This is a genomic window from Limnothrix sp. HT2024 (assembly GCF_059138625.1).
This window is the reverse complement of sequence record NZ_CM181121.1, coordinates 1,211,101-1,268,771: the sequence shown is the minus strand read 5'-3', so window position 1 is coordinate 1,268,771 and position 57,671 is coordinate 1,211,101. Positions and strand designations below refer to the sequence as shown.

The following is a 57,671-nucleotide window of genomic DNA, read 5'->3' as shown; positions in this document are numbered from 1 at the left end:
CGAGTGCCATCGCAATTTGCTGCGTCGGTTCCAAGTGCAGGCTAATTTGGTGTTGCCCATCTCTGACCATGGCCGGCTCTGGGGCCTGTTAATCGCTCACCACTGCCAAAGTCCGCGCCAGTGGCATCCTAACGAAATTCATTTGCTGGAGCGGTTGTCCCATCAGTTGGCCGTGGCCGTGTTGCAGGCGGAACTGTATGAACAGGCCCAAGCGGAAATTCGGCGGCGACAGGCGGTGGAGGCCAAGCTCGCGGACAAGGCGGCTCAGTTGGAGGCGGCGTTGCAGGCCCTGAAGTGGCAGCAGGCCCAGTTGGTGCAGGCGGAACGGCTGGCGGGGCTGGAGCAGTTGGTGGCAGGGGTGGCCCATGAGGTGAACAATCCGGTGGCCTTCATTGCGGGCAATTTGGCCCACGCGGGTCACTATATCCAGGATTTGTTGGACTTGGTGAATGTCTACCAAGCGGAGTGGGCGCGATCGGGGGTGGCTCCTTCGGCTCAGATGGAAGCGTTGGTGGAGGAGGTGGATCCCGCTTATATTGCAGAAGATTGGCCAAGAATGCTGCAATCGATGCGATCGGGCGTGGAGCGCATCCAAAAGATTGTTCGATCGCTGCGGGCTTTCTCGCGGTTGGATGAGGCGATTGTGAAGAGCATTAACCTCAACGAGAGTTTGGATAGCGCCTTGGTGTTGTTTCAAGGGCGGTTAAATGCCTTGCGCAGCGGGGATCAGCTCCATTCGATTCAGCTCATTCATGAGTGGGGGGCACTGCCGGCCATCACTTGTTATCCGGGCCCGCTGAATCAGGCCTTGGCGGCGTTGATTGAAAATGCGATCGATGCGTTGACGGTGGCGATCGAGTCGCCCCAATGGTTAGCCAAAGAAGAACGCCCCACCATTTGGCTGGCCACGGCCCTGGATGCGACCAGTGGGCGGGCGGTGATTCGGATTCGAGACAATGCCCTCGGCATTCCGGAGGCGGTGCACGATCGCATTTTGGATCCTTTCTTTAGTACGAAGCCGATCGGACAGGGGACGGGGTTGGGCCTGTCGATCGCCTATCAAACCATTGTGGAGCAGCATGGGGGCCGGCTTTGGTTTGAGTCGGAACCCAATCAGGGCACGACTTTTGTGGTGGAGCTGCCCCCTGCGCCGCCTACTTTGGCGGAGGCGGAATCGGCGGAGGACTTGCCCGATCGGTTTCTGAGGCGGGGAAATTTGGGCGATCGACCCTTGCCGCCCATGCTGCCCAACGGTGGCGGGCGATCGATGCCGTCTCTGTTGCTGTCTAGCTAGGGGCTGGCTCCTGGGCTGACGGGTGCTTCAGCCCAGGAGCCAGACTTGAGGCTAACTTTTGAACCCCCTAAGCACCCCGCTAAGCACCAGTGATCAGCGCGCAAATTTGGTCAGGATCCGTGGGCAAATCGGCCGTGAGCACTTCCGGCTCCGTCGCCGTGACCAGCACGTCATCCTCAATCCGAATACCGCGCACATCGGCAAATTGGGCCAACCGTTCCCAATCAATACAGTCGCCATAGCGATCGCGCCGCGCCGGGTCTTGCAGCAGGCCCGGCACTTGGTAAAAACCGGGTTCGATCGTCACCACCATGCCCACCTCCAAGGGGCGATCGAGCCGCAGAAAACACCAGCCAAACCGCTCACTGCGTTGGCGGCCGGGCCCATAACCTGCCCGATCGCCCAGATCCTCCATGTCATGCACATCCAGCCCCAACAGGTGGCCCACACCATGGGGAAAAAACAGCGTATGGGCATCCCGATCGACCAATTGCGCCGGTTGTCCCCGCAAAATGCCCAAGTCCACCAGGCCTTCCACCAATACCCAAGCCGCCTTGTGGTGGATATCGCGGTATTCCACCCCCGGCCGCACTGCCGCCACCGCCGCATCATGGGCCGCCAACACCACCTCATAAATCGCCCGCTGTGGGGCGGAAAACTGCCCCGATACGGGCCAAGTGCGGGTAATGTCGGAGGCCCAACCGCTGGACACCTCGGCCCCCGCATCCACCAGCAGCAAATCCCCCGGCGTGAGAGGGTGATGGTAGCGCTCATTGTGGAGCACTTCGCCCCGGGTGGTGACAATACTGTTGTAGGCGGGGCAAGCCTCTTGGGCGATCAAAGTGGCTTCGATCGCCGCCCGCACGGCCGCTTCTGTGGGGGCTTGGCTTGTGGCTGCGAGGCCGGCCCGGTGGGCCGCCACCGCGATCGCCGCCGATCGCCGCAACTCCCCTAGGGCCATGGGATCTTGGGTCGATCGCACCGCCACGATTGCATCCACCAGCGCCCCATCGGGGCCATTTGCCTGGGCCGGTTGGGGGAGCGATCGCCCCAGCAGGGCTTCCTGATGGGCCCGGGCCGCAGGCGACTGTACCGCAATGGTCGCCACCTCCGCCAAGCGATCGCCCAAATAGCTCGCCAGTTCCGCCAAGGGATAGGCATCCTCCACCCCCATTTGGGCCGCCAATTCCGCCCGCGAGGGTTCTGGCCCATGCCACAGCGCATCATCAACCGTCGGTTGATCCCAAAACAGAATCGATCGCCCGTCCAGGATCAGCAGCACGGCCCGCTCAAGGGACAGTCCCGCAAAATACAAAAAATGGCTACTGGCCCGAAAGGGATAGCGATTGGCGGGAAAATTCCGCGCCGCCCCTTGCCCAGACCAGAGGGCCACCGGAAACAACACCCGATCACTTAACCGGCGACGACGATCACGCAACCCATCGGCAAAACTGTAATCACTCATGTTCCGACCTCTGCCCGCTGAGTAACATCTAACTCCAGGCTATGGGTTCCCGGCAATTAGCTCCAGGCTATGGGTTCTAGGCGATGAATTTCAGATGGTCTGTGATCGAAATCCCCAGCCATTCTGCAAGCAGGTCAGGAACCACGAATGGGCAAGCTCATTAAAAACTGCGACCCCTGGCCCAATTCCGATCGCACCGTTAAGCTGCCGCCATGTTTTTCCACCACAATTTGGCGAGCGATCGCTAAGCCCAATCCGGTGCCTTTGCCAACGGCCTTAGTAGTGAATGTGGGATCAAAAATCTTGGCTTGTAACGCCTCATTCATGCCCTTGCCATTGTCTTGAATCGTTATTTGCACATGATCATCGACTTGTCGAGTACAAATCGTAATGACTTGCGGATGGGCAGTTAATTCTTCAAATGACTGTCCCTGAGCCAGCTCATCGAACATATCGATCGCATTGGCCAAAAGATTCATGAACACCTGATTAAGCTGTCCCGGAAAGCAATCGATTGCTGGAATATCCCCATAGTCTTGAATGACTTCAACGGCAGGGCGATGCTCATTGGCTTTTAGTCGATACTTCAGAATCAGTAATGTGCTGTCAATTCCTTCATGTAAATTGGCTTGAATTTTATATTCCGTATCCGCCCGTGAAAAAGTGCGCAGACTATTGCTAATACCCTTGATGCGATCGGTTGCTAACTGCATCGATTTCAATAGTGCTGGTAAATCTTCACTCAAAAAATCTAAATCAATCTCTTCCGCATTATCAGTGATGCTGGATTCAGGGTTGGGATAATGCTGTTGATAGAGTTCTAAATGACCAATGAGATCCTGAAAAGAATCTTGCAAATTTTGAATGCTGCCGTTTAAAAAGCCGATCGGATTATTAATTTCGTGAGCAACCCCAGCTACCAAGTTTCCTAAGGATGCCATTTTTTCGCTTTGAACGATCTGTAGCTGGGATTGTTCAAGTTGTTGAGCGTAGGTGCGTGCTTGCTGATAGAGACGAGCATTTTCCAGTGAAATAGCTGCTTGGGCACAGAGAAAATTCAGAACCAAGAGCCGATCGCTCGTAAACACATTTTTCGCAGCTTGGTTGCTGAGATATAAAATGCCCACCAATTGCGATTGGTTGAGAATGGGTAAGCACAATATACTTTGGGGCATCGGGCGATCAAGAAAAGCATCCCCGATCGGCAAGTGGGTTTGACCTTCATTAATCACCACCGATTCTCTGGTATTTTTCACCCATTGAATGAGGGGTAAAGGCAGGGAATTTTCGTTCTGAAGGGGGATGGTGCAAAGCTTGGTTATTTCGGTGGAGGCGATCGCCCGCACTAACCATTCGCCATCATGATCAGGAACCATCAAAATGCATTGGTCACCACCAGAATATTGCAAAATAATTTGCGTTAATTGTTGCAGTAATTCATCCAGTTGAATGGTGCTGGCGATACTTTGGGATGCTCGAATGATGGCTGCCAAATCGAGCATGACATTGAGATTTTGGCTGCTGGAATTTTGTGTGGCAGTGGAGCTGTAGGTTGCAGTCGCAATGGAAACAAATGTTTCCAGAGGATTCAACTTCTCAGAAACCGATTCCAAAATCGGCGAGAGCAATTTTGGATAATGTTGTTCAAGGTCGCTTACCTTTGCCTTCGCGCCCCAGCGGGCATAGCAGTAATAGGCTTCCTGCATATAGCTGGCGGCGAATTTTTCCTTGTTCCAATCCAAGTAGAACTTAGCAGCCAGTTCATTCGCTAAAGCTTCTTCTTGTAAAAATCCCTGTGCCTTGGCTCCATCAATGGCGCGATCGTACAAAATACCGGCTTCGTAAAACTTTTCCAGCACGCGGCACTTTTCCGCTTCTAGCAGATCTGCCTTATGCTGATGGTTAATAGGCGATTGCCTGGCCCAAGGCGCTAAAGCTGTTTGTTGCTTTTCTCCAAGAGACAATGCTCGCGATCGCCCTAAGCTGGACTGAGTAGTGGCAGCCCGAAAATAGGTTAACCCTGCATAGAAATGGAAAACTGAAATATGAATATGTCCCGTGATGATATACATGCAAGGAGAGCCTGCATTGATATAATCAATAGCCCGCTCATAGTGATCAAAAAGATAAGCTAAAATCAATTTATAAATATAAGCAAATGCCAAGCCGGACGATTCATTTTTTTGTACATACTGAGGGAACATCACCGTTTCATCATAGCTCTGACCAATTAGCCGATCGGGATAATCAGTGTTGGTCACAAAGCCTTGAAAAGCCTGTTGCTGCATGCGCAGATAACTTACAGGATTTTCTCGCTTCATTTGGCTCAAAATGATGCAATATTGCTCCATATCCGGTTCTATGTCGGTTAGACAAAAGCCAGAGAAAAATTGATTAAAAAAGTAATTATTAATGCTATAGACTGCGTAGAGTAAATTGCCAGTTTCCATTCCCAGCAGATAGCTTTCCTTGAGCATGGGAATAGTCGATCGCAAGGAGTTATGACGATGTTGAATAAAAATACTAAATAGAAAAAGAGTCATGGCCCGATATTCAGGAGCACTGAAGCGATCAAGTAGCTCCAAGGACACCTTGCCAAACTGATATCCCTTTTCAAATTCATTGTAAAAATTGGTCAAAATCAGACCATAGCCACTGTAACCAATCATGGAAACAGAACTGTTACCAAATTCCAAAGACAAGCTCACCATCCGCGCACAAACCAATGGAAAGAGTTCTATCTTCACCATGTAGATCGGTGCAAAGAGTGCCGCCATTAACTTCATGGCTGCCATGATCCGAGGATTGGTCATGGGAGAAAGATGTCCCAGATCCTCAATGACATAATCTTCAAGTTGCTGAGCTAACGCTTCAAGCACTTGATGATTCATGGTGGAGTTGGTTTGAGTGGGCAACGCCACACCCAATTCTGAAAGCGCATCAGACCCGATCGCGATCGCCTCTGACATTTGGTTGCGAGTAGCGAGAGCATTAATTTGAATTTTGTAGATTTCCACCTTGTCTAATGGGGTCTGAGCTGCCGTTAAAACCTGTTGACAATGATTGTCCATCTCGGCAATATCGCCCATGAGACATGCCACTTCAGCCGCTAAGATATGTAGCTCTAAACTCAGGTGGTATTGTTTCTGCCAGCGATCATTGGACAGGAGCGATAACCCCGTGTTAACAAAATTGCTGGCAGCCGCATAGGCCGTTGCTATTTTGGCTTTTTGGGCGGCTTCCAAATTACTTTGAGCCAAGGAAACCCGCTCTGCGTCGGTGGTGAGTAAGTCTTGGCCTAAATTTAGATGGTTAATAATATCAAATCGTCTATTTTCTAACTCTGAACCAGAGAGCTGAGTCTGCAAAAGTTGACCGATCGTCAGATGGGTCATCGGTTTCTGAGCCGGATCAATTAGGGAATAGGCAGCCTGTTGGACGCGATCGTGTAAAAAACGATAGGTTGGATTAACCTGCGGTTCCTGCACCTCCCGATCGGCTGGGGTTAGTACCTCCGGCTGAAAAAATTTATAGACCTGACTGTTGGGTAAAACCAATCCCTCTTGCAACGCTTTCCAAAGAGCATTGGCTGTTTCTGCGGCAGATTGTTGAGCAATGATCGAGAGGGTTACTAAGTCAAATTGGTTACCCAAGCAAGCCGCTAGCTTCAAGACCGATCGCGTGGATTCAGGCAGCCTTTGAAGCCGCGCTGCCATAAACTCCACCACATCGTCAGTTGTGGTTAGGGTGTAAATACTGGAAATATCACATTCCCAATAGCAGGCTTCTCGGTTGAATGTAATCCAGCCTTCCTCGTGGAGCGACTTTAAAAATTGCGTTGTGAAGAAAGGATTACCCTGGGTTTTGCGATCGATTGATTGGGTCAGGGGTAATGCCCGATCGGGTGGGCAACGCAATGTATCAGCCACTAAGTCATTGGTATGCTCCAGGCTCAGCGGATTTAGCGTAATAGTATTAATGACTGCCTGTTCCTTTGCCAATTCCTCCAGGGTGACCATGAAAGGGTGAATGGGAGAAACCTCATTATCGCGATAGGCTCCCAACATGAGTAAATGGGCACTATCTCCCATCAACACTTTCAGAAGTTGCAAAGAGGCTAAATCTGCCCACTGTAAGTCATCTAAAAAAATGACAAGGGGATGATCGGGCCTTGTAAAAACCTGAATAAACTTCTGAAACAGAAAATTAAACCGATTTTGGGCGGCTGTTCCGGACAATTCGGGCACGGCTGCCTGAGACCCAATGATCGTCTCCAGTTCGGGAATGACTTCAATCAGAACTTGCCCACTTTCTCCCAACGCTTCCAGAATTTTGGTTCGCCACTGGCTTAATTGACTATCCGGCTCAGAGAGCAAATAGCTCATTAAGTCGCGGAACGCTTGCACAAAAGCCGACAAAGGAATATTGCGATTGAATTGGTCAAATTTTCCCTTGATGAAATAACCTTTTTGGCGAGTGATGGGCTTGTGAATTTCATGAATAACGGCGGTTTTGCCAATTCCAGAAAATCCCGCCACCAGCATCAATTCTGTGCTTCCTTGGGCAACACGTTCAAAGGCCGCTAATAAGCAAGCCACTTCCCGATCGCGCCCGTAGAGTTTGTCAGAAATCAGGAATCGATCGCTCAAATCGCGAGTTCCCAACTCAAAAGGCTGAATTTGTTGAGTGGCCTCCCACTGTGTCCAACATTGCTCCAGGTCGTGCTTTAACCCCTTCGCGGTTTGATAGCGATGTTCTGCATTTTTTGCCATTAATTTAGAAACAATGGCCGCCACCATGGAGGGAATCGCGGGATTCACCTGATCAAGCGCTGTGGGTGTTTTGGCAATGTGACAGTGAATGAGCTTGAGGGGATCAGTCGCTTCAAAGGGAAGCCGACCACTCAGTAATTGATAAAACGTGACTCCAAGGGCATAAAAGTCTGTGCGATAATCGATGCCGCGATTCATACGGCCAGTTTGTTCAGGGGCTAAATAGGCAATGGTTCCCTCAAGAATATTCGGGTTCTGAATTTCCTGAGTTTCTTTGGGCAACACGGAAGCAATACTAAAGTCAATAATTTTGATTACTTTGGTGCTGGGTTGAATCAAAATATTGGCGGGTTTAATATCTCGATGAATAACCCGACTTTGGTGCAAGTCATGGAGAATTTCGGATACCTGTAAGGCAATAGACAGAAAATCAGTCAACGAAATCGAGCATTGTTTTCGATAATCTTCTAGGGAGATAGCGCTGAAATCTTCCATCACCAAGGCATAACTGTTGCCATAGGCTTCTAGACTGTAGGGATGTACAATACCCGTAATATTCAAAGACTTAGCGATGCTATATTGATTGCGAAATTGTGTCAGCTCGTTAAAGCTGGGATACTCATGGCAAAGGATTTTGATGACAACTGATCGCCCTGTATTAGTCTGAACTGCCCGGTAAACGGCTGTGCGCGATCCTGAGTAAAGTTGCTCAGTAATTTCGTAACCATCAAGGCTGGGCCACAAAGTGGGCGAAGTTTGTTGCAGTGGGCTAGTCATGGGCCACGATCATGCAGTTGAGGGGTGGATTCAGCGCCTTAGTCCTGACCCAAGCCTTGATCAAGGCTGATCAGGCCATGGTCTTAGGTGTGGTTTGAAGAGTTTTGGGGCTTAACTTGACGACTGCTTGAGATCACGTTAGCTCGGCTCTGATCATAGCAATTGCAATCACAAGTTGCTAGATTAATGGGCAAAACATCGAATTAAGACCAGTAATAATCAAGCGAAGCTGTGTTAGAAGAATGCTCTAGAGTAGATTATCGAATGCTTTATAACTAAATAGTTATTTTGGGAATTATTGAACGATTTGCCCTGAAATTGACTTAAAAACGCGATTAAAAGTTTATTGAGAAATTGATTTCAAAAGATCTAGGCAGAAATTATACTGAAAATCTATAATAAGAATAGCATTTTCAAAAATTTTTGTTTTAAGAGGATGATCAGGAGTGTTTTCAGTGATCACAAAAATTCATCAGTCGCGTAAACTAAAAATTTAGGCCCATTTGGTGCGTTGACTGATGAAATAAATTAGGTATTGGCTTTGATGCTGCAAATATTCCCTACATCAGTCTTGAAAATCAAATGAATAGACAGATGAACATAGAATCAGTTGTCGAAATTTTGAAGGCAGACTATCAGAAATTTCCTAAAGATCAAACATTTGAGATTTACGATCGGGAGGTTTATTTCAAAGATCCAACGAGTGAATTTCGAGGGGTCGATCGCTACCGAAAAACGATCGCCTTTATTGACCAATGGTTTCAGGAGCCTCGCCTCACGCTGCATGAAATTGCCGTGACGACCGATCGCACGATCCGCACAGACTGGACTCTGACCTGGACAACACCACTCCCCTGGAAACCGCGAATTTCGATCACGGGTTGGAGTGAGCTGGGGTTGAATTCCCAAGGCTTAATCAACTCCCACATTGACTATTGGCAATGTTCGATCTGGGATGTGCTGAAACAGCATTTTGCTCGCGCAAACGATTAACAGATCACGCAACCTACCTGAGACAGGCTTCAAAAAGCTTTACAAAAAACGCCATAATGGAGGCGCACTGGGCGATCGTCTCCTCCGAAACAAAGGCAATTCCATCATGCGCGTAATTTTGATGACCGGCAAAGGCGGAGTCGGTAAAACCTCCGTCGCCGCAGCTACCGGCCTGCGCTGTGCCGAGCTGGGCTACAAAACCCTCGTCCTCAGTACCGATCCGGCCCATTCCTTAGCCGATAGCCTGGACTTAGAGTTGGGTCATGACCCGATCGCGGTGCGGCCGAACCTGTGGGCGGCGGAGTTGGATGCCCTGGCAGAATTAGAAGGAAATTGGGGCGCAGTGAAGCGCTACATTACGCAAGTCCTGCAAGCGCGTGGCTTAGAAGGTGTGCAAGCGGAAGAGTTGGCAATTTTGCCGGGAATGGACGAAATTTTCGCCCTGGTGCGCATGAAGCGGCACTACGACGAGGGGGAATATGAGGTCTTGATCATTGACTCAGCCCCTACGGGCACGGCTTTACGGCTCTTGAGCCTGCCGGAGGTGGGCGGTTGGTACATGCGCCGCTTCTATAAGCCGCTGCAAAGCATGTCTGTTGCCCTGCGCCCGTTGGTGGAGCCGATTTTTCGCCCGATCGCCGGTTTTTCACTGCCGGATAAGGAAGTGATGGATGCGCCCTATGAGTTCTATGAACAAATTGAGGCCTTGGAAAAAGTCTTAACTGATAGCTCCCAAACCTCGGTGCGGCTGGTGACCAATCCAGAAAAAATGGTGATTAAAGAATCGCTGCGGGCCCATGCCTACCTGAGTTTGTATAACGTGGCGACCGATATGGTGGTGGCCAATCGGGTGATTCCGGCGGAGGTGAGCGATCCCTTCTTCGATCGCTGGAAAGCCGATCAACAGAAATATAAGGATGAAATTCATGAAAATTTCCGCCCCTTGCCGGTGAAAGAAGTGCCGCTTTTCTCTGAAGAACTGTGCGGATTGGCAGCGCTCGATCGCCTGAAGGAAACCCTTTATCCCAATAACGAAGATCCTGCCCAGGTCTATTACAAAGAAACAACCTTGCGTGTGGTGCAGGTGGACAACACCTACAGTTTGGAAATGTACTTGCCGGGCATTCCCAAGAGCCAGATTGAACTGAGCAAAACCGGTGATGAACTGAATGTTCGGATCGGTAACCATCGCCGTAATTTGGTGTTGCCCCAAGCCTTGGCAGCCTTGCAACCCACGGGCGCTAAAATGGAAGAAGATTACCTGAAAATTCGCTTTTCCGAACCCGCCAAGGTCTAGCGTTCACTGTCTGGTTTCTGTCACCTCAAATCCTGAAAGCTTAAAAGGTCACGAACCTAGAAAGTAATTCCCCTGGAAGATCGTGATTTTACGAAGGTGCAGGCAAGGGGCTTAAGCCCCTTGTCTTCTGGGGAGCTGGGTTAGGATAATTTCGGCTAAGTCTGAAGGCTTAACAGTCACGAACCTGGAAAATAATTCTCCTAGAAGATTGTGATCTTGAAAGATCGTGATTGTGCGGAAGCGTTGGGGCAAGGGGCTTAAGCCCCTTGTCTTCTGGGGAACTGGGTTAGGATAATTTGGGCTAAGTGGGTGCTGAATTCAGATCAAACCGGCGTATTCAGCATGAGTGACAGCAGGATCAGAGCTGGCCAGAATTGGGTAGGTAATGATTTGGTTTTATAAAACTTCCTTGGTTCACAAGAATCATGAAAAAAACAATATTTTCGGTGGCGCTCTTTGGTAGCGCTTTTTTACTATTTTGGGTGCAATTTATTGTTGCCAAAAGCTTGCTACCTCTGTTGGGAGGAACCCCGGCCGTTTGGAATGTTTGCCAGGCTTTCTTTCAAATTATGCTGTTGGCCGGCTATGGCTATGCGGCTTGGTTGAGCGATCGCCCGTCGTTGCGCTCTCAGTTTTGGATCCATGGAGTTGTGGCGATCGGGGGCGGTTTGGCGCTTTGGGGTCAGTTCAACCAAGTCTTTAGTCAATCAACCATGACTGTCGATCGCCCCTTAATGGCGCTGCTCCAAATTTTGTTTTTAGGGGTGGCTTTGCCATTTTTTGCCCTCTCAGCAACGGCTCCCTTGTTGCAACGGTGGGTATCGCAAACTCGCTTAGATTTGGGCAAAGATCCCTATGTGCTTTATGCCGCGAGTAATGCGGGCAGCTTGTTAGGGGTTTTGGGATATCCAGGGGCCATTGAGCCGCTATTTTCTCTGATGGAGCAGCGACAATTTTGGCAACTGGGCTATGGGGTTGAGCTGCTCCTAATTGGGGCCTGTGTGCTGATCACCTGGCGCGATCGCAATTGGAATTCTTTGGGCGATGCAAATAATTTAGAACAATTTTCGCGATCGAAACAACCACCAGGATCAGAAAACTTTGAAAGCTTAGGAGACTTTAAAAAACTCGAAAAACTCGAAAATTTAGAAGAATTGACAATATTACAAGAACAATTAACCACCCTCGGTAATGCACCAGCCAGTTCAAAAAATGGCGCAGTGGTCAACCGCTTGGCGTTTGCTTCCGAGCCTGACAGCTCGCCAAACAAACCCTTGCAACCCACTTGGCGCGATCGCCTCCAATGGGCCCTATTTGCCTTTTTGCCCGCCAGTCTATCCCTGGGCGTAACCACCTATGTCACCACAGATTTGGCGGCGGTTCCTCTCTTTTGGGCAATTCCCCTCAGCCTCTATCTACTAACCTATATTGTCGCTTTTTCCAATTGGCGATGGAGCGCGATCGCTTACCCATTGGCGATCGCTAGTTTGCCATTATTGGTGACTCCATTGGTGTTTTGGTCGCGGTTGGATGGGGCCCAAAATCTGTGGGTCATGTTGCCATTTCACTGGCTGGGGTTTGCGATCGCGGCCTTTGTTTGCCATCAAACCCTGGCGCTCATTAAGCCATCCGTAACCTACCTGACGCAGTTTTATTTCTGGATTGCTTTGGGGGGAGCCTTGGGCGGATCGTTTAACGCGATCGCTGCGCCCTACCTGTTTCCCACAACCCAAGAATATCCCTTGGTGTTAATTTTGACGCTGCTGTCGGTGATTAACTCCCACCGCTTGCCCAAGTGGAGTTGGATCGCGATCGGGCTGGGATTTGGGGCGTTGCTAGCAGGCATTAATTTCAATCATTTAGCTGATTATTGGGCCGCTTACTGCGTTGCCTTTGGTTTGCTGACAGCGATTGGCTGGGCGCTACAATTGCGGAAAACAAAGCTCATTTCTGCCGGTCTTGCAATTATTTTAATGATGCAATTTTCCGTGGGCTTACGGGGCGAGGTGCTGCTAATCGATCGCAGCTTTTTTGGGGTGAATCGGGTGGTGCGCGATCGCTCACGACAGGTCATGTCCTTGCTTCACGGCTCCACACTCCACGGCCAACAAAGCTTGCTGCCCCAACGGCGCGATCGACCGCTCACCTACTTCACAGAAACGGGCCCGATCGGGGAATTTTTTGCGGGGTTTAATCAATTTCGGCGCGATCGGGTTGCGGTTTTGGGCTTGGGCATTGGTACGTTGGCCAGCTATGCCCAACCCAATCAGCAATGGACATTTTATGAAATTGATCCTACGGTGAAATTCATTGCCCAAAATCCCGCCTATTTCAGTTTTTTGGAGTTGTCCAAGGGCAAGGTGGCGGTGGAAATTGGGGATGGCCGTTTAAAAATGCAAACGGTGGGCGATCGCTCCCTAGATTTGGTGATTATGGATGCCTTTAGCTCCGACTCCATTCCTGTGCATTTAATTACCCGTGAAGCCATTGCCAGCTACCTGAATAAACTAGCTGATCGGGGCTTGATCTTAGTCAATATCACCAATCGCTATCTTGACCTGTTGCCTGTCTTGGGAGCCATTAGCCAAGATTTGCGTTTAACGGCGATTCATCGCTGGGATTTGCGAATTTTGGAATCAGAAAAAGCAATCGGTAAAACCCCTTCCCATTGGGTGGCGATCGCCCGCGCTCCTCAGGATTTGAATTGGTTAATCGATCGGCCCCAAACCCAATGGCAACCGGTTCCGCCCCAACCACCCAGCCAACTTTGGACAGACGATCGCTCCAGTTTGCTATCGGTGATTCGATCGCGCTAAATCCGTTCCCTATTGGTGGGCAACTTGAGCGAACTTGATCCCTGAAAACCTATTGGGGCGGTAATCCATCGAGCGTAATAATCGATTCCAAAATCGGCTTAGCCGCCGGAGCCGCCACCACCCCACCGGAACCACCCGGAGGTTCATCAAAAATCGTCATCACCACATATCGAGGATTTTCAACGGGAAAAATGCTGACAAAACTAGCAATCACAGCCCCGCGCCGATAGCCGCCCCGTTCGTCTTGTTTTTGGGAAGTGCCGGTTTTGCCCGCAATCCGATAACCCGGAATTTGGGCCCGTTTGCCCGTGCCCTGAGACACCACGGTTTCCATCATTTTCAGCACCTCGCGGGTGGTGGCAGCAGAAAAAACGGGAATCGGTTCCGGGTGGGCCGGTTCCCAATAGGGTTGCCCCTCAACGGTGCTGAGGCTGTCCACAATGTGGGGCGTGACGAGCTTTCCCCCATTGGCCAGGGCCGCGATCGCCCGCACCAGTTGTAGCGGTGTGATGGCAACCCCTTGGCCAAATGAGGTGGTGGCGCGGTCAATTTTGGAGGCTAAAAAAGTTTGACGATCTTTAATTTGTCCAGAAGTTTCAAAGGGCAAATCAACCCCGCTGGTTTGATTAAAACCCAGGCGCTGTAAGTATTGATAAAACACGCCTGGATCCAAGCGCAAACCAATCCGCACAGTGGCAACATTGCTCGAAGTTTGAATCACTTTGCTCAGATTTAACTTCCCTAACCTGGCAAAGTTGAAATTGCGAATGATTCGATCGCCCACTTGCACCGAACCATTGTCATCAAAGGTGTCATCCAGACTCAACACCCCCGAATCCAGCCCCATGGCCATCACCAGCGGCTTGAAGGTTGACCCCGGTTCGTATAAATCCGAAACCACCCAATTTCGGAACCGGGCAACATCTGCCTCTGAGTAGCGATTGGGATTGTAGTTGGGTTCACAAACCAGGGCCCGAATGGCTCCCGTTTGGACATCCAGGACGATCGCAGCTCCCTTCTTGGCGCGGCTAGCGGTCATTTGAGCCTGCACGGCGGCCCGGGCGGCCCGTTGCAATCGCAAGTCAAGGGTTAATTTGAGCTGTAAATCGTCTAAATAGGTCAACTGGTTCAGCCGATCGTTTTCCAGGCTGCCCAAGCGCGGCAGGGCATAGCCACCGGGGGCCCGCTCCAGGGTCACGGGACTGACCGATCGCGCCAACAGTCGCCCCATGGAATATTCCAAACCGGTCTTACCTTGGCCGTCGAACAGGTTCACATAACCCACAATCTCCGCCGCCATCTCGTTTTGGGGATAGACTCGGCCGGGCCGCTCATGCAACTCCAACCCATCCAAGGCCGTGCGCCGAATCCGTTGGGCCTGGTCTTCCGTCAGGGACTCATGGAGCCGAATGCCGCTGCGGCCCCGCTCCAATTTTTGGGCCACCTCCGTCACCGGTTCCTGCAAAATCGAAGCCACCAGGGCCGCCACCACGGATTTGGGCTTGTTGAATAGCTTGGGGTGGGCGTAAAGGGTGTAGGTGACCCGATCGAGCGCCAGCGCCACCCCGCGCCGATCGACAATGGAGCGGCGAGGCGCAAAGGGTTTGACCGTTACCCGTTGTTGGGCGCGGGCCCGGCTGGTGAGGGTTTCGCCCTGAACGCCCTGCAACCACACCAACCGCAACAGCAACCCCGCCACGGCCGCCAGCAAAACGCCGCCCACAACCGTCACCCGTTGGCGGGACGGGTTCACCTGGCGTGGGTCGGGTAACCGGGCGCGAATTTGTCGCCAGGTTTGCTCCCATTTTTGGGTCAGTGAGTCATCCCGATCGGGCGTTGGCCCTAACCAAGATCGAGGGCGCGATCGAGGGCGCGATCGGGTGCTGGGGCCCGGTTCACCGGAGCGATCGCCCCGTTGCCGAAATGCTTTGACGTTGAACGCTTCCAAGGGCCAATCGTCTTCTGCCCCTTGCCAATCGGCCGCCGATCCAAAGCTGTGGCGAGATCGCGCATCCCGATCGCCCGAGGCAGCATCTTCAGCGGGGTCAAACCGACTCATGGGCAGGCACAATCAATCGCAAGCGGTAACAGATCAAATCTTAAGGGGCGGTGGAGCGTTTGTGTGGGGAATAAATCGATAAAATAGCCTCGTCCCTGTGGTCTCAAAGCTTCTGGGCTGTTTCTTTCCCCAATTTCGTTCCCCAAGCGATCAATACTTCATTTTTTGAAAGGTGCAAGGTGTTTATGCGTGTTTTAGTGATGGGTGGAACGCGGTTTATTGGCGTTTATTTGACCCGATTACTGGTGGAAAAAGGTCATGAAGTCACCCTATTGAATCGTGGTCGTAAGCCCTCACCCGTGGAAGGCCTGGAAGTCATTCAGTGCGATCGCACCCAAGGCGATGAATTGAAATCAAAACTAGCCCATCGGCACTTTGAATGGGTGTTTGATAATAACGGTCGCGAACTCAGCGACACACAACCGCTGGTGGAAGTGTTGCGCGGCAAAACCGAGCATTTTCTCTACATGAGTTCGGCTGGTGTTTACCTGAAAACTGACCAATTGCCCCACTGCGAAGCAGACCCCGTTGATCCCAAAAGTCGCCACAAGGGCAAACATGAAACGGAAAGTTATTTAGCCCACCACGACGAACCCTTCACATCGTTTCGACCAACCTATATCTACGGGCCCCTGAATTACAATCCGTTGGAATCTTGGTTTTTTGATCGGATTGTGCGCGATCGCCCCATTCCCATTCCCGGCAACGGATTACACATCACCCAACTGGGCCATGTGGCTGATTTGGCCAGCGCCATGGTGGCGGCGGCGGGTAACTCCAAAACCATCGGCAAAATCTACAATATTTCGGGCGATCGCTACGTCACCTTCGATGGTTTGGCGCGAGCCTGTGCGTTGGCGGCCGGTAAAGATCCGGAGCAATTGCAACTGATTCATTACGATCCCAAGCAATTTGATTTCGGTAAGCGAAAAGCTTTCCCGATGCGCGTGCAGCATTTCTTTGCCAGCAATCAACAAGCAAAACAGGATTTGGGTTGGCAACCTGCCTACGATTTGGTTTCTGGGTTGCGAGATTCGTTTGAAAATGATTACTTACCGTCGGGAGCCGATCGCGCGGAAGTGGACTTTTCAACGGATGAAGAAATCCTGACAGCCTTGGCTTAAATCTGTCGAAAACTCTTGCGAAATCGTGAGGGGCAAGGGGCTTAAGCCCCTTGTCTGGCTGTGTTGAGAATGTCCACTAATGAAGAAATCCTGACAGCCTTGGCTTAAATCTGTCGAAAACTCTTGCGAAATCCTGAGGGGCAAGGGGCTTAATCCCCTTGTCTGGTTGTGTTGAGGATGTCCACTAATGAAGAAATCCTGACAGCCTTGGCTTAAATCTGTCGAAAACTCTCGCGAAATCGTGAGGGGCAAGGGGCTTAAGCCCCTTGTCTGGTTGTGTTGAGAATGTCCACTAATGAAGAAATCCTGAAAGCCTTGGCTTAAATCTGTCGAAAACTCTTGCGAAATCGTGAGGGGCAAGGGGCTTAAGCCCCTTGTCTGGTTGTGTTGAGAATGTCCATGGATTTTGATTAGGGTCGAGAGCGACCTGTGAGCAGAAATCCGAGGCGAATGATGCAGGTGACGATGACACAAACCAGCCCGATCGCCCCGGCCAACATGATCAATTCCAACAGGGCTAACCCGTTGCGCAACAGAGGAATCAGGCTGACCACCCCGATCGTAATCACCGGCAACAGCAACAAATCCCACCGCTCGATCGTCCGCGACTGTTGCAGCGCCACCAAAATAATCAGCAACCACAGGCCCGGCACGGCCGCCTCAATGCCGAACAATTGCCCCAAACTTTGCCCAAAGTTCCAAATTAACGTGCCCTGAACACCGGTAAACAGGCTGTGGCTGATCCACTCGCGTGTGCTGAAGGGTGTGCCCGATCGGGCCTTGCCCTTGCTGGGTTTTGGGGAGGTGGCGGGTTGCGGTTGGGCTGAAGCTGGCGGATGGGGCGCAAGGGGGGCGGGGCCGGCGGCCACGGGCTGAGAGGTGCTGAGTTTGGGGGGTGCGCTCAAAATTTGCAAACTGGGCTGGCCCGCGCCGGGATTCACCAACGGCAAAATGGTCACCTGATCAAGCCGCGCCAGCACCTCTTGGGCCGAGCTGAACCGTTGATTGGGCGTGAGCTGCACCAGCCGATCGAGCACCACGGCCAACTCATCGCTCACCGTCACCCCCGATCGCCAGCGCCACTGGCCCTGAAACGAGTCATAAAGGGTTTCAGGGGCTTGCCCCGTTAACAACACCAGGCAAGTAACCCCCAGGCTATAAAGATCCGTGGATGGAAACACCATCCCGCCAGTCACCTGTTCTGGCGGCGCAAACCCCGTGGAATAGATGCTGGTGGATTGGTTGCTGGATGCTTGGGCCGCCAACCGCACGGAACCAAAATCTAACAAAAACAGCCGCCCATCCCGCCGCCGCATCAGATTTGAGGGTTTGATGTCTCGGTGAATGGCTCCCCGATCGTGAATGAAATGCAGCACCTTCAGCACTTCTCGCAACACGATTCGCGTTTCCGCTTCTGAGAAAGGGCCCCGATCCGCTAGCTCTTCTTCTAGATTTTGCCCGTCAATGAATTCCTGAACAATGTAGAAATAATCCTGCGTGCGATCGCCCGTCGGAGTGGGAACCGTGAGCGGAAAAAAAGCAAACAGATCCGGAATTTGGGGATGTTCATGGCCCAAGGATTCCAGCACCGCCGCTTCCTTAACAAACAAAGATTGGGCCAGGGCCAGGCGATCGCCCTGAAGATCGGCCGGTGGCAAAAACTGCTTCACCACACATTTACGGGCTGCGGGGGTATAGCGATCGATAGCCAAATAAGCCGCTCCGAAGCCACCCTGCCCCAACAGGCGAATTGGTAAATAGCGACCCCCCAAAATTTGCGGCATCCCGCAGCGCGAACAAAACTTTTGCCCCACAGACACCAAGGTCTGGGGGTGATCCAAATCAGGAAACTCGTTCCGGGGGCGATCGCACCCCGGCCTTGTGCAGTAAACCTCCATGGGGATTGCCTTCGGTCGCTGCCTCCAGTCTAAGCCAGGGCCCGCGACGGCTGGCAATTATTCCCCAGAAGGTCGATGGTTTAGATTTCTGATCAACTTTCTGATCAACCGGTTTCTGAGAGGTTGTTTGAAAAGCCAAAATTGCTACTCTCTACGCCCTAGCGATCAACGTAGACAAGAGGCTTAAGCCCCTTGCCCCCAAGACCATTAGTGCTTGGCCCATGCCAAAAGATACTTTTCAAACATCCTCTGATCAAAATTTTGAAATTGGTTTCCGATTGGGTTGCCTATTGTTTTTTGATCACTTGTTTTCTAAAAATCGGTTAATCCAAGATTGATTAGTTTGAGATGAATCAATGCCAAATTGCTTAATCCAAGATTAATTAACCCAAGATTGCTTAATCCAAGATTAATTAGTTTGAGAAGGATTAATGCCAGATTGCTTAATCCAAACTAATCAGCATTTCCGGTTCCGGAGAGCTAGGAGCGCTCGGGGGCGGTGGATATAAATCAGCCGAGGCAAAATGGGGCAAAATGTCGCGAGTAAAAGCCTCTGCGGCCTTAGAGCGATAGCGATTGGGGTTGGTGATCACCTTCAGGATTCGCTCAACCCGAAAGTTTTCAATTTGGCTGCGGTGGAGGTGGCCTAATTGCAGTTCTTTTTCGATCGCCGCTACGGAGACAAAGGCCGCGCCGAGACCTGCTTGAACTGCGTTTTTAATGGCTTCGATCGAGTTCAATTCCATATCCACCTTGAGGCGGCGGGTGTCAATTCCCGACTGACTCAAAACCGTATCAATCACTTTGCGGATGGTGGATTGGGAATCAAGCGCAATGAAAGACAACCCATAGAGATGTTCCCGATCGATCAGGTCGATTTGGGCTAAGGGATGTTGAGGCGGCAAAATCAGCGCCAACTCATCGCGAGCATAGGCCAACACTTCCAAAGACTCTTGCAGCTCGGCTGGCACTTCGCCGCCAATGATGGCCAGGTCGATTTGGCCATTCGACACGCTCCAGGAGGTGCGGCGGGTGGAATGCACATGCAACTGCACCCCCACCTCGGGATATTTGTCGTGGAACATGCCAATCATCCGAGGCAGCAGATAAGTCCCGGTGGTTTGGCTGGCCCCCACAATCAGGGTTCCACCTTGGAGGTTTTGCAAATCTTTGATCGCCCGGCAGGTTTCCTGGCAAAGGGTCAGAATCTTTTCGCCGTAACTCAGCAGCATGTGGCCTGCTTCGGTTAGTTGGGCCCGGCGACCACCGCGATCGAACAGGGGCACATCCAATTGGCGCTCTAGGTTTTGTACCTGCAAGCTCACCGCAGGTTGCGAAACATAGAGGCTGTCGGCGGCCCGCTTAAAGCTACCCTCGGCGGCGATCGCCTTGAGGATGCGGAGTTGGTCAAGCGTGAATGGCAAATCGGACATAGACAGTACTACAGCCTGGAGAAAGCCATCGAGTGGAATGGGATGGACATCGATCGGGAGTTGGCAAAGAAAGCCGTTGCTCCAAGATGTCGTGGCGCGGTCGGGCGAAACAGCACAGGGCGAAATAACACGAGGCGCAACAACACGAGGCGCAACAACACAGGGCGAAACAGCCTTTTGGCGCAAGGTAGCACTGGGAGAGGCCCCCAACGACAACCATCAGGGCCGGCCCAAGTTCACCGACCCAAATTCACCAACCCACCATCCCAGAGAAAGGGGGCGTGAATTGGGAGGTCACTGGGCGATTGAACCGTCAGCGGTGAACCGAAGGCGATCGAACGGTGACAAATGATCATCAACCTAGGATCTCATCTCGACCTAGCCGCACGATCGCCCGTTCTTCATTATTCTGAAGCAGACCCCCACCATTTGATTAAAAACATTTATGAGAAAATTTCGGTTCCCTGATAGACACAGAATCAATCCCTACGGCGCACCGACCAAAAACCGGTAAATTCCTATCCTGGAGTGCTGAAGCTGGTTACTGTCGTCTCCGGCTATTTTCGGTTGTCTTCGGCTATTTTTGGCGATTTCCAGCGATTCCTGGCCGCCTCTGGCCATCTTCGGTCGTTTCTAGTTTTGCCCGTTTGGATTAACGATCCTCCCTCTGCCCTTACCGCCGATTGCGTGATTGATTGCACCATGATTTCCATTTTCTCCCTTGGATCTATCGGCTCGATCGGGGCAATGAGTTCCCTTCTGGGTTTGGCCCCTTGGCTCACTCCCGCCTGGTTTCCCGCCAGCCATTGGATCATGCTGGGTCTGTTGGTGGGGTTTGCGGTTTTGCACAGCGGCCTGGCAGCCCTGCGGATCAAAGGCGAAGCCCTAATTGGTGCGCGGGCTTACCGGGTTTTGTTTGCCTTGGTCAGTTTGCCGGCTGCGGGATTGTTGATTACCTACTTTTTCAACCATCGCTACGATGGGATCCAACTTTGGCAACTGCAAGGGGAAACCTGGGTGCAGCCGGTGGTTTGGATCTTGTCGGCCATTTCGTTTTTGTTCCTTTATCCGGCCACCTTTAACCTGTTGGAAGTGGCCGCTGTGGCCAAGCCTCAGGTTCACCTGTACGAAACGGGCATTATTCGGATCACTCGCCATCCCCAGGCGATCGGGCAAATTATTTGGTGTGTGGGCCATGCCCTTTGGTTGGGAACCAGTTTCATGATGGTGACCTGTGCCGGTTTGATTGCCCATCACCTGTTTGCAATTTGGCACGGGGATCGGCGCTTATATGGCCGATATGGCGATGCATTCTTAAAAGTCAAGGAACGCACATCAATCATTCCTTTTCGGGCAGTTTTTGACGGCCGCCAAACCCTTCAGCTTGCGGAATTTTTGCGCCCGGCCTATGTGGGGGTCACGGCCTTTGTGTTGGGATTTTGGTGGGCCCATCCGACGCTCATTCGGCTAACGGCTAGCGTAAACTGGTAGGTATCGATCGCCGGGGACAGAAGACATTTCTAGATTGGTTTGCGTGATTAGCCTTCCTGAAATGTGCCAAATTCCCGGCGATTTTTGATTATTTTCGTTTATTTCTCGTCCAGCGTTTTTTAATATTTCTTTGCCGGTTCATAATGCTAGATACCATGGATGACTCCAGCTTCGATCGGGAAGTGCTACAAACGCCCGGTTTGGTGTTGGTGAACTTTTGGGCCCCTTGGTGTGGATTGTGTCGTTTGATTGATCCCCTCCTGAATAAGCTGCGATCGGACTGGGGTGAGTCGGTCAAGTTGGTTAATGTCAATGCAGACAGCAATCTGAGATTAGCCAATTCCTATCGCCTCACCACCCTGCCGACGGTGATTTTATTTCAGGATGGAAAACCAATTTTTCGGCTCGATCGCTTTGAAGGCAAAGAAGAGTTTTTGCGCCACCTAAACCGTGCTGTGAATCAAGTGGAATTGTCTCGATCGCTTACGTCCTGAGCAGTTTCCAAGCCGCCGTCGGTTCAAAGCCCCCTAAGAGGATGTCTGAAAAGCCAAAATCGATACTCTGCACGCCTCATCGATCGACGGAGACAAGGGGCTTAAGCCCCTTGCCCCCACGACTATTGGTGCATTGCCCGTGCCAAAAGACACTTTTCAGACATCCTCTAAAATCGCCGATTGTGCCCTGGCCGACTTGATTGGCGACTTGCGCGATCGGGGTGGGTCTGCTTTGCTGTTGGCGAACTCAATCCCGCATCAGTCTCTTACTGCCATTTTATGGATTGGTATCGCGTCCTTCGTCCGTTGGTATTTTCGCCCTTGGCTCCTAGCCCCGAACGGGCCCACGACCAGGCCATGGAGTTGTTGCAGGGGTTGGCTCAGTTGCGGCGATCGGCCACGGGGCGATCGATGCTGGCCAACCTGCGCCATTGGTTCACTGCCCAAACACCGGAACTGAGTCAAACCCTCTGGGGCTTGAAGTTCGAGAACCCCGTGGGTCTGGCGGCTGGCTTTGACAAAGATGGGGTAGCCGCCGGGGCTTGGGAGCAATTGGGGTTTGGTTTTGCGGAGTTGGGCACGGTGACGCTCCATTCCCAGCCGGGCAACCCGCAACCTCGGCTATTTCGCCTGCTGCCCGATCGCGCCGTCCTGAACCGGATGGGATTCAATAACCAAGGGGCTGCGGCGCTGGCTGAACGGCTGGCCGCCCTTCGTCCTTCCCCCTGGGAAAATCCCAACATCCCGATCGGGGTCAACCTGGGTAAGTCCAAAATCACCGAATTGGAAGGGGCCGCCGCCGACTATTTGGGCAGCTTCCGGCTACTGAAGAACTGGGGCGATTATTTTGTGGTGAATGTGTCTTCGCCCAACACACCCGGCCTGCGATCGCTCCAGGATGCCGATCGACTTGGGGAAATTTTGGACAGCCTTCAGCAAAACAACCAAGGCCAGAAGCCCCTGTTGGTGAAAATTGCGCCGGATTTGGAATGGAGCGCGATCGATGACGTAGTTGGCCTGGCCCAGCGCTTTGGCCTAGCGGGGGTGATTGCCACCAACACCACCATCCGCCGCGACCAACTCCAAACCAAAACCCTGAAGCAGACGGGCAACCCGGTCACCGCCGAAGCCGGGGGCATTAGTGGCCAACCCCTGCGCGATCGAGCCACGGAAGTCATTCACCATATCTATCGTCAAACCGCCGGCCAACTGCCCATCATTGGCGTGGGGGGAATTTTCAGCGCCGAGGATGCCTGGGACAAAATTGCCGCCGGGGCCAGCCTCGTGCAGGTCTACACCGGCTTTGTCTACGAGGGGCCAGGATTGCCCCGCCGCATTGCTGAGGGCTTGGCGGCCAAGCTGGCGGAGCGTGGCTGGTCATCCATTACCCAGGCGATCGGCTGTCACCATGGCTCCTTGGATTGATCGGCTCGATCGATTTGATCGAATCGATCGATTCAATCAATTTAGTCAGATCGAATCGGGCAAAGGAAATTGGTCAAAACCATCACCGTTGCTACGGGAGAGCGATAGAATTCAACCTGTAAAACCCCTTTCATGAGTTTTTGACCAATGAAAGCTTGGATGAAATCGATCGCCCGTCGCGCTAGCCTGCTGGTGGCTGCCGTCGTTCTGTTTGCCGGTGTGTTGTTCGCCGTGGCCCCCAGCGCCCTGGCCGAAACCCGCAGCGTGGAAATGACCAACCTGTTGAAGTTCTCCCCCGAAACCGTGACCGCCAAGGCTGGCGACACGATCGTCTGGTCGAACCCCGCTGGTTTGCCCCACAACGTGGTGTTGGAAGATGCCTCGAAGTTTGACGCGGCTGAAGTGAAGAAACTGGGCCAACTGCTGGGCAAAGGCGAAGCTGGCTTCACCCTGCCGAGCGACCTGCCTGCTGGCACCTACAACTACTACTGCGCACCTCACCGGGGCGCTGGCATGGCTGGCAAGATTGTGGTTCAGTAACCACCGGCTAATTTATTAGGCTGACTACATTGGCTGACTACAGGTTGTGGCAAGCCGGGTAGACCAAAAAATTGCGATCGAGCGATCGTGGAAAACGCGATCACTGGCATAGCTCCTCAAGGGCTAATACCACGCTCAAAATCGCTAAAACTGACAGGATGATTGGGATCTAGGCTGATGGACTAGGAGCGACCTGGCTCCATCACTTGATAGGCTTTCGGTTGACAAGTTCTTGATTGATAGGTTTTTAATTCACGAGGTTTCGGTTTTTTAGATCAGCTTCAGTTGGCTTCAGTCGGCTTTAGGTCAGCTTTAAATCAGCATTGTTTTTCCTTGCTTGAGACCAGTATTAATGCATTTGAAGATCGGCGCGCAAATCAAATGGCGAACGGAACGCTAACGGTATTAACAGGCCCCAGCGGCGTGGGCAAGGGCACATTGGTGAAGCTGTTACGCGAACGCCATCCCGATTTGTATTTATCCGTTTCTGCCACCACTCGATCGCCCCGTGATGGCGAAGTGGACGGGCAGGATTATTTTTTTGTGTCGCGCGATCGGTTCATGGCCATGGCCGAAGCCGGTGACCTGCTGGAGTGGGCCGAGTTTGCTGGGAACTGCTATGGAACCCCGCGCCAACCGATCGTGGAGCGTCTGGATCGGGGCGAGCAGGTGTTGTTGGAAATTGAGTTAGAGGGAGCACGCCAGGTCAAGACCACGTTTCCCGAGGCGTTGCGGGTGTTTGTGTTGCCGCCGTCGCTGGATGAGTTGGAACGACGGTTGCGATCGCGTGGCCAAGATGCTGAAGCGGCGATCGAGCGGCGTTTGGCCCGGGCCCGCGAAGAGGTGGCCGCCGCCGATGAATTTGATCAGCAGGTGGTGAACGACGACCTAGACAAGGCGCTGATTCAACTGGAAGCGATTATGTTCTCCCCGATCGCAACCCCTGCGGCTGACGAAAGCTGATTAAACCCGGCCAAAGCCAGTTCCCAGACTTTTCGCGAACCGAAATCATGGGTCTTTGGGGCCTGTTTTCATTGCCCCAATCGTCGTAGCAAGGGGCTTCGGGCCTGTCGTCATTTCCATCTCCGTAGGGGTTGGGTCTCCCAACCCTAACCCGGGCGATCGCCACAACCCTGGCCACCCCTGGGAACACCCAAGGATCACGGGAACTGGGTGGGGAAACCCCGCCCCTACGACTGATTGGTTTGAAGAACGAGGTCATCAGGGTTTCAGGCGATTTGACGACGGGCCCTAATCTTCCGGGAGGTCATCCCGTTCCAGGTCATAGAGCACCTTCTCCAAATACCAATCCTCATCCATGTTGGGATAATGTTCGCGGGCCCGATCGAGCAGGGTTTGTGCGATCGCTTCCTGGCCGCCAACCCGCCCCAACAGCCGCTGCCAAAGGGGATTTTGGGCTTTTTGGGGCAACCCCGGAGACAAGTTCACCGGCTGTTGCAACATCTTGAGCTGTTCCAAGGTGGTGCGATAGCGTTCCCAGTCGTTGCGATCGCAAAACAAGCTGGCGGCGGTTTGGTAGTCCTCGATCGCCTGTTTCAGGTTTTCTTGGCGAACGGCCGCTTGGGCCCGCAACAGCAAAATGGCGGGTCGATCGCCCCCCAACTCCAACGCTCGGTCATAGTCCCCGATCGCCGCGCTGTAATTTCCCAGTGCCTGTTGGGCATCGCCCCGAGCCATCCACAGCAGCGAATTTTGGTCATCTTGGGCTAAAGCTTGGTCTAAATCTGCTAACGCCCCCGCCCGATCGCCCATTTCCAGCCTGGCCCTGGCTCGGTAACGGTAGAGCGTGGCATCAGCCCCACCCCCTTGAATCGCCCGGTTGCAATCCGCGATCGCCCCTTGCCAGTTGCCTTGCTTAATGCGCACCGCTGCCCGACAAGCCAGCGCCTTTGGATCCTGTGGATCCAACTTCAGGGCCCAATCTAACTCCGCGATCGCCCCCTGCACATCTCCCGACTCCGCCCGGTTCAAAGCCTGGGCATAAAAGGCTTCTGGGCGCATCATTGCGCCCACGGGTGCGCCCGCATTGGGTGTACCTGTATTGGACGTGCCCATACTGGACGTGCCCGTGGTGGTGGCCTGCAAACTGGCCAACGTGGGCGGTGCATTAAATGGTGGCAACGGTTCCGTCAGCACGGGCGGACTGGCGTTGGGTTGTAGCTGTTTCAGTAAATCCAAACATTGCCGGGCCCCCACGGGATCGCGGCGATCGAGATAAAGCTCCGTTGCCTTGCGTAGGCTAACGATCGCGGCGGCCAGATCTCCTCGTTTGCGCAGGGCCGTTGCCTTCAGTTGGTGGGCCGCTGGATTTTGAGGATTGAGCTGAAGCAGGCTGGCTAAATCATCCAACGCCCCATCAAAGTGATCCAAAACCACACGAACCAAGGCTCGGCCATAGAGAGCCGGTTGATAATCGTTGGCCAGTTCGATCGCCCGTGAATAGTCAAAGGCGGCCTGTTGCAACCGGCCCATATCAAAATAGGCCAAACCCCGCCGGTAATAGGCTTCAGCCCAATGGGGATCCGCCGCAATAGCTTGGTCAAAGCAAGCGATCGCCGCTGCTTGGTCGCCTTGCTTTGCCTGCTCGATGCCCTCCCAAAAGGCCGCATTATCAGTCATCACGCCGCCTCGCTGATCACATACCGACCGCCATCATTAGGGCAATCCTAGCAATTGGTAGAGAGCTTGCGGTGATTTGTATCAATCCATACGGATTTTGAAGCAAACTTCCTCGAATTTCCGCCCCTAATTCCTCATCAATAGGGCTAATCATCGACAGCCCTTGATGAAGACCGGGCCAACTCACTCATAATGAATGCGGAGCTGTGGATTGCTGGTTAATTCTGCCGCGCTGCGCCTGGCCACTCGGCTTGGTGGTTGCTGCAAGCTGTCTACCGCTCGATTCATCCGACAGTTGATCCAGCAGTCCATCCGGTAATCCAGTCGGCGATTCAATTCGGCGATTCAATGGGGATTCAATAACGAGCACCTCAGTTCGTGCCTCTAGTCGGAGATCTGGAGATCTAGTACATCGGGAAATGCATCAGGCAACCCATCAGGGTCTTGGGATGAATGGGTTAGGATCAGGTGATCGCGCGGCTCTGTGCGGCGATAAACAGCCCTAGCACTGTTTAAGTACTGATTTTGGATATTAATTTGGATATTAGATTTGGATATTAGTCATGATCAACTAGCCCCAAGCTGCCCGCCTACTCCTTAGCGATCGCTGGGGACGTTGCTCATGACCAGCCAGCCCCATCGGCCCAAACACTGCATCACGGCTGCCGAAAACGATTCAAACGATTTCACTGATTCAGGCGTTTGCTTTTTCCTATCCTGTGCTTGATTCTCACCAAATTATTCCCGCTGTCCGTTCCCTGTCCCTGGGCGAAGCTGGCTACCTGGCGGCAACGCAAGCGCTGGTGATTTCAGCGGACAAAACTATCGCAGACATGGTGCAGCATCTTCAGGGAATTCACCCATCGCAGATTGCTGAATCACAATTGATTGTGCTGGTGTTGCCGACGGCCCAGGGCGAGAAGCCGATCGGGGTGCTGACGGTGAGCGAGCTGGCCTGGGCCGTGGCGACCCAGCGGGAATTGGCCACCTCTGCCCTCATGAGCCTGGCTAGACCGCCCGTGACCTTGCCCGCTCAGACCAATTTGCAAACCGCTTGGGACACGTTTCAGGCTCAAAAATGCTCCTGGTTAGTGTTGCTAGAGGAGCAGGGAGTTTTTGCGGGGGTCATTTCCCGCACTGCCTTGTTGGAAGCGGTGGTGGAACGGGGCGGCCTGGCTGGTCAGTCGTCAGAATCAGCCCCAGAATCAGACTATTCCCCGCTAATTTGTTCGCAGCCGGTGCATGGCTACTGGTCCGCTGGTTTGACCCATTTCCTGGGACAAGTGGGCGATGGGGTTGCCCAAGTGGTGAACGATGGGGTTTGGGAATGGAACCTAACGACCGATCGCCTGGTGTTGTCGCCTCGGTGGAAGGCCCTGTTGGGCTATGGCCCCTCGGAGTTGGCCGATGAGTGGGCCACTTGGGAACAGCGGTTGATCGAGGAAGACCGATCGACCCTGAGCAATTTGCGGCAGGCGGTGCAGGTGAACCAGGCCAACTGCATTCAACTGATTCAGCGGTTTGAGCACCGCAACCAAAATATTGTTCATGGCCTGGTACGGGCGGTGCGCCACAGCGCGGTCAATGGAGATGATGTCCTTTGGGGCGTTCTGACGGACATTAGCGAGTTGGCCCGTACCCAACAGGAACTGGCGGATATTCTCGACAGCTCGATCGATGGGATTGCTGCCCTACGCACGATCCGCAACGGAGCCGGGCAAATTGTGGATTTTTTGTGGACGGCGGTGAACTCCTCCGCAGAAATGGTGCTGGGGCGATCGCGCAATCAACTGCTGAACCGACAACTGCTTGATCAAGTACCCCTTGTGCGCCAAGACGGCCTCTTTGAAGCCTATGTGCGGGTGGTGGAAACGGGCCAGGCCTTCAGTCGATCGCTCCGAGTCACCCAATCGGATGGCCGCGATGCTTGGTTGCAACTCACGGCGGTGAAATTAGGCGATGGTCTGACCCTGACTTTTCGGGATGTGACCCAAACCAAGCAGGCCGAACAGGTGCTTCAGGAAACCAATCAACAGCTAGAGCGCCGCATTGAAGAACTGAAGTTTCGCAACCGCGAAATGGCACTGCTGAGTGAAATGATTGATTTCCTTCAGGTTTGCGTGACCGTGGAGGAAGCCTACACGGCCGTGGCCGACTTGGTGCAAGCGCTGTTTCCCGGCTGTTCCGGGGCCCTGTTTACCCTGGAATCGACCCGCGTGGCCCTGGAGGCGGTGGCCACCTGGGGCCCTGACCCGATCGGGGAAACCCTGTTCTATCCCGATGATTGCTGGGCCCTGCGTCGTGGCCGCATCCATTGGGCCGAACACAAACACACGGGGTTGCTCTGTCGCCATGCCCACCCCCTGGGCCCCCAAGCGGAATCCCTGTGTTTGCCGATGATGGCCCAAAGCGAAACCCTGGGACTGCTGTATCTTTGCACCCCGCAGCACGATTCCCTCTCAGCCCCCAAGCAACAGCTCGCCCGCACCGTGGCGGAGCAGGTGGCCTTGGCCATTTCCAACCTGCGATTGCGGGAAACCCTGCAACAACAAAGCATCCGCGACCCGCTCACCGGCCTCTATAACCGACGCTATTTGGAGGAAGCCCTGGAGCAAGCGGTTTGTCGGGCCCGGCGCGATCGCTCCCCGATCGGGGCGATCATTTTGGACATTGACCATTTCAAGCAATTCAACGATACCTTTGGCCACGATGCCGGGGACCTGGTGTTGCAGGAAGTGGCGCAATTTCTGCAAAGTCGCATCCGAGGCTCCGATATTGCCTGTCGCTATGGTGGCGAAGAAATGACGCTGATCTTGCCCGGAGCCACCCTCGAAGAAACGGTGCAACGGGCGGAGGTGATGTGCCAAGAGCTGAAGTATTTGTCCTTGCGTCACGGAGGGCAAACCCTGGGCGCAATCACGGCCTCCTTTGGAGTGGCCAGTTTTCCGCAACATGCGGTTACCGTAGCCACCCTGTTGCAAGCGGCCGATGCTGCTCTTTATCAAGCGAAATGGGCCGGGCGCGATCGAGTGGTGGTTGCCCAAAGTTAAAAGTCGTTTTTGAAAGCAATATTGCAGGGCTAATCAAGCCTCAAAAAACACAATTCACCCCCTCTCATCAGACCAAAAAGTTTAATAGAAAATTGCCAGCCAAATAGTTTCCACATCCGGGTCAGTCCAAGCAACCCGGTGCTTCTGGTGAGCGGGAATATTGAAATAGTCACCAGGCTTTAGCTCAACTACGCCCTCCGGTAGTTCCAAATGGGCATGACCTTGCAGCACCAAAACCCACTCGGATTGCGCTTGGTCATACCAAAAGTCGGGATCCGATCGATGTCCTTTCGATAAAATTCGCTCAATTTTGATCTCGGGCGTTTGCAAAATCGTTTCAAAGATTTCCTCGGGCAGCTCGATCGGGAGATTTTGGAAGAGGTTATTGGTAAAGGAGGTCATTTTGAGATCTGCTATATTTTTCAATGTTCAGAATTGAGAAATTTCGTTCAGTTCAAGAACTCGATCTGAAATCTGAAATGAATCTCTAAAAATCTGAAATGAATCTCTAAATTTATGAGAATTGATGAATCGCGGCTACATTAAAAACTCAGCTAGGGTTTTCAGATGGTCACTGGCGGCCGATACTGCGATCGGCAATCGATATCCTCCACCATGACAAGACAGCACTGGACAATGAAAACGATGCGCAGCTTTTAAGGTGATCTTCGTTAGTTGCACAAAGTCTTCATTCGTCCAATCGGTTGTATCTTCTCCGCAATCCTTTCGATGTGCGTCATATCCCGAGAAGATAGCGATTAAATCGGGTTTCCAAGGTAAATGATTGAACTTGTCCCGGAATACTTCAATGCTGCTCTGTCCTTCATAAAATTCACCACCCAAGCCATCTTCTGCAAGAGCAGCGCGTGGAAAATTCTTAGGAATAACTGGAATATTGCAATGACCCACGCGATCGGCTTGTTCCGTAGTTCCCCACTGAAGGCCAGAAGCCTTGGCCATGTAAATATCTACAGTACTATGAATACTAATACAATAAACAGATGAGTCATGGCTGAAAATTTCTTGAGTGCCATCACCATGATGAATGTCCCAGTCAATGACAACGACTTTGGCAAAACCATTCAGTTGGGCATAGCGTACTGCTGCCGCTAAAGGATTAAGTAAACAATATCCATGACCCCATTCACGATGGGCATGGTGACCAACCATACTAAAGCAATAAGCTCGCTGGAGAATGCCCTGTTTCATCCGATCAATGGCCTCTAACATACCGCCCAAGCCATATAGATAGCCTGGAATTGCATACTCAAGTCCTTGACAGTCAGAACCAATGGCTGGTAACGAAAGACTGGTCTGATCCAATGGGCGATCGAGCGCTTTCAGAATTAGCTTTTTCAGATAGGACTGACTATGAACACTGGCATAGTCTGTTAACTGAGCTTTCCTAAGGGGCAAGGACTGATATTGTGAACAGCTTTGAGCAAGGGCTTGGCAAACTTGCCGATAATAAGGTAATGAATATCTGCCGAATGTAATATCTTCGAGTGGCTTGGACAGGTTGAACGATTGAAGATGAAGATAGGTTGCGAAGCTCATCTTTGTTTATGATTGATGAACGTGGTTAACGAATGATGTAAGCCAATAAAATAACCTGAATAAATTTTGAATTTGAAATTAAGATTAAAAAATAAAATTAGTCTAAAATTTGAAGAGTCAATATTAAACAGAGTCAACATTAAATATTGATTGACTTCTACTAAATCAAAAAAGCTAAATCATGATCCTGGTAGATCACTTGGTCTAACCTGATTACCCTTGTGATTTAACAGCAGACTATAGAGATGGTAGCCTACTTGCCTTGAGCTTTGGGCAAATATTACGGGCTTCTAGGGATTAAACGCAGTCATTGCTCGATGGTTATGTTAAAAATAACTACGGCGAGTCTGGGATGAGCCAATGATTTTCGTGCCCAAGACCATCAATCATTTGCCAAGCTGACTCAAATTTTTCAATTTGTCAGTAATTTTTCGCTAGTCCATCGCAGTTAGGGGCAATCCACCATGTCGCGGAACCGGTTTTTGGAAGCATTTTGGGGTTTGAGTGCAGATGAAGCGCGATCGTTTCAACTTCCCGGAGCCAAGCCCCACTATCTTCCCGATCGCCCGGTGCGGACACAACATGTGGCCCTTGATTTGGTGTTGGACATTCCCAATTGTCGGGTAGCGGGAACCTGCTCGATCGACCTGTTGCCCGTGCAAGATGGGGTCGATCGCCTGGAATTAGATGCGGTGGCCATGCAAATTCAAGGGGTTCGGGTGGGCGAAGCTGCCCAGCAATTTGAATATGATGGCGAAAAGTTAGCGATCACGCTGTCGGAGTCAACTCAGCGCGATCGCGCCTTCAAATTAGTCATTGACTATCAATTAGATCGTCCCCAACGCGGCATTTACTTTGTGCAGCCCACGGCGGACTATCCCAATAAAAATGTACAAGTTTGGACCCAGGGAGAGGATGAAGATTCTCGCTTCTGGTTCCCCTGTTTTGATTTTCCAGGACAACTCTGCACCTCGGAAATGCAGGTGCAAGTGCCCAATGGTTTGCTCGTACTCTCGAATGGAGAGCTGATTAATCAGACAACCAAGGGCAAAACCACCACTTACCATTGGCATCAAAAACAGCCTCATCCCATTTATCTGTTTACTCTGGCCGTGGGAGATTTTGCAGAGATTAAAGATGAGTGGCGCGGCCGACCTGTGAGCTACTACACCGCTCAGAATCGGGCTTCGGAAGCCCAGCGCACCATGGGCAAAACGCCCGCGATGATGGATTTTCTCAGCGAAAAATTTGACTATGACTATCCCTATAGCAAGTATGGTCAAGCTTGCATGGAGGATTTTATTTTTGGAGGCATGGAAAATACCTCCATGACCCTGTTAACCGATCGTTGCTTGTTAGATGAACGAGCCGCGATCGATAATCGTAATAGCGAAGCTTTGGTGGTTCATGAACTGGCGCACCAGTGGTTTGGTGATTTGCTGGTCATTAAGCATTGGTCCCATGCTTGGCTGAAAGAAGGCATGGCCACCTATTCCGAAACCCTCTGGACTGAGCATGAATATGGATCGGAGGAAGCAGCCTATTATCGCCTGGGTGATCAGCGGGCCTATTTAGGGGAAGATCGGCGGCGCTACCGACGGCCCATGGTGACCCATGTTTATCGCGAGCCGATCGAACTCTACGATTGCCATACCTATGAAAAGGGCGGCTGTGTTTATCACATGCTGCATCAGGAATTAGGTGATGATTTGTTTTGGAAATCGATTCAAACATTTGTCAAAAATCACGCCTTTGGTGCTATCGAAACGATCGATCTCTTGCGAGCGATCGAACAGGCAACGGGTCGAAATTTGTTGTTTCTGTTTGATCAGTACGTGTTTCGGGGAGGTCATCCTGATTTCAAAGTTGCCTATAGCTGGGATGGAGAAAATAAGATTGCAAAATTGACCGTGACCCAAACCCAAGCCAAGGAAGGGGATTTGGAGACGCTGTTTAATTTGAAAATTCCAGTGTCCTTTGCGACCCTCAGCGGTGAAGCAGCCAGCCCTGCTCCGAAATCGAAGAAGTCGAAAAAAGTAGCGGCTCCCGCCCCTAAGGTCACGTTCAAAACCGTGAAGCTGGCCATTCACGATCGGGAACAAACTTTCTACTTACCCTTGGAGCAAAAACCAGATTTCGTCAGTTTTGATCCGGGGAATCATTGGCTGAAAACGGTGGAGCTAGATTATCCGCTGCCGGAATTGAAAGCCCAATTGCAGTTTGATCCTGACCCGATCTCCCGAGTATTTGCGGCCAAAGCGATCGCCCAAAAGGGCACGCTGGAGGCCTTGAATGCTTTGGCCCAATCCCTGACGAGCGATCGCTTTTGGGGGGTGCGTGCCGAGGTGGCAGAAAATCTGGCCACCATCGGTTTAGATGGGGTGTTGGCGGCCCTGAAGCCGGGGTTGAAGGATTCGGATCCCCAAGTGCGTCGATCGGTGATTCAGGCCATTGCCTCCCTCAAAACCGAAGCAGCTTATTCAGCGCTGGAGTCGATCGCCAAGAAGGGCGATGCCAGTTACTACACCGAGTCGGCGGCCTTGGCGGCCATCGGGTCGATCGCGGCGGCCCAGCCGGCCTTGGCCGATCGGGCGATTGCGTTGCTCAAATCGGCCCTGAAAAAGCGATCGGGCTGGAATGAAATCGTTCGTTCCGGGGCCGTCAGCGGCCTGAGCGCCCTCAAGACCTCTGCCGCCGCCCTGGATTTGGTACTGGAAACCAGCCAACCGGGCATTCCCCAATCCCTACGCTTAGCGGCAATTCGGGCCCTGGGCGCGGTGGCCAACGGCCAAGAAGCCCCAGCGGTCGATCGGGTGTTGAATGCACTGCAAACCTATGCCCGCGAGAGCTTTTTCCTCACCCAAGTGGCGGTGGTGGTTGCCCTAGGACAAATGGAAACCACCAAGGCGATCGGGATTTTGCAAGGGTTGGCCAGCCAGTCGCCCGATGGCCGCGTGCGCCGGATGGCGGAAGAGGCCGTGAAGCGAGTGCAGCATAATGCGGGTTCCGATCGCGCCTTGGATCAGGTGCGCCAAGAGCTAGATCAACTGAAAAAAGACAACCAAACCCTGCGATCGCGCCTGGAAGACTTGGAGGCAAAATCAAAACCGCAACCCGCGAGCTAGGGCCCGTCGTCATTTCCTGGGATCCAGTGAGAACGGTTGATCTTCCATCCCCTAACCGCCCTAAACAAGGGGCTTAAGCCCCTTGTCTCCCACGATCTGCTAACGGTAGATCATGGGTTGCGGGTTAAACGATGACCAGTCCTCAGCCCCTTGTCCCCCACGATCTGCTAACGGCAGATCATGGGTTTCGGGTTAAACGATGACCAGTCCTCAGCCCCTTGTCCTCCACGATCTGCTAACGGCAGATCATGGGTTTCGGGTTAAACGATGACAAACCCTCAGCCTCTTGCCCCCACGATCTGCCAACAGGGGAATCAGGGTTTCAGTCCCGTTGCAGGGCCTTCAGACCGCCTAGCGAGCCGCCACCACAAAATCATCCGTGAGGGTCAGGTTCAGATTCGTTTCCGGTTGCACCACCAGCACATCAATGCTGTTGCGACCCAAGAACCGTTCGATCAGGCTCAAGAGCGCACCGCCACCCGCACCGATCAGCAACTCTTCCGTGGCGATCGCCCGATCGCCCGTCACCGCCGAGATGGCCGCCGCCGCCGCCGTCCCGATCGCCGTGTTCTTCAGCAACCGGCCCAGGTCAGCCCCCTTGCGTACCGTTTCCGTTGTTGTAATCACACTGGACGTAGCCTTCAGGGATCGCGTTGAACCATCGGGCATCACAATTTCCTGCGCCACAAACTGCGTTGCCTTGTCGCCGGCCGGCCGCAGATTGCCCTTCACTTGGCTGCCCGCCGGAATCAACACCTGACCCGTAGTGGTGGTGATGTTATTGCGCACATTAAAAGTCACCGGCAGGGTTTCATCCGGCATCAGCAGAATTTTTTCCTTCATGTAGCTCACAGGAAGGGATGTGCCCGCCGCAATCCGATAGTTGGTGGCCACGGTTTGGGCATTGGCAATATAAGGCGAACTCAGAGCCGCCACTCGCCCTTCACTGGTCAAGGCTTGGTAGAGAAAAGCCGCCACTTCCGCTCGGGTGGCATTGCGCCCAGGGTTCAAATAGCTGACGTTGGGATAGTTCACCACCATCCGTTTTTCAGTGGCGGCCGCGATCGGGCTGCGGGCAAAGTTGGAAATGGCCCCACTATCCGCAAAATTGCCTAAAACCTGTTCCGTGGGAGCCGCTGCTTGATAGTTCAAACCATTAGCCAGCGCAACCAAAACTTGTTCGCGCGGAATGTTTTGTTCCGGCAAGAAAATGCCATCGGGATAACCGGAAACAAAGCCCATCTCATAGGCGCGGCGAATGGCATCATAGGCCCAATGGCTGCTGGGCACATCCACAAAATTGATCGCGCTACGGATGCTGCCCCGTTGATAAACCTTGCGCAACATGGCTGAAAATTCTGCCCGAGTGACCGGTGCATCGGGGCGGAAAGTGCCATCGGGAAAACCCGCCAAAATGTTTTGAGAAACCAGCGCGCGGATGTAATCACTGGCCCAATGATTGGCAGGTACATCGGGGAATGAAATACTTTGAGCCACGGCCGGAGCAGGGGCAGCCAAAGGAGCAACCAGCATCGGGGTGATGGTGGTGACGTTCATCCCGAAGGTCATCAACAGAGCGGCGGCGGCTTTCCAGCGATTGCGATTCAGCATGGTTTTAGATCCTGAGGAGCGAGGAGGGAACCCGATCGGGAGTCCCCTGAGAAAATTCTGGGAGAAGCCTTCTGTTGGCTTCTTTGACTACTTCTGAAAAGGGGGTTGAAATCCGGAGATCGGAGTGGTGGACAGTTGAAGAACTGGCAATTTTTAACTGGGCCAAGCTTTTCAAAATCACCAAATTCCATCTCAATTCGGAGTTTTCCTTTTTTTCCTTTTCAGTTACTTCATCAGACAATTGCGGTTCCTAATTGGTTTCCTGGTATGGGCCAGTTACCAATCTGTCAGGTTTGCAACTACTTGAAGCTACGAGTCAGGGTGTTGAATTTCCTGGTTTTGGAAGCTTGTGACAATTAAGAATTTGGATGTAAACCACTGAAAATTGAAGGGTTGATGAATAAAGAATCAGGCGATTCTTGAATCAGAAACCGAAAGTGCAAAATCGAAAATAACCAATCCAACGGCTTGAATAGTGGTTAAGGAAGGGGCTGAATGACCCACCCAATCTTTGGGCCGTTTATCCCGATATGAACTAAGGGGATCTCTGAAAAGCCAGAACTGTTACCTTGTGGATCTCGTCAACGGCAGAGACAAGGGGCTTAAGGGCAGAGACAAGGGGCTACCTTGTGGATCTCGTCAACGGCAGAGACAAGGGGCTTAAGGGCAGAGACAAGGGGCTTAAGCCCCTTGCCCCCCACGACAAATTGAGGCCCTAGCCCAGATCACAGAACGGTTGCCCGTGGGAGGCGATCGGGATTGGCCAACGGTTGCCCCACCGGGGAAGCAAAACCGCTAAAGTAGGAGCAACCTGCCATGTGGGAGCGGCTGCGCGATGCCTGCTTTTTTGCCTCAAAATGCCGATCTTGTCCTGCGAGGGGCCCAATATCGCGATTTGGATGCGATCGCCCAGCTTGCGGCGGACTCAGCGGACTTTGACGGGCTAGGAAGCCCCCTGGAAACGGCGGGGGTGGATTGGTCGCGGCTGCGCACTTGGTATGGCTTATCGGCACTGGTGGAGATGATGGCTCCCAGCCAACGGCGGTTGCGGGCCAGCGTGGCCGAGCGCGATCGGCGAGTTTGCGGGGCGATCGCGGTGATGCCCGTGAATCGATCGCGCAGCACTTGGCGTGTGAAGCAGGTGGCCGTGATGCCGGAATGTCGCAGCCAGGGCATTGGTTCCGAGCTGTTGCGCTACTGCTTTGAAACCATTTGGGAAGCACGTACCTGGATGCTGGAGGTGAATGTGCATGGCAAAGATGCCCTGGCACTCTATCGCCAAAACGGATTCCAGCCGATCGCCCAGTTAACCTATTGGTCTATTCCGCCGGCTGCCCTCATGGCCCTGGCAGAGCGGGAACCAGACTTGCCCAACCTGATGCCGGTGGGCAATGCCGATGCGCCCTTGCTTTACCAACTCGACACGGCGGCCATGCCCCCCCATGTGCGCCAGGCCTTTGATTTGCGCGTCGATGACTTCAAGGCGGATTGGTTGGCGGCCCTGGCGGACACCCGGCAGCGGATAGATGGGCTGGAAACCACGATGGGTTATGTGTTTGAACCCCAACGGAAAGCCGCGATCGGCTATTTCCAAGTGCGATCGCACCGATATGCAGCGCTGCCCCATCGGGCGGAGTTAACCGTGCATCCGGCCTATACCTGGCTCTATCCCGAGTTGATGGCTCAAATGGCGCGGATTACCCGATCGCTCAATGCCGATTTGCCCCTGTTGCTGGCTTCTGCGGACTACCAACCGGAACGGGAAGCCTATCTGGAAAGCATTGGGGCCGAGCGGTTTGAGCATTCTTTGCTGCTGTCGCGATCGGTTTGGCACAAGCTGCGGGAGACTCGATCGATCTCCTTGGATGCCCTGCAAGAGATGCTGAATGGCTGGCAACCGGCCAAACCGATGACCGGTGGCGGTCGGGTCTATTGGTCGAGTGCTTGGGATGGGCCCACCTTTGACCCGCCGGAAGACCCCCCGGAGAATCCCGAAGTGCCGGAGCCGCCCGCCCAATCCTGAGCTAGTGCCTTAGAGCATGTCTGAGCAGTGACTTAGGGTACTGGCAAAGCACGAAGAGTCGTTGGGGCAAGGGGCTTAAGCCCCTTGTCTCTGCCGTTGATGAGATCCACAAAGTAACAGTGCTGGCTTTTTAGAGATCCGCTTAGCCCATGTCGGGATAGGCGGCCCACAGATCGGTGGTTTCGCGCAGACTGCGAAATTCCCCATAGCCCACCACCAAATGATCCAACAGCGGCAGCTCCAGAAAATGGGCCCCCGCCAAAAGCTGCTGCGTGAGGGTCAAATCCTCAGGGCTGGGGGTTAGGTCGCCCGAGGGGTGATTGTGGGCCACAATGCAGGCGGCAGCGCCCTGGCGAATCAGCTCCCGAAAAATATCGCGAGGATGGGCTAGGGTTTGGGTTTCCGTCCCGATCGTCAGGACTTGGGTGGCTAGGAGTCGATTTTTGGGATCTAACAACAACAGGGCGAACCGTTCCTGCGGTTGCCACATCAAGTCTTGACTGAGGGCAGTGGCGGCGGCGGCTGGGGTATCGATTACGGCGCGATCGAGCGGTCGGGTTTGCAAAATCCGCTTGCCCAACTCGACCGCTGCCAAAATCGCCGTAGCCTTGGCATCGCCCACCCCGTGAATTTGGGTCAATTCCGCCAAGGACGCATCGCGCAAGACGGCCAGCGGATCCTGGCGATCGCCCCCCAAGGTTTGCAAAATCAGTTGCCCCAACCCCACGGCCGAGAGTTTGCCCGGCCCTTGACCCGTGCCCAGCAAAATAGCCAACAGTTCCGCATTCGAGAGGCTGCGGGGGCCAAAGGCGGCCAACCGCTCCCGGGGGCGCTCTGTGGCCGGTAGATCCTGAATCCGAGGGTTGTAGGTCATAGGGCTGACATTTTGACCGCCCTTTATGATACTGAAAACCGCTGCCACAAAAGCAGGATAAACCTCTGATATCTCCGGTATTTCCGAGATTTTTGCAAGCCGAGACAGGATATACAACGGCCCGGCGGGATTGGCTTTGGGGCGATCGCCTCGGATTGACCCCGATCGATTCAGATCGTTGCCAATCGGCTCAAGACGATCGGGGGCGATCGATCAGCAAATTGCTGTAGGGGCCCGGTCGCAGCCGCACGGCCAAGGCTTGACCCAAATCACCCAAACAGCCCAACCACCGATCATCCAAGGGAGCAGCGGCCATGGATCCCTGCCACCAAAAAAAGAGCCGTTCCTGCGCCAAATCTAGATCCAACGTGAGTTGAAGCGATCGACTCAAGCGGGTGAGTCGATCGATCGCATCCACGGCCACCCGTAGCCCGCCTAGGGACTGCTCTGGATCGGCGGCAGAATGCCCGCTCAGTTCCGTTTCTACCAGACCAATCGCCCGTTCCAGCAACCGCTCGATCGCCCTCGTGACCCAAGGGGCAATTTCCAATCCATCCAATTGACAGTGCAGACGTTGGGCTTCGGCGGCCACCGCTTCCAACTCCGTCAGCGTTCCCGGCCCGGCCTCGATCGCCGCTAAGGGCCAAGTGTCTAACTCGCCGGCTAACCGTTGCACCAAGGTCAACACCCGCTGACCCAAGGCCAACTCCGCCGCCACCTGTAATTCGCGGGGAACCGGCAACGCATCTCGATAAAACCGGGTCATGATCCCGCAGTTGTCGCGATAGGCGCGATCGTACAGCGTATCCAGCCGCGTTGTGGTTTCTTGAACCAGCAACCGCATCAGCCGATCGCGATCCTCCGCACAGAGATCCGCCAAGGCAAATCCCCGGGACTGGCCGCCCATGGTGGCACTCAAGGCCAACACCACCTGGGCCGCACTGGCGGACTCCAGCGCCGCAAACAGCCGCTCCTTCAGCTTGCTGTAGGCTAATCGGCCTTGGAACGGCTGCACACAACAGTGAAAATCCCAACCGCCCAAGTGCAAGGCTCCAAAGACAAAATGGGCAGACTCGCCCGCAATATCCGAAGTCACCACCAACTCGCCCACGGCCAGAGCCAGGGATCCCAGCCGTTGCAATTGGTAATCCTGCTGCTCGATCGTGTAGCAATAGGCGCGGCTTTGGCGCGGTTGGTTGGGAATCAAAGAGCCGATCGCGTGGGCCGCCACCACCTGCTCAAAACTGACATGATCATCCAAAACCAACTGTCGATAAACCTCCGCCCCGTCGCCAAATTCCGGCACGTTGCTGGGAGCCGCCGCCAGTTGGGCCACAAAGTCCGGCTCCAAATTCACGCCGGCCACTTCGGCCGCCAACTCGATCGCCCGGCTGGCATAGCGCAAAATCTGCACCCCTTCCGGGCGGGAAATTTCCTCAAAAAACCAGCCGCAACTGGTGAACATCAACAGGGCGTGGCGCTGCATTTCCAACAACCGCAGGGCATCGATTCGCTCCTGGGCTGACAGGGGGCGGGCCCGATGACGTTCCAAAAACGCTGTAATCCGATCGGGCGATCGATCCAAAACCAACTCGATATATTCATCGCGGGCCTGCCAAGGATCCCGCAACAGCGGAGTGGCATAGCGTTCAAACACCGTCACCAGTCGATCGCGCAAATAATTCAAACTGTCCCGCAACGGTCGCCGCCAGCGCTGATGCCAACCGCCGCCGCCGCCACAACCGCAATCGTCCTGCCAGCGATCGACCCCGTGGGAACAGCTCCAGGCCGTCACCGGCTTCATTTCCACCTCCCACTCCGGCGGATGCAGGCTCAGGTAATGGGCAAAATTGGTGGTACACCAGCCCCGTCCCGGAAACTCCATGGTGAGGGCATAGGCCAAGCATTTTTCCTTATCGCGCTTGTGGTGACCGAAGGTTTCCCCATCGGTGGCCACGGAAATCACCTGGCTGGGGCGATCGGCCCGCACCGCCGATCCCAACCGATCGGCAAAGGAAGCGGCACTGGTCAGCACATCGCCAAAACCCATGTCGCCGGAAATCGGCCCATCGTAGAAAAACAGATCAATGTAGCGATCGCGGGCCAAGGTGGCCACCGGATCCGAAGGCGCTTCTGGGGCGATCGGCTCCGGTTTCCCGCCCTTGGGCACAAAGCACCGATAGGATCGCGTGGGGTCAATTTGCCCCGATCCCACATCCACCCAATCCGGCTCCGGATCGGCTTCCGTGGGTAGCGGCCGGCAGCGCTGGGCCTGGGATGGGGCAAAAATCACAAACTTAATGCCCTCGTCGATCAGCACATCGAGGGTGGCGTAATCCACGGCTGTTTCCGCCAGCCAAATGCCTTCGGGTGAGCGACCAAAGCGCGATCGAAAATCCGCCACGCCCCATCGCACCTGGGTTTGCTTATCCCGCCGATTGGCCAGGGGCATGATGATGTGGTTATAAACCTGAGCGATCGCGTTGCCATGGCCCCCCAACCGCTTCACACTCAGGCGATCGCCCTCCAAAATTCGAGCATAGGTGGCCGGATCAAACCGCTCCAACCAACTCAGCAGCGTGGGCCCCGCATTGAAGCTCATCCACTCAAAATTGTTCACCAGCCCCACGATCGCTCCCGAATCATTAAAAATTCGGGCGAAGGCATTGGGTCGATAGCATTCCCGATAAACCCGCTCATTCCAGTCGTGGCAAGGGGCCGCGCTGGGCTGCCGCACGATTGCCTCCAGATAGGGATTTTCGCGCGGGGGTTGATAGAAATGCCCATGCACCACCACATAAACCCCAGAAGCGGGGCGATCGGGCATGGGCGAAACGGGAACTGCGACGGTACCTTCGTTCGATCGTTTTGCCATCCCCAAGCTCCTCAGCGCCAATTTCCGGTTGATTAACCCTCTAGCGGTTTAACACAAGCGCCGATCTTCCGCAAAATCTCGCTCGATCGTCCCCATTTTTGTGGCGGTTGTAAGATGGCTGTCTGGTCGCTTCATTGACCCGCTCCTAGCCATGCCCTACGAACCGCTGCACCACAAATATCGCCCTCAACGGTTTGCCGACTTGGTGGGCCAACAGGCGATCGCCCAAACGCTGACCAACGCGCTTCAGCAAAATCGAATTGCACCGGCTTACCTGTTTGCGGGGCCTCGGGGAACGGGCAAAACCTCCAGCGCCCGAATTTTGGCCAAGTCGTTGAACTGCCTGAGCAGCGAGGGCCCCACGGCGGAACCCTGCGGCCATTGCCAAACTTGCGTGGAAATTACGCAGGGGCGGGCGCTGGATGTGGTGGAAATTGACGCAGCCAGCAACACGGGTGTTGACAATATTCGAGAGCTGATTGAACGGGCCCAATTTGCCCCGGTGCAATGTCGCTACAAGGTTTATGTCTTAGACGAGGTGCATATGCTGTCGGGGGCGGCGTTCAATGCGCTGCTGAAAACCCTGGAGGAACCGCCGGCCCATGTGGTGTTTGTGTTGGCCACGACGGATCCGCAGCGGGTTTTGCCGACGATTATTTCTCGCTGTCAGCGGTTTGACTTCCGGCGGATTCCCCTGGTGGACATGGTGAGCCATTTGGGGACGATCGCCCAACAGGAGTCGATCGAGATTGTGCCGGAAGCGTTGACCCTGGTGGCCCAAATTGCGCAGGGGGGCTTGCGCGATGCGGAAAGCCTGCTGGATCAACTGAGCCTGGTTCCCACGGGGGTGACGGTGGAGGCCGTTTGGGATCTGGTGGGGGCTGTGCCGGAGCGGGATTTGCTGGCGTTGGTGTCCAGTTTGGCGGCGGGTGATGCGGAAGGGGCGGTGGACTGTTTGCGGCGGCTGATGGATCGGGGGCGAGAACCAACGATCGTGCTGCAAAATTTGGCGAGTTTCTATCGAGATCTGCTGATTGCGAAGACTGCGCCCGATCGGGGTGATTTGGTGGCCCTGACGGAACCAACTTGGCAGCAACTCTGTGAATTTGCCCGCAGTCAGGAACTGAGCTGGATCTTGCATGGGCAGCAGTACCTCAAAACTGGCGAATCGCTGCTGAAAAACTCCACCCAGCCTCGGTTGTGGTTGGAGGTGACTTTGATGGGGCTGTTGCCGGGGGCGGTGGCTCCGGTGGGGGCTGTTGGGTCGGTGGCTCCGATGCCGCCTCGCCCGATCGCCCCGATCGCACTTCCGGCTCCTGTGCCGGCCCCGATCGCGCCTGTTTCGGTTCCTGTGCCGAGCGATCCGCTCTCGGCTCTGTTGGCCCAGTTGGCGCTAGATCCGGGGGCGATCGCCCAATTTACCCAGGGCGTGACCCAATGGGCCCAAACGAATCCTGCTGCGCTGATGCAGTTGATCGGTCTGTTGCAATCCCTGGGAGGCGTGGCTCCAGCCCCGATCGCCACAAGCACCCCCACCGCCACAACGGCCCCGGCGGCGATCGCTCCGGTGGCTGCTGTTGCTCCACCGGCCCCCGCGCCAACTCCGGTTCCGGAGCCGGCCCCGGTCAACGCTGGCCCCGATGAAACCTTTGCACCGGAACCCAGCCCGATCGCGCCGGTTCCCGCTTCTGCGGAGCTGGATCAACTGTGGCAAGCGATCTTGGTGCATGTGCAACCCCCGGCCACCAAGATGATGTTGTCGCAGATGGGGCAACTGTTGTCCTTTGACGGTCAAAACGCCGTGGTGGGGATTCCGCCCAGTTGGGTCGCCAAGTTTGAGTCCCGCACCAAGGCGATCGAAACGGCCTTTCAGCAGCACCTGCAACGCAGCGTCGCGGTTGCGATTCGGGCCAATGTGGTGATGCCCCCCCAGACCAGCGCGCCCGCGTCCTTCCCAAAAAATCCACCCAGGGGAACGCCCCCCCCGCCCCAGTCCCCGAACCCAGCCCGGAACCCGAATCCGATTCCGACTACGGCCGCGAACCCAACGGCGGGCGGGTTTGGTGGGATCGCGACTAGGGTGGCTCCACCGCCCACCGCATCCCCCGCCGTGCTGCCCCAGGCTCCTGCTGCGAATCCCCAGCCGGCCCCGGGCCGGGCCCCCGCGCCCGGCCCCGATCGCCCTGGGCGATCGCCCCAACCGCCCCCCGCCGCATCACCCCAATCCGTTTCGCCCCCTTCGCCAGCGGGGCCACCCCCGCCACCGGGGCCCGATGACTTGGTGGCCCGCAGTGCCCGCAGCTTGGCGCAATTGTTCAACGGCGAAATTGTGCAGGTAGACGATCTCGACATGTTTTGACCGGCGGCTGGGGCGATCGTTTGGTTGGCCAGTGGACGGATGGAGCCGATCTCTGCCAAGGCTGGGTCTGGTTGAACCGTTCGCTCAAACCTTGTTCTCAACTGTTTTTTCAGCCCCCCTTTGCGCCCTTGTGGGTGGCGAAGGAGAAAATTTTCAGAAAGTAGTTGCTTTTTCTAGAGCTTCCGGTTATATTTGAATTCGCGCCGCGGGGTAGAGCAGTCTGGTAGCTCGTCGGGCTCATAACCCGAAGGTCAGTGGTTCAAATCCGCTCCCCGCCACCAAATAATCTGAATATCAAGTCAGAGCGAACTGAGAAAGAGAGACCTTCCAAAAGTCTCGAAATCTGAAACCCTAAAGACCGCCCCGCCACGAATTCGTAGCGGGGCGCTTTTGGTTGTGCGCGATCGCAAAAGGTTGGCGCGATCGCAACAGTGATCGATTGATCAACGATCGATTGATCAACCATTGGCTAGCTGCGGGCTACGCCACCCGTGGCCCTTCGGCAAAAGCTTGGGCGACTTGACGATCGGTCGCATCCACCACCACTCCGATGATTGGGCCCACAGCTCCGCCCACACGAATCAACACATCCTTCACATCGGGACTGCCAAAACCCACAATCCGCGAATAGTCAAGGGAGTTATCAAAAAATAGGTCTACCTGGCGACTGATCGCAATGAAATCTCCACCGTTGAAGTCAAAATCAACAATCACATCGGCGTTCGCAATGGTTGTGGTGGCATCATCAACCGCCAGGACAAAGGTATCGCGCCCAGTGCCGCCGATCAGGGTGTCGATGCCCAGGTCACCGGCCAGAAAATCATCTCCCTCCTGGCCGTAGAGAATATCGTTGTCGCGGCCGCCACGGAGGGTGTCGCGTCCTGCGCCGCCTTCTAGCTGGTCGTTGCCCAGGTTGCCCGTCAGCAGGTCATCCCCATTGCGACCAATCACAAAATCAAAGCCCTGGCCCCCAAAGAGCACATCGCTACCCTCGTTGCCGATCAGGGTGTCGTTGTCGCTATTGCCATAGAGGGTGTCGTTGTCGCTGGAACCGTTGATGTAATCGTTGCCGGCGAGGGCCCGCACACCCAGGCGGCCTTGCTGGCCAGCTGCGAGGGAGATGGTTTCGCTGTTGTTGGTGAGATCGAGATAGTCAATATCTGTCCGAGCCATGGTGAAGGATCTTTTCTCTGTTTAGGAATGGGTGGTCTTTAGGAATGGGTTAGGAACCGTCCAGCAATGCCGAGATTACCCGAGCAGGTGGAGTTGGGGCTGGCGTTTATCGCCGCTCGCGGCTGTTCATGAGGGCTTCCCGCACGCGCTGAATTGACCAGCCTCCCCGCAGTCGTTCGAGGTAGGTGCGCATTCCTCGGCTGTCGGCCCGACGGCCCAAAATTTCTTGATAGGCGCGATCGATGGCGGATTCGGCCTCGCGACTGTTGGCTAATTCGTCCCGCACCCGTTGCAGCGACCAGTTGCGATCGCGCACCCGATCAACATAGGTGCGCAGTCCGTTGCGATCGGCTGGCCGGCCCAACACTTCGCGATAGAGCCGATCGATCCGATCTTCCAAGTCCCGTCGATCGCCCCGATAGTTGTTGCGATCGTTGTCGTAGTCATCGCGATACCGCTCTTCGTTGCGATCGTAGTAGCGATAATCATCCCGATCGCGATTTCGATTCTGGTTGCGATCGCTGTCCGATCGGCTGCCATCATCACAGCGCAACTGGCCCCCTTCCCAGCGGCAGGAACTTTGGGCCATGGCTGGTTCGATCGCAACCCCATGGGCAACGCCTAACCCTAACAAGAATGCCGCCAATGCAGTACAGGTACGGTTCATGGAACGGTTCATAGGAATCATCTCCTGATTGAATGGTTGAGCCTCCACTGTGTCTCTTGGGGAGATTTCACAATGGGTGAGGTGTTTTTTGATGGTTTGGCATCACTCTGAATTAGCCACCAACCTCCAAGTTCAGTCTCTCGACTCTGGGGGCGGAATTCAGGAATTGCAAGAATTTTTTTGGTTTGCGCTAGCAGTGTGGCGCGGGGCTTTGAATTGTTGGTGTTGGCATACAACCTTTACCTTCTTTCAATGGTCATCATTAACCATCGAAATAGATTTGAGATGTATTGACCGGATCTGCGTTGCCAGTTCTGTTGTTGTTTTTGCACCAACATCCGTGAAATAACATGGCATCTTTCATGAAATTTTTGATGAAGTTGTTCATGAGATTCTCCATGAAATCACCAGCTCAAGCATCACCCAAATCAGCCATGAAATCATTAACAAAATTAGCAATGAAATATCAAGCCTGTGTCTAACAGTAACGAGGGCAGAAGCCGAATTTGGTTGAGTTTTGGCCGCTTGTTGCATTGTCTTGCCCTCGGAACTTTTTGGGCTGTGGGGCCGTCTCGCGCCCCTTCTGAAGATTCCGGTCGTCGTCGGCTCCGAATGGAGTCCGAAGGGGGCTGAAAGGCTGATTCATGGGACGTTTCAGGGGCAGCGCGGCGATGGGAACCCTAGGTTGGGCCAAAACCACCCCGTACAATGAAGCCATTCCTTAGCGCGACGGCTCCAATGGGAGCTGCTTCGGCCGTGTTGTCACAACCAAGTCGATCGAACTGGCTGCCTTGGGTCGATGTGGCAGCGATCGCAGCGTGGGGAGCGCTGATGTTGCACTACTGGCACGGTGGCCGCTTGGCCCTGCTGATCCATCCCGCTTATCACGGCTTGGTGGTGGTCACGGGGTTTTTATTGCTGATGGCGGCGGCCAGTCTGGCGATTAATTTGGTGCAATCTGGGCGGCTGTTGCGGCGGCGATTGTCGTTGGCGGCGGATCCTGACCCAGAACAACACATCAGCCTGCTGCCCAAGGGGTGGGCAACGCTGTTATTGCTGTTGGCGGCGATCGGGGGGTTTTGGATTGCGCCGCAGCCCCTCACCAGCCACAAAGCTTTGCAACGGGGCATTGGCGACCCCACCACCGCGATCGCCCGTGCGCCCAAGGCCTTTCGCAGCAACAAGCGCCCGGAACAGCGATCGCTGATTGAGTGGGTGCGGACTTTGGAGGTTTATCCCGAACCGGAAGCCTACCGCAACCAACCGGTGAACATCAGCGGTTTTGTCACCAAGGTGGAGGGCTACCCGGCGGATGTGTTTTGGATTTCGCGGTTTACGATCACCTGCTGTGCGGCGGATGCTTACCCGATCGGGCTGCCCGTGCGCCGGCCGGCTAATATGCCGGACTATCCCCCTGATACTTGGCTAGAAATTCAGGGGCGAATGGCGGTGGATGAAATCAAGGGCGAGCGAGTGTTGAGCATTGCGCCACAAACAATGCGCCCGATTCCGGTTCCCAAAAATCCCTATGAGTTCTAGATGAGTTTTGGGCATGACTCTTGGGCATGACTCTTGGGCGTGATTCTTAGGGGCGATCGGGCGAAAGTAAAGGCGCAATCCGGTGCAATCAACTGAGGAATTTCTGATTGGGTATGTGGCGATCCGTGCAACATCGATGGCAAAACACCCCCAGGGGCAATCCCCAATGGCAACCGATCGATCGGGCCGCTTGGCTGGTGATCGCGGCTTTGGTGGTGGCGATCGCGGCTTTGTTGGTGCTGGGCGATCGATCGGCGGCCCGGGTGCGCGACTTTTCATGGGCCGATCGCACCATTGGGGCGGACGATCGCGCCTTTGTGTTGGCCTTCAATCGGCCGATGAATCGAGACAGTGTGGAGGCAAATTTAAAACTGGATCCCCCCCTGGAAGGGAAAGTTAGCTGGGCCGGAACCCGGATGGCCTTCACGCTCGATCGCCCAGCACCCTATGGCACTAGCTTTCAACTCCAGTTGGGAGCCGGGGCCCGCGACACCCGCGAAGACAGCAAACCGGCGGAATCCTTCTCGGCGGCATTTCGATCGCGCGATCGGGTTTTTGCTTACATTGGCACCGAAGGCGAAGAAGCCGGCCGCCTGATCCTGTATGAACTGACCCAGCAGCGGAAAACCATCCTGACTCCGCCGAACCTGTTGGTGAACGACTTCAAGCCCTATCCCAACCGCGATCGGATCCTGTTTTCCGCCACCGAAACCAGCACCCTGGAAAAAACCGACAGCCCCAGCCTGCTCGAACAGCAGTTTTATACGGTCACCACAGGCTTGAGCGTCAATAACCAGGCTCCCGAACCGGCCGGCGAAGTTACGCCGGTTTTGGATAACCGAGATTATCAAAATTTGAAATTTGACTTGGCTCCCGACGGTTCGGCGGCCCTGGTGCAACGGGCGGAGCGCAAGAATGCTAGTAATGTCAGTTTGTGGCTGCTGCGCGATCGGCAAACGCCCCAAAAGCTGGAAAGCCAAGGCGGCGGCGAGTTTGTGATTACGCCCGACAGCCAATCGATCGCCATCACCCAGGGGCAAGGGGTGGCCATTTTGCCCCTGCCCCAAGCTGACACGGGCAACAACGATCGCTACCGGCGGGAAATTCAACCCCTGGACTTTTTGCCCAAGTTTGGAACCGTGTTGGGATTTGCCAGCGACGGTTCAGCGGCGGCCCTGGTGAAATTCAACGGCGACTTTACCCGATCGCTCTTTGTGGTCACCCCCAGCGGCGAAACGGAACTGGCCCGAATTCAAGGATCGATTTTGCGCGCCGAATTCACCCCCGATAACCGCGTGCTCTACGCCTTGGTCACCCAACGGGTTGAGGATGAAAACTACCGCGAACAGCCCTATATCGGAGCCTTTGACCTAAAAACCAAGGCCCTGTCGCCCCTGTTGCTGTTGCCGGAGCAGCTCGATATTGCTCTGGATCTATCGCCGGATGGCGCAGCCCTGTTGTTTGACCAAATCGACACCAAGGCGAAGGCCAAGGGCGATCGCGCCCGTCAGTCCGAATCAGGGGAAGAAGAAACCACCCAGGGCGATCGGGAGTCGGGACGGAGCAACAACGCGGATCGATCGACCACTGACCCCGAAGCGGCCCGCCGACCTGAAGCCAGTGATGGCAATAAAATCGAGCACAGCCAACTGTGGTTGCTGCCCGTGGCCCAAAATCCTGACGGAACCTTTGCCAAATTGACCCCGCAAGCGTTACCACTGCCTGGGGCCCGTCCGCGCTGGCTCCCCTAACCGAAGTCCGTTGATTAATCCCCGACAGAAAACGCAAAACAGCAAACAACAAAAAAAGAATGAGCAAAAAAGATCTCGTCTTCCTCATCCTTTTGGGGTTTATTCCCGTCTCGATCGCGGCGGAATGGTTGCACTGGAGTCCGCTCGTGGTATTCATCACCGCCTGCTTGGCGATCGTGCCCCTCGCCGCCTGGATGGGCCATGCCACCGAAGAACTCGCGGGGCTGGTGGGCCCCTCCCTGGGGGGATTGCTGAACGCCACCTTTGGGAACGCCACCGAATTGATTGTGGCCCTGGTTGCGCTCAAGGAGGGCTACGTGGGCGTGGTGAAGGCCAGCTTGACCGGTTCAATCATCGGCAACCTCTTGTTGGTCATGGGGCTGTCGATGTTGTTGGGCGGCTTGCGCTTTAAGCAGCAAACCTTCCAGCCCGTGATTGCCCGCATGAATGCCTCATCCATGAACCTGGCTGTGATTGCCATGCTGCTACCCACCGCCGTGAACTTCACCTCCGTGGGCATTGCCGAAAGCGTCTTGCAAAAGCTTTCGACGGCGGTGGCAGTGGTCTTGATTTTGGTCTATGTGATGACCCTGCTGTTTTCCATGAAAACCCACAGCTACCTCTACGATGTGGCCGTGGCGGAAGGGGAAGTGCCCGATCCGGAAGCCGGCGATCAATCGGCCGGCGAAGGCGAAGCGCACCGGCCAAACCTGCCCCTGTGGGTGGGGGTGTTGTTGGCGGCCACAATTTTTGTGGCGATCGAGTCGGAATTGTTGGTGCATTCCCTGGAAACGGCCACCGAACAATTGGGCCTGACGGAACTGTTCACCGGGGTGATTTTGTTGCCGATTATTGGCAACGCAGCAGAACACGCCACCGCCGTTACCGTGGCCATGAAAAACAAAATGGACTTGTCCGTTTCGGTGGCCATGGGTTCCAGCTTGCAAATTGCCCTGTTTGTGGCTCCGGTGTTGGTGATTGCCGGTTGGTTCTTTGGGCAACCCATGGATTTGAACTTCCAACCCTTTGAGCTGGTGGCCGTGGCGGTTTCGGTCTTGATTGCCAACTCCATCAGCTCCGATGGGGAATCCAATTGGCTGGAGGGGTTGCTGTTGTTGGCAGCCTATTTGGTGTTGGGTTTGGCCTTCTTCTTCCACCCCACGATCGCCGGTTAAAACCTTGAGGGCATTGGTGTTTGGGGAACAATGAACCTGACGGACGCTTGGGAAGGGGAAACCATCACGATCGCCACGATGCATGGCAAAGAGCAGGTGATTGCGCCGATTTTGGAGCAAACCTGGGGCCTGCGCTCGATCGTGCCGTCGGAACTGGATACGGATCGGTTTGGCACCTTCACCCGGGAGGTCGATCGACCCGGCGATCAACTCGCCACGGCCCGGGCTAAGGCCCTGGCGGCCTTGGCGCTAACCGGTGGGTCGATCGCCCTGGCCAGTGAAGGTTCCTTTGGCCCCCATCCCAGCGTCCCTTTTGCGGCGGCTAACCGGGAATTGGTGCTGCTGATCGATCAAGCCCTGGGGCTGGAGTTGGTCGGCGAGGCCATTTCCCTCAACACCAACTATCGCCAAGGGCGGGTTCGCAGTTGGTCAGAAGTGGAAAAATTTGCTGAAACCATTGGTTTTCCCGATCATGGGCTGGTGGTGGGTTGGGGCGAACCCCAAAACCTCCAAGGGGTGACGAAGGGCCTGCGCGATCGCTCGGCCCTGGCGGCAGCCGTCACCGAGGCCCTGACTCGATCGCCCGATGGCTCCCTGTGGGTGGAAACGGATATGCGGGCGATGCACAACCCCACGCGAATGCAGGTGATTGCCCAAGCCACGGAAAGCCTGGTGGCCAAGGCGCGATCGACCTGTCCCGTTTGCCATTGGCCCGGGTTTTGGGTCACACAGCGGCTGCCGGGGTTGCCCTGCGGTGAATGTGGGCTGCCCACGCCGCTGATTCGTCTGCATCGCTCCATTTGCGATCGCTGCGGCCACCAACAGGACGATCCCTTTCCCCAAGGCGAAACCACTGCGGATCCCACCTATTGTCCCTTTTGTAATCCCTAGGGCCTTAAGAACCGCCTCAAAGCCCAGAAGCGAAATCAACAGCGCAATCAACCGATCGGGCACTGCGAAAACAGACCCCGGATCGGTTCGATCGCCCTGAATTGAAATTACATTTTTTTACATATTCTCATTTTTAGAGACTTTCTATCAAGTAGACGACCAAGAACAAAATCATTAACAATCAAGCGTAAACCAATTGAGATTTTGAAGTTTTCCAAGAGAAACCAGATTCATCAAGCTGATTTGACCTTAAGTATCTGAGAAAAGCTTACAAATGCTTGCAAAAAACTGCCTTTAGAGTTGAGAAGAATTGCGGAATCCTACTTTTCTCAAATGACTAAGCTTAATTACTCATTCCCTAACCTATGCTGAATCAGGTTGTGGTTTGAAACTCAGAAGAATGTTGTTCAACATTGTTTGCAACTGGGTGGACTAATCTATTCAGTTGCCTTCTTTAAAATCTCCTTCCCTGCTAGTGCCAATCTGCTCTGGACTGAACGATCTTTTGATTTCAATTTCCAGAGCAGTCCTTCAGCAAAACTGAGCAGATTCCAAAAATTTGGCTTCGGCTTCGGCTTTGGCTTCCAATCAGGAGCCGCCGAGTTTCTATAAATCCGGAATTGAAACTGAAAGAGTGATTGGTTTATGGCACTTCCCCTTCTGGATTACCCCTTGACTTCTCAAAACCAGCGAGTGGATGGTTTTGAAGTTGCAAATCAAGGCGGTTTGCGTCTCATCACCAATGAGATTGATGAGGTGATTTACGCGGCCTATCGGCAAATTTTTAATGAGCAACAGCTAACGGTCAGCAGCCGTCTTTTGGCGCTGGAGTCTCAACTGCGCTGCGGTCAAATTTCGGTGCAAGACTTCATTCGCGGCCTGGCCACCTCCGAAGTGTTTCGCACGCGCAATTACGACACCAATAATAATTATCGCTTTGTGCAGATGTGTGTGCAGCGAATTTTGGGTCGTGAGGTTTATAACGATCGGGAAAAACTGTCTTGGTCGATCGTTTTGGCCACCGAAGGTTTGAATGGGTTCATTGACTCGTTGCTCAACAGCGAGGAATATCAAACCCACTTCGGGCGGGATACGGTTCCCTATCAGCGGCGGCGGATTTTGCCTCAGCGATCGAGCGGTGCAGTGACCTTTGCGCACACGGCTCGCTATGGCGAAGATTATCGCGATCGCTTGCCGAAGCCCATGGATGTGCAGTTTGGTTTGTTCAACTGGGAAACCTTTATGCGCCAGGCCGATTGGCCCACGGCGATCGGTTTGTTGGCGGGCATGTCGCTTTTGATTGCGGCGTTGTTGCTGTTCTCTGTGACGATCGGAAGCAGCGCAGCCTAAGCCGGTTCCCTGTTCTTTTGGATGTAGATCAATTCTTCCCTTACAGATCAACTCGGCTTAATGCAGCCTAGGATTCTGTGGGCAAAGCCAGACGACCCAGACGCTGCTTCGGGAGTTTTCCGTGCTCTCCCGAGGCAGTTTTTTAGATTTTCAGATCGCAATTACTGATCAAGTTTTAGATTTTCAGATCGCAATTGCTGATCAAGACTGAATTAGAGGATGTCTACAAGGTATTTTTTAACGTAGGTCAAGCATGAATCGTCGTTGGGGCAAGGGGCTTAAGCCCCTTGTCTTTGTTGTTTGGTCAGACCCGTAAGGTAGCAATTTAGGCTTTTCAGATCCCCTCGTATTGGCAACCCAATTGATGAGGCTTTAACTCCAGTCTTCTTCATCACGACGACGACTGTTGACTTGGTAAATATTGCCTTGGGCGTGCAGTTCGCGAGTTTTTTGATAGAGCGATTCCTCATCAAAACCCCAGCGGCTGAGGGCTTTGTCTAGGTCGGCTTGAATTTGCCTGGCTCCTGGAAAATTGCGATAGCGAATTCGTAACCGGGCTAATTCACAAACATAAAAATCGGTGAGATCGCTGGTCAAAATGGCTTGCACCAAGTTATGATCGACCATTTCTTGCGGGTGTTGTTGATCCTGTTGTTTCATGTTTGATTACTTTTTTGTTTAATTACTTGTTTGATTTCAACTTGCTGTTCTCTTTGCCTTTTGTGTTACTTTTGGTTGCTATTTTTCGGCTTCATCGTTTCCCAAACGCCGGCCGTGGCGCTGGCTAAGCCTGATAGCCCTAATGTGCCCACTGTCCCGATCGTCTGGGACAAAAAGAGATGCACCAAAAAGCCAAACCCAAGAAAGGGAATGACGCTGAAGATGGAGGCATAAAAAGCGTTTTGGGATTCGCGAACAGACCGAGTTTTTTCAAATTCTTCCGTGGAAAAATAGAGCGATCGCTCAGCAAAGTCAAACCAGCGAATCAAGAGATCCATCAGCCGATCGCTCACGGCCGGCAACGCCAAATAGAGAGCGAGTGACCACAGGCCTGAACTTGCCAAAAGGGCTGCATCCACATGCAGAGACAATGGCAGCAGATCAGTAAACATAGGGCTTGGGGTCACTCATGGTGCTCGGTATTATACCCGGTTTGTAGCGTGATATACATTTCCTCGCTGTTCCCTATCGGCTAGCATCGGGTGTGTTGCGGCGAAACGGCCCAAAGGCTGTTGCTTAGCTCGCGATTAGAACAGGGCAAAAGGCATTAGGAACTGATGGATTCTCTTTCGCGACTTTCTCGATGGTTAATTCCGGCGGCGGTGGCTGGCCTCAGTTGGGGCACGGTTCAGGTTCATCCTATTCAGGCTGATTCCGGGATTCAAGGGTTTGTGTTACCCAGCGGTAACATTATCTGTGGCTCTTGGGTGGATGGTGGCCAGGGCTATTTGCGCTGTCATGTTCAGTCGGGTTTGCGGCCACTGCCCCCGCAGCCCGCCGATTGTAATTTGGATTGGGGGCATGAAATCTTGCTGAATGCCAATGGCCAGACCGAGGTGCTTTGCGTGGGAGACACGATCGCGGGCCCATATCCTCGATTGAATTACAACCAGGTTTGGGAGCGAAATGGATTTCGTTGCGAAGCCAAAACCACCGGCTTAACCTGTCGTGCTCGGAATGGTCGGGGCATGTTTTTGAGTCGAGAACGCTGGCGGAAAATCTAGGAGACATCCCTTTGGGTTCTGAGGCGATCGATGGCGGCCAAATAATCGGGCATCGGTTCTTGGCCGGTTTGGCAAGCGAGCCGATCGACTGCGATTAAATCACTGCCAAAAAAGACCCGATCGAGGGGCAGGGTTTGCCCCCGATCGGGTCGATAGTCGGGGCTGAAATATTTGACTGTGCCATCCACCACCGCCCCGTTAAACAGATGGCCAATGCAGAAATAAACATCTTGCAAAACCTGCGGCACAGAGGGGCGATGGAGCTGGCCGCGGGAGTGGGGGCTGCGTGCTTTGTAGCGATCGCGCGGAAAGAGGCCGTAGAGATTTTTGAGGGAAGCGGAAATGAGGGGAGTCTCTTTCAAATGGGTGCGTTTGAGGGCCCCGATCGAAATTCGACAGTCCACCTCCCGCAACAGGGCTGGGGCCCACATGGAACGAAAGCGCACGGGCAAGGGCGATCGGTTCTCGTATTCCGCTAAGGGCAGGCTGTCCGCATCAACCAGGGCCATGCCCTGATCTAGCAACCGATGCAGACCGCGCCGCTGGGCAATTTCCGCGAGGGAAACCGGCGAGCACACACCTTCCACAATCAGGATTTCCGCCTGGGGAGCAACCGATCGCAGGGTTTCCAAAACCGTGGCCAAGACTCGATCGCCCACGGTGACCGGCGGCCCCACGGGATAACCCAAATTGGGTTTCACCAAGATTCGCTGTGCCCCGATCGCCTCGGTGGGTGGTTGATAGCGCCAAGCCTCGCTGGCCACAACGGCAGTGGGCGGGATCGCTGGGGAAAGGGTGACGGTCATAGGGATCAAGGTAACGGAGCGATCGTTAAGGAGTTGTTGGGCCCGGTGGAGCGCCAGCCCGGACAATCCGCAAGCATCATAAACTCGCCAGTCTGGGGCCTGTCGTCATTTCCATCGCCGTAGGGGTTGGGTCTCCCAACCCCTACCTGAGCGATCGACCCTAGGGGGCCGGTGGCGGGTTGGGTGTGTCGGCTGGCTCGGGATCGGATCGATCGAAGCGAGAACGATCGAATGCTCGATCGAACGTGGCTTTCATGGCGGCCTGGATCCGATCGGGATCCGGTTTGCGGCCGCCCATCAAGTCTCCGAAATAGACACAGGCCCCCTCTCCCAGGGCCAAGGTATAGGCCGCCGCCCAGGACGCGGCGATCGCGCTGCCAAAGCCGGGGACAAATTTCACCAACTCCCGCCCGATCGCCTGGGCCAAAAATCCGCCCGCGATCGTGCTGATGATGCCGCCCACTTGCGATCGGGTGAGTTTTTGGCCATAGAGCTGTCCCAATAGGCCAACCATGGAAACTTGCAACGCCGTCAGCACCGGCATGGACGCAAAGGGCAAGGGCACGGCCTCAACGGCCGCCGCCGCCGCCGCAAAGGCCAGCACATAACGCCGCCCCACATCCCGATAGAGGTTGCTGATTTGGCGGCCCGGCTCCCCGTCCAAAACCGAATCTAACAATTGATGGATGGTGCGGGCTTCGGCTTCCGGCAGCAAATCCGCCAGGGCATCGCGCAAGGCTTCCAGACCGTAAAAAGTGGGGTGATAGTCATCCTCCTCGCGGGTGAAGTCCAACAGCACAGCGCGATCGAACAGACCCGCAAAGGCCTCCTGCAATGCCGCAAAGGGCCGGGCCACCGCCTCCAAGCTCAGGGGATCCGCCGGGTGATCTTCAACTGTTGCTGGATAAACCTCATGCAAACAGGTGACCGCCAACAGGCAAGGCACGGCGGGATAGCGTTGGCGCAGGGTGGCGACCACTTGCCGCAGGGTTTCGGTGGCGAAGTCGTTGATCTTGACCGTGAGGATCAAAATTCTGGCCCGATCGGGATCTTCGTCAAAATCCGTCAGCAGGGCTTGGGCGATCGCCTGGCTGTCCCGTTCCGCATCCCCCAAACCCACCGTGTCCGTAAAAATCAGCAGCGGCAACTCATCGGAAGGATAGGCATAGCGTGCCGTGTGTTGCGTGTGGGGCCGAAAGCCTTGGCCGACAATTTCCGCCGAAACCCCCGTTAGCCCTCGGACGATCGAACTTTTGCCCGCCTGGGGTTTTCCCAACAGGGTCACTTCCGTGGTGGGCAGTTGGGCCCGCACTTCTGCCAACACCGCCGCCACCCGATCGTCACTGACGCTGAACCATTGGGTCAGGGATTGCACGCCCTGGGCCAGGGTTTCGCCGGGTTTGAGATGACCTAGGGCGGCAGGTAGATTCGGTAAATTCTTGGGTAGATTCGGCAAATTCTTGGGCAAATTGGGCAGTTTGGGCAAATTTACCGACCAATTGCGGGGCAAATTGGGCAATTCCGTAGGCAAGTTGGGCAAGCTGGGTAAATTCGGCAAATTCAAGGCCGTTAGCCGATCCTTCGCTGATTGCCAAGCAGTTGTCCACAGTCCCGGGCGCTGCGGCTCGTGGGGCGACTCCCCGATCGATTCTGGGGACGATTCTGCATCTTGGCCCGTTGTGTTTTCTGGCATGACTCCCGGCGACTCGATCGCCCCCAACGAGGATTCATCAACCGGGCGATCGGCCCCTGAGGCTTTTATTTCCGTTGGTTCAGAAGCGGGGGAATCAAAATCCGGCATATCAGCAATGGTTAGCAGTGGTTGCTGTCTTGAACGGGCCTTGAACGGGGAGCGCGTGAAATTTGAATTTCTTTAAAGTTTGACTGGAAATTTTTCGCTTGAAATTTAATGAATTCACTCAAATCTCAACAATCCAAAGCATAACTTTAAACCAAGCATTCAATCTCTCAAAATCGCAGCTTCAATCGGTTAGAACAGTTCTAGCGCCTGAAGATTGCCTGCAATTCCTACACCGCTCCTACCATTCAATGGCATTTGTTACGGGTGATGACGGGTGAACACTCAGCCCTGGTCTGGGGAAGCGATCGCCCGCCAAACTAGAGAACTGAGATTTTGTAGCGAATCGATCGGTTCCTGATAAAAGGTGCTGGCTACGATGGCGGATCCCAGTTGTGTTTTAGGAGTGGCGATCGGATGGTACAGAGTCCTTGGAGAACTGAGCAAGCTCCTCGCCCCAACCGTCAACAGCCGGAACTGTGGCAATTGGCCAATGGTTTGCGGGTGGTTTATCACTATGTGCCCGTTAGCCCAGCGGTGACCATGGATGTGTGGGTAAAGGCGGGGGCTGTGGCTGAGCCGATCGCCTGGGACGGGATGGCGCATTTCCTAGAACACATGATTTTTAAGGGCACTGACCGGTTGGGCCCCGGGGAATTTGACCGGGCGATCGAGAGTCGCGGCGGAGCCACCAACGCCGCCACCAGTCACGATTATGCCCATTATTTTGTGACCACGGCGGTGGAACATGCGGAAGCCACCTTGCCCCACTTGGCGGAGTTGTTGCTGAATGCGACGATTCCCG

General features: G+C 54.2%; 38 protein-coding genes and 1 tRNA gene (2 of these 39 only partly in view). 22 read left to right on the top strand and 17 right to left on the bottom strand.

Going from position 1 to position 57,671, the window contains the following annotated elements:
• On the top strand, positions 1-1,294 hold the 3' portion of the coding sequence (locus AC2IAX_RS05065) for a sensor histidine kinase (protein ID WP_494389614.1). Its footprint begins 725 nt before the window's first position; the window shows 1,294 of its 2,019 coding nt (coding positions 726-2,019); the start codon falls outside the window, past its left edge; the stop codon is at positions 1,292-1,294.
• A gap of 79 nt (positions 1,295-1,373) precedes the next feature.
• On the opposite strand, the gene AC2IAX_RS05060 is transcribed toward AC2IAX_RS05065, so the two are convergent.
• Complete coding sequence (locus tag AC2IAX_RS05060; RefSeq protein WP_494389613.1) at positions 1,374-2,759, bottom strand: aminopeptidase P family protein; 1,386 nt, start codon at positions 2,757-2,759, stop codon at positions 1,374-1,376.
• A 134-nt stretch (positions 2,760-2,893) separates the two neighbouring features.
• A complete protein-coding gene (locus AC2IAX_RS05055; RefSeq protein ID WP_494389612.1) occupies positions 2,894-8,308 on the bottom strand; it encodes a trifunctional serine/threonine-protein kinase/ATP-binding protein/sensor histidine kinase in 5,415 nt (1,804 codons plus the stop codon).
• Between the two features lie 594 nt (positions 8,309-8,902).
• On the opposite strand from AC2IAX_RS05055, the gene AC2IAX_RS05050 reads away from it, so the two are divergent.
• From AC2IAX_RS05050 to AC2IAX_RS05040, 3 genes are all read left to right on the top strand, one after another.
• Entirely contained in the window at positions 8,903-9,301 is a 399-nt protein-coding gene (locus tag AC2IAX_RS05050) for a C6orf136 family protein (protein ID WP_494389611.1), read from the top strand.
• A 106-nt stretch (positions 9,302-9,407) separates the two neighbouring features.
• Positions 9,408-10,598 carry a TRC40/GET3/ArsA family transport-energizing ATPase gene (locus tag AC2IAX_RS05045; protein WP_099532551.1) on the top strand — a complete coding sequence of 397 codons (1,191 nt, stop codon included), beginning with the start codon at positions 9,408-9,410 and terminating at the stop codon, positions 10,596-10,598.
• A 425-nt stretch (positions 10,599-11,023) separates the two neighbouring features.
• A complete protein-coding gene (locus AC2IAX_RS05040) occupies positions 11,024-13,414 on the top strand; it encodes a fused MFS/spermidine synthase (RefSeq protein WP_494389610.1) in 2,391 nt (796 codons plus the stop codon).
• 49 nt (positions 13,415-13,463) lie between these two features.
• On the opposite strand, the gene AC2IAX_RS05035 is transcribed toward AC2IAX_RS05040, so the two are convergent.
• A complete protein-coding gene (locus AC2IAX_RS05035) occupies positions 13,464-15,473 on the bottom strand; it encodes a peptidoglycan D,D-transpeptidase FtsI family protein (protein WP_494389609.1) in 2,010 nt (669 codons plus the stop codon).
• 185 nt (positions 15,474-15,658) lie between these two features.
• On the opposite strand from AC2IAX_RS05035, the gene AC2IAX_RS05030 reads away from it, so the two are divergent.
• Positions 15,659-16,597, top strand: a complete 939-nt coding sequence (locus AC2IAX_RS05030; RefSeq protein ID WP_494389608.1) for an NAD-dependent epimerase/dehydratase family protein — start codon at positions 15,659-15,661, stop codon at positions 16,595-16,597.
• A 410-nt stretch (positions 16,598-17,007) separates the two neighbouring features.
• Here the strand turns inward: AC2IAX_RS05030 and AC2IAX_RS05025 are convergent, their stop codons facing one another.
• The gene (locus AC2IAX_RS05025; protein ID WP_494389607.1) at positions 17,008-18,495 is read right to left on the bottom strand and encodes a protein kinase domain-containing protein; all 1,488 of its coding nucleotides are present in this window, start codon (positions 18,493-18,495) and stop codon (positions 17,008-17,010) included.
• A gap of 443 nt (positions 18,496-18,938) precedes the next feature.
• Positions 18,939-19,928 carry a LysR family transcriptional regulator gene (locus AC2IAX_RS05020; RefSeq protein WP_494389606.1) on the bottom strand — a complete coding sequence of 330 codons (990 nt, stop codon included), beginning with the start codon at positions 19,926-19,928 and terminating at the stop codon, positions 18,939-18,941.
• A gap of 747 nt (positions 19,929-20,675) precedes the next feature.
• Between AC2IAX_RS05020 and AC2IAX_RS05015 the strand changes: the two genes are divergently transcribed.
• The 5 genes from AC2IAX_RS05015 (at position 20,676) to gmk (ending at position 24,841) form a co-directional block, all read left to right on the top strand.
• Positions 20,676-21,419 carry an NnrU family protein gene (locus tag AC2IAX_RS05015; protein ID WP_494389605.1) on the top strand — a complete coding sequence of 248 codons (744 nt, stop codon included), beginning with the start codon at positions 20,676-20,678 and terminating at the stop codon, positions 21,417-21,419.
• A gap of 143 nt (positions 21,420-21,562) precedes the next feature.
• Positions 21,563-21,913 (top strand): thioredoxin family protein, encoded by a 351-nt coding sequence (locus tag AC2IAX_RS05010; RefSeq protein WP_494389604.1) that lies wholly within the window; start codon positions 21,563-21,565, stop codon positions 21,911-21,913.
• Positions 21,914-22,192: 279 nt separating this feature from the next.
• A complete protein-coding gene (locus AC2IAX_RS05005) occupies positions 22,193-23,338 on the top strand; it encodes a quinone-dependent dihydroorotate dehydrogenase (protein ID WP_494389603.1) in 1,146 nt (381 codons plus the stop codon).
• Positions 23,339-23,485: 147 nt separating this feature from the next.
• On the top strand, positions 23,486-23,878 hold the full coding sequence (locus AC2IAX_RS05000) for a plastocyanin/azurin family copper-binding protein (RefSeq protein WP_494389602.1): 393 nt from the start codon (positions 23,486-23,488) through the stop codon (positions 23,876-23,878).
• A gap of 381 nt (positions 23,879-24,259) precedes the next feature.
• Positions 24,260-24,841, top strand: a complete 582-nt coding sequence (gmk, locus tag AC2IAX_RS04995; RefSeq protein ID WP_494389601.1) for a guanylate kinase — start codon at positions 24,260-24,262, stop codon at positions 24,839-24,841.
• Positions 24,842-25,129: 288 nt separating this feature from the next.
• Here the strand turns inward: gmk and AC2IAX_RS04990 are convergent, their stop codons facing one another.
• Positions 25,130-26,518 carry a tetratricopeptide repeat protein gene (locus AC2IAX_RS04990; protein ID WP_494389600.1) on the bottom strand — a complete coding sequence of 463 codons (1,389 nt, stop codon included), beginning with the start codon at positions 26,516-26,518 and terminating at the stop codon, positions 25,130-25,132.
• 719 nt (positions 26,519-27,237) lie between these two features.
• Between AC2IAX_RS04990 and AC2IAX_RS04985 the strand changes: the two genes are divergently transcribed.
• Positions 27,238-29,568: a diguanylate cyclase gene (locus AC2IAX_RS04985; protein ID WP_494389599.1), complete on the top strand. Its 2,331-nt coding sequence runs from the start codon at positions 27,238-27,240 to the stop codon at positions 29,566-29,568.
• 81 nt (positions 29,569-29,649) lie between these two features.
• On the opposite strand, the gene AC2IAX_RS04980 is transcribed toward AC2IAX_RS04985, so the two are convergent.
• A complete protein-coding gene (locus AC2IAX_RS04980; protein ID WP_494389598.1) occupies positions 29,650-29,970 on the bottom strand; it encodes a cupin domain-containing protein in 321 nt (106 codons plus the stop codon).
• Between the two features lie 135 nt (positions 29,971-30,105).
• A complete protein-coding gene (locus AC2IAX_RS04975) occupies positions 30,106-31,125 on the bottom strand; it encodes a histone deacetylase (RefSeq protein ID WP_494389597.1) in 1,020 nt (339 codons plus the stop codon).
• Positions 31,126-31,589: 464 nt separating this feature from the next.
• Between AC2IAX_RS04975 and AC2IAX_RS04970 the strand changes: the two genes are divergently transcribed.
• Positions 31,590-34,250: a M1 family aminopeptidase gene (locus AC2IAX_RS04970; RefSeq protein WP_494389596.1), complete on the top strand. Its 2,661-nt coding sequence runs from the start codon at positions 31,590-31,592 to the stop codon at positions 34,248-34,250.
• 351 nt (positions 34,251-34,601) lie between these two features.
• Here AC2IAX_RS04970 and AC2IAX_RS04965 read toward each other — a convergent pair whose 3' ends face one another.
• Positions 34,602-35,861 carry an S-layer homology domain-containing protein gene (locus AC2IAX_RS04965; protein WP_494389595.1) on the bottom strand — a complete coding sequence of 420 codons (1,260 nt, stop codon included), beginning with the start codon at positions 35,859-35,861 and terminating at the stop codon, positions 34,602-34,604.
• 835 nt (positions 35,862-36,696) lie between these two features.
• On the opposite strand from AC2IAX_RS04965, the gene AC2IAX_RS04960 reads away from it, so the two are divergent.
• The gene (locus tag AC2IAX_RS04960) at positions 36,697-37,884 is read left to right on the top strand and encodes a GNAT family N-acetyltransferase (protein ID WP_494389594.1); all 1,188 of its coding nucleotides are present in this window, start codon (positions 36,697-36,699) and stop codon (positions 37,882-37,884) included.
• Between the two features lie 142 nt (positions 37,885-38,026).
• On the opposite strand, the gene radC is transcribed toward AC2IAX_RS04960, so the two are convergent.
• Positions 38,027-38,758, bottom strand: a complete 732-nt coding sequence (gene radC / locus AC2IAX_RS04955) for a RadC family protein (RefSeq protein ID WP_494389593.1) — start codon at positions 38,756-38,758, stop codon at positions 38,027-38,029.
• 190 nt (positions 38,759-38,948) lie between these two features.
• On the bottom strand, positions 38,949-41,633 hold the full coding sequence (locus tag AC2IAX_RS04950; RefSeq protein ID WP_494389592.1) for a DUF3536 domain-containing protein: 2,685 nt from the start codon (positions 41,631-41,633) through the stop codon (positions 38,949-38,951).
• Positions 41,634-41,784: 151 nt separating this feature from the next.
• On the opposite strand from AC2IAX_RS04950, the gene AC2IAX_RS04945 reads away from it, so the two are divergent.
• Together AC2IAX_RS04945 and AC2IAX_RS04940 are read left to right on the top strand one after the other, a co-directional pair.
• Positions 41,785-43,992: a DNA polymerase III subunit gamma/tau gene (locus AC2IAX_RS04945; RefSeq protein WP_494390281.1), complete on the top strand. Its 2,208-nt coding sequence runs from the start codon at positions 41,785-41,787 to the stop codon at positions 43,990-43,992.
• A gap of 204 nt (positions 43,993-44,196) precedes the next feature.
• Positions 44,197-44,273: transfer RNA gene (locus AC2IAX_RS04940), tRNA-Met, on the top strand.
• 199 nt (positions 44,274-44,472) lie between these two features.
• Here AC2IAX_RS04940 and AC2IAX_RS04935 read toward each other — a convergent pair.
• Both AC2IAX_RS04935 and AC2IAX_RS04930 read right to left on the bottom strand, forming a co-directional pair.
• On the bottom strand, positions 44,473-45,165 hold the full coding sequence (locus tag AC2IAX_RS04935) for a calcium-binding protein (RefSeq protein WP_494389591.1): 693 nt from the start codon (positions 45,163-45,165) through the stop codon (positions 44,473-44,475).
• A 106-nt stretch (positions 45,166-45,271) separates the two neighbouring features.
• Positions 45,272-45,844 (bottom strand): DUF4214 domain-containing protein, encoded by a 573-nt coding sequence (locus tag AC2IAX_RS04930; protein ID WP_494389590.1) that lies wholly within the window; start codon positions 45,842-45,844, stop codon positions 45,272-45,274.
• Between the two features lie 696 nt (positions 45,845-46,540).
• Between AC2IAX_RS04930 and AC2IAX_RS04925 the strand changes: the two genes are divergently transcribed.
• The 5 genes from AC2IAX_RS04925 to AC2IAX_RS04905 all read left to right on the top strand — a co-directional run bounded on the left by AC2IAX_RS04925 (position 46,541) and on the right by AC2IAX_RS04905 (position 52,538).
• Complete coding sequence (locus AC2IAX_RS04925; protein WP_494389589.1) at positions 46,541-47,371, top strand: TIGR03943 family putative permease subunit; 831 nt, start codon at positions 46,541-46,543, stop codon at positions 47,369-47,371.
• 113 nt (positions 47,372-47,484) lie between these two features.
• A complete protein-coding gene (locus AC2IAX_RS04920; RefSeq protein WP_494389588.1) occupies positions 47,485-49,122 on the top strand; it encodes an Ig-like domain-containing domain in 1,638 nt (545 codons plus the stop codon).
• A gap of 59 nt (positions 49,123-49,181) precedes the next feature.
• Positions 49,182-50,297 (top strand): calcium/proton exchanger, encoded by a 1,116-nt coding sequence (gene cax / locus AC2IAX_RS04915; RefSeq protein WP_494389587.1) that lies wholly within the window; start codon positions 49,182-49,184, stop codon positions 50,295-50,297.
• Positions 50,298-50,327: 30 nt separating this feature from the next.
• Positions 50,328-51,188 carry a DUF6671 family protein gene (locus tag AC2IAX_RS04910; RefSeq protein WP_494389586.1) on the top strand — a complete coding sequence of 287 codons (861 nt, stop codon included), beginning with the start codon at positions 50,328-50,330 and terminating at the stop codon, positions 51,186-51,188.
• 645 nt (positions 51,189-51,833) lie between these two features.
• Positions 51,834-52,538, top strand: coding sequence for a phycobilisome rod-core linker polypeptide (locus AC2IAX_RS04905; RefSeq protein WP_494389585.1), 705 nt, complete (start codon positions 51,834-51,836; stop codon positions 52,536-52,538).
• A 372-nt stretch (positions 52,539-52,910) separates the two neighbouring features.
• Here the strand turns inward: AC2IAX_RS04905 and AC2IAX_RS04900 are convergent, their stop codons facing one another.
• Both AC2IAX_RS04900 and AC2IAX_RS04895 read right to left on the bottom strand, forming a co-directional pair.
• Positions 52,911-53,198, bottom strand: coding sequence for a DUF3288 family protein (locus AC2IAX_RS04900; RefSeq protein ID WP_494389584.1), 288 nt, complete (start codon positions 53,196-53,198; stop codon positions 52,911-52,913).
• A gap of 65 nt (positions 53,199-53,263) precedes the next feature.
• Positions 53,264-53,650: a hypothetical protein gene (locus AC2IAX_RS04895; protein ID WP_494389583.1), complete on the bottom strand. Its 387-nt coding sequence runs from the start codon at positions 53,648-53,650 to the stop codon at positions 53,264-53,266.
• Between the two features lie 165 nt (positions 53,651-53,815).
• Here AC2IAX_RS04895 and AC2IAX_RS04890 point away from each other — a divergent pair, with 165 nt between their 5' ends.
• The gene (locus AC2IAX_RS04890; protein ID WP_494389582.1) at positions 53,816-54,262 is read left to right on the top strand and encodes a DUF6636 domain-containing protein; all 447 of its coding nucleotides are present in this window, start codon (positions 53,816-53,818) and stop codon (positions 54,260-54,262) included.
• On the opposite strand, the gene AC2IAX_RS04885 is transcribed toward AC2IAX_RS04890, so the two are convergent.
• Positions 54,259-55,068 (bottom strand): DUF362 domain-containing protein, encoded by an 810-nt coding sequence (locus AC2IAX_RS04885; protein WP_494389581.1) that lies wholly within the window; start codon positions 55,066-55,068, stop codon positions 54,259-54,261. The genes AC2IAX_RS04890 and AC2IAX_RS04885 overlap by 4 nt on opposite strands.
• Positions 55,069-55,228: 160 nt before the next feature.
• Positions 55,229-56,869, bottom strand: coding sequence for a GTPase family protein (locus AC2IAX_RS04880; RefSeq protein WP_494389580.1), 1,641 nt, complete (start codon positions 56,867-56,869; stop codon positions 55,229-55,231).
• Positions 56,870-57,283: 414 nt separating this feature from the next.
• Between AC2IAX_RS04880 and AC2IAX_RS04875 the strand changes: the two genes are divergently transcribed.
• A protein-coding gene (locus tag AC2IAX_RS04875; protein WP_494389579.1) for a M16 family metallopeptidase crosses the window boundary here: on the top strand, positions 57,284-57,671 show its 5' end (the start). It continues 899 nt past the right edge of the window; the window shows 388 of its 1,287 coding nt (coding positions 1-388); its start codon is at positions 57,284-57,286; the stop codon falls past the right edge of the window.

Bases quoted from the DNA above. Each gene is read 5' to 3' on its own strand.
- AC2IAX_RS05060 (WP_494389613.1), bottom strand. From the start codon at position 2,759: ATGAGTGATTACAGTTTTGCCGATGGGTTGCGTGATCGTCGTCGCCGG.
- AC2IAX_RS05055 (WP_494389612.1), bottom strand. From the start codon at position 8,308: ATGACTAGCCCACTGCAACAAACTTCGCCCACTTTGTGGCCCAGCCTT.
- AC2IAX_RS05050 (WP_494389611.1), top strand. From the start codon at position 8,903: ATGAACATAGAATCAGTTGTCGAAATTTTGAAGGCAGACTATCAGAAA.
- AC2IAX_RS05045 (WP_099532551.1), top strand. From the start codon at position 9,408: ATGCGCGTAATTTTGATGACCGGCAAAGGCGGAGTCGGTAAAACCTCC.
- AC2IAX_RS05040 (WP_494389610.1), top strand. From the start codon at position 11,024: ATGAAAAAAACAATATTTTCGGTGGCGCTCTTTGGTAGCGCTTTTTTA.
- AC2IAX_RS05035 (WP_494389609.1), bottom strand. From the start codon at position 15,473: ATGAGTCGGTTTGACCCCGCTGAAGATGCTGCCTCGGGCGATCGGGAT.
- AC2IAX_RS05030 (WP_494389608.1), top strand. From the start codon at position 15,659: ATGCGTGTTTTAGTGATGGGTGGAACGCGGTTTATTGGCGTTTATTTG.
- AC2IAX_RS05025 (WP_494389607.1), bottom strand. From the start codon at position 18,495: ATGGAGGTTTACTGCACAAGGCCGGGGTGCGATCGCCCCCGGAACGAG.
- AC2IAX_RS05020 (WP_494389606.1), bottom strand. From the start codon at position 19,928: ATGTCCGATTTGCCATTCACGCTTGACCAACTCCGCATCCTCAAGGCG.
- AC2IAX_RS05015 (WP_494389605.1), top strand. From the start codon at position 20,676: ATGAGTTCCCTTCTGGGTTTGGCCCCTTGGCTCACTCCCGCCTGGTTT.
- AC2IAX_RS05010 (WP_494389604.1), top strand. From the start codon at position 21,563: ATGCTAGATACCATGGATGACTCCAGCTTCGATCGGGAAGTGCTACAA.
- AC2IAX_RS05005 (WP_494389603.1), top strand. From the start codon at position 22,193: ATGGATTGGTATCGCGTCCTTCGTCCGTTGGTATTTTCGCCCTTGGCT.
- AC2IAX_RS05000 (WP_494389602.1), top strand. From the start codon at position 23,486: ATGAAAGCTTGGATGAAATCGATCGCCCGTCGCGCTAGCCTGCTGGTG.
- gmk (WP_494389601.1), top strand. From the start codon at position 24,260: ATGGCGAACGGAACGCTAACGGTATTAACAGGCCCCAGCGGCGTGGGC.
- AC2IAX_RS04990 (WP_494389600.1), bottom strand. From the start codon at position 26,518: ATGACTGATAATGCGGCCTTTTGGGAGGGCATCGAGCAGGCAAAGCAA.
- AC2IAX_RS04980 (WP_494389598.1), bottom strand. From the start codon at position 29,970: ATGACCTCCTTTACCAATAACCTCTTCCAAAATCTCCCGATCGAGCTG.
- AC2IAX_RS04975 (WP_494389597.1), bottom strand. From the start codon at position 31,125: ATGAGCTTCGCAACCTATCTTCATCTTCAATCGTTCAACCTGTCCAAG.
- AC2IAX_RS04970 (WP_494389596.1), top strand. From the start codon at position 31,590: ATGTCGCGGAACCGGTTTTTGGAAGCATTTTGGGGTTTGAGTGCAGAT.
- AC2IAX_RS04965 (WP_494389595.1), bottom strand. From the start codon at position 35,861: ATGCTGAATCGCAATCGCTGGAAAGCCGCCGCCGCTCTGTTGATGACC.
- AC2IAX_RS04960 (WP_494389594.1), top strand. From the start codon at position 36,697: ATGCCTGCTTTTTTGCCTCAAAATGCCGATCTTGTCCTGCGAGGGGCC.
- radC (WP_494389593.1), bottom strand. From the start codon at position 38,758: ATGACCTACAACCCTCGGATTCAGGATCTACCGGCCACAGAGCGCCCC.
- AC2IAX_RS04950 (WP_494389592.1), bottom strand. From the start codon at position 41,633: ATGGCAAAACGATCGAACGAAGGTACCGTCGCAGTTCCCGTTTCGCCC.
- AC2IAX_RS04945 (WP_494390281.1), top strand. From the start codon at position 41,785: ATGCCCTACGAACCGCTGCACCACAAATATCGCCCTCAACGGTTTGCC.
- AC2IAX_RS04935 (WP_494389591.1), bottom strand. From the start codon at position 45,165: ATGGCTCGGACAGATATTGACTATCTCGATCTCACCAACAACAGCGAA.
- AC2IAX_RS04930 (WP_494389590.1), bottom strand. From the start codon at position 45,844: ATGAACCGTTCCATGAACCGTACCTGTACTGCATTGGCGGCATTCTTG.
- AC2IAX_RS04925 (WP_494389589.1), top strand. From the start codon at position 46,541: ATGAAGCCATTCCTTAGCGCGACGGCTCCAATGGGAGCTGCTTCGGCC.
- AC2IAX_RS04920 (WP_494389588.1), top strand. From the start codon at position 47,485: ATGTGGCGATCCGTGCAACATCGATGGCAAAACACCCCCAGGGGCAAT.
- cax (WP_494389587.1), top strand. From the start codon at position 49,182: ATGAGCAAAAAAGATCTCGTCTTCCTCATCCTTTTGGGGTTTATTCCC.
- AC2IAX_RS04910 (WP_494389586.1), top strand. From the start codon at position 50,328: ATGAACCTGACGGACGCTTGGGAAGGGGAAACCATCACGATCGCCACG.
- AC2IAX_RS04905 (WP_494389585.1), top strand. From the start codon at position 51,834: ATGGCACTTCCCCTTCTGGATTACCCCTTGACTTCTCAAAACCAGCGA.
- AC2IAX_RS04900 (WP_494389584.1), bottom strand. From the start codon at position 53,198: ATGAAACAACAGGATCAACAACACCCGCAAGAAATGGTCGATCATAAC.
- AC2IAX_RS04895 (WP_494389583.1), bottom strand. From the start codon at position 53,650: ATGTTTACTGATCTGCTGCCATTGTCTCTGCATGTGGATGCAGCCCTT.
- AC2IAX_RS04890 (WP_494389582.1), top strand. From the start codon at position 53,816: ATGGATTCTCTTTCGCGACTTTCTCGATGGTTAATTCCGGCGGCGGTG.
- AC2IAX_RS04885 (WP_494389581.1), bottom strand. From the start codon at position 55,068: ATGACCGTCACCCTTTCCCCAGCGATCCCGCCCACTGCCGTTGTGGCC.
- AC2IAX_RS04880 (WP_494389580.1), bottom strand. From the start codon at position 56,869: ATGCCGGATTTTGATTCCCCCGCTTCTGAACCAACGGAAATAAAAGCC.